Source organism: Methanobacterium subterraneum (assembly GCF_002813695.1).
Taxonomy (GTDB): Archaea; Methanobacteriota; Methanobacteria; order Methanobacteriales; family Methanobacteriaceae; genus Methanobacterium; species Methanobacterium subterraneum.
Window position 1 is genome coordinate 2344923 of sequence record NZ_CP017768.1, and the last position, 57671, is coordinate 2402593.

Annotated in this window: 53 protein-coding genes and 1 tRNA gene (2 of these 54 cut by a window edge); 21 read left to right on the plus strand and 33 right to left on the minus strand. The window is 40.6% G+C overall.

Features of this window, described 5'->3' with window-relative positions; all coding sequences use genetic code 11:
* From BK009_RS11455 to BK009_RS11465, 3 genes are all read right to left on the minus strand, one after another.
* A protein-coding gene (locus BK009_RS11455; protein WP_100909621.1) for a potassium channel family protein crosses the window boundary here: on the minus strand, positions 1-51 show its 5' portion. 600 nt of this gene lie to the left of the window's left edge; only the first 51 of its 651 coding nucleotides appear in the window; it begins with the start codon at positions 49-51; its stop codon lies off the left edge, out of view.
* A gap of 459 nt (positions 52-510) precedes the next feature.
* Positions 511-999 (minus strand): TIGR00288 family NYN domain-containing protein, encoded by a 489-nt coding sequence (locus tag BK009_RS11460; RefSeq protein ID WP_100904943.1) that lies wholly within the window; start codon positions 997-999, stop codon positions 511-513.
* Between the two features lie 379 nt (positions 1000-1378).
* Complete coding sequence (locus BK009_RS11465; RefSeq protein WP_100907374.1) at positions 1379-1840, minus strand: GyrI-like domain-containing protein; 462 nt, start codon at positions 1838-1840, stop codon at positions 1379-1381.
* Between the two features lie 170 nt (positions 1841-2010).
* Here BK009_RS11465 and BK009_RS11470 point away from each other — a divergent pair, with 170 nt between their 5' ends.
* The 4 genes from BK009_RS11470 (at position 2011) to BK009_RS11485 (ending at position 4848) form a co-directional block, all read left to right on the plus strand.
* Positions 2011-2562 (plus strand): nitroreductase family protein, encoded by a 552-nt coding sequence (locus tag BK009_RS11470; protein ID WP_100909622.1) that lies wholly within the window; start codon positions 2011-2013, stop codon positions 2560-2562.
* A 22-nt stretch (positions 2563-2584) separates the two neighbouring features.
* The gene (locus BK009_RS11475) at positions 2585-3079 is read left to right on the plus strand and encodes a GbsR/MarR family transcriptional regulator (RefSeq protein WP_100904940.1); all 495 of its coding nucleotides are present in this window, start codon (positions 2585-2587) and stop codon (positions 3077-3079) included.
* An 18-nt stretch (positions 3080-3097) separates the two neighbouring features.
* On the plus strand, positions 3098-4039 hold the full coding sequence (locus BK009_RS11480) for a (Fe-S)-binding protein (RefSeq protein ID WP_100909623.1): 942 nt from the start codon (positions 3098-3100) through the stop codon (positions 4037-4039).
* A gap of 197 nt (positions 4040-4236) precedes the next feature.
* Positions 4237-4848: a TMEM175 family protein gene (locus BK009_RS11485; RefSeq protein WP_100904938.1), complete on the plus strand. Its 612-nt coding sequence runs from the start codon at positions 4237-4239 to the stop codon at positions 4846-4848.
* Between the two features lie 136 nt (positions 4849-4984).
* On the opposite strand, the gene BK009_RS11490 is transcribed toward BK009_RS11485, so the two are convergent.
* Positions 4985-5446, minus strand: a complete 462-nt coding sequence (locus BK009_RS11490; protein ID WP_232727973.1) for a GyrI-like domain-containing protein — start codon at positions 5444-5446, stop codon at positions 4985-4987.
* A 155-nt stretch (positions 5447-5601) separates the two neighbouring features.
* Between BK009_RS11490 and BK009_RS11495 the strand changes: the two genes are divergently transcribed.
* Positions 5602-8127, plus strand: coding sequence for a PocR ligand-binding domain-containing protein (locus BK009_RS11495; protein ID WP_100909624.1), 2526 nt, complete (start codon positions 5602-5604; stop codon positions 8125-8127).
* Positions 8128-8187: 60 nt separating this feature from the next.
* Here BK009_RS11495 and BK009_RS11500 read toward each other — a convergent pair whose 3' ends face one another.
* Positions 8188-8652: a DUF3795 domain-containing protein gene (locus BK009_RS11500; protein WP_100909625.1), complete on the minus strand. Its 465-nt coding sequence runs from the start codon at positions 8650-8652 to the stop codon at positions 8188-8190.
* A 61-nt stretch (positions 8653-8713) separates the two neighbouring features.
* Positions 8714-9412, minus strand: a complete 699-nt coding sequence (locus BK009_RS11505) for a class I SAM-dependent methyltransferase (RefSeq protein ID WP_157809732.1) — start codon at positions 9410-9412, stop codon at positions 8714-8716.
* Between the two features lie 291 nt (positions 9413-9703).
* On the opposite strand from BK009_RS11505, the gene BK009_RS11510 reads away from it, so the two are divergent.
* On the plus strand, positions 9704-10993 hold the full coding sequence (locus BK009_RS11510) for an alpha/beta hydrolase (protein ID WP_100909627.1): 1290 nt from the start codon (positions 9704-9706) through the stop codon (positions 10991-10993).
* 78 nt (positions 10994-11071) lie between these two features.
* Positions 11072-11578 carry a CDP-alcohol phosphatidyltransferase family protein gene (locus BK009_RS11515; protein WP_100904933.1) on the plus strand — a complete coding sequence of 169 codons (507 nt, stop codon included), beginning with the start codon at positions 11072-11074 and terminating at the stop codon, positions 11576-11578.
* A gap of 38 nt (positions 11579-11616) precedes the next feature.
* Here the strand turns inward: BK009_RS11515 and BK009_RS11520 are convergent, their stop codons facing one another.
* The 3 genes from BK009_RS11520 to BK009_RS11530 all read right to left on the minus strand — a co-directional run bounded on the left by BK009_RS11520 (position 11617) and on the right by BK009_RS11530 (position 13545).
* On the minus strand, positions 11617-12384 hold the full coding sequence (locus BK009_RS11520; RefSeq protein WP_100904932.1) for a CPBP family intramembrane glutamic endopeptidase: 768 nt from the start codon (positions 12382-12384) through the stop codon (positions 11617-11619).
* Between the two features lie 103 nt (positions 12385-12487).
* Positions 12488-13036 carry a flavodoxin domain-containing protein gene (locus BK009_RS11525; RefSeq protein ID WP_100909628.1) on the minus strand — a complete coding sequence of 183 codons (549 nt, stop codon included), beginning with the start codon at positions 13034-13036 and terminating at the stop codon, positions 12488-12490.
* 14 nt (positions 13037-13050) lie between these two features.
* A complete protein-coding gene (locus tag BK009_RS11530) occupies positions 13051-13545 on the minus strand; it encodes a MarR family winged helix-turn-helix transcriptional regulator (RefSeq protein WP_100904930.1) in 495 nt (164 codons plus the stop codon).
* 263 nt (positions 13546-13808) lie between these two features.
* Here BK009_RS11530 and BK009_RS11535 point away from each other — a divergent pair, with 263 nt between their 5' ends.
* Positions 13809-15833, plus strand: coding sequence for a copper-translocating P-type ATPase (locus tag BK009_RS11535; RefSeq protein WP_335645297.1), 2025 nt, complete (start codon positions 13809-13811; stop codon positions 15831-15833).
* Between the two features lie 124 nt (positions 15834-15957).
* Here the strand turns inward: BK009_RS11535 and BK009_RS11540 are convergent, their stop codons facing one another.
* From BK009_RS11540 to BK009_RS11555, 4 genes are all read right to left on the minus strand, one after another.
* Positions 15958-16629 carry a class I SAM-dependent methyltransferase gene (locus BK009_RS11540; RefSeq protein WP_100909629.1) on the minus strand — a complete coding sequence of 224 codons (672 nt, stop codon included), beginning with the start codon at positions 16627-16629 and terminating at the stop codon, positions 15958-15960.
* Positions 16630-16711: 82 nt separating this feature from the next.
* Positions 16712-17317, minus strand: coding sequence for a PH domain-containing protein (locus BK009_RS11545; RefSeq protein ID WP_100909630.1), 606 nt, complete (start codon positions 17315-17317; stop codon positions 16712-16714).
* A 207-nt stretch (positions 17318-17524) separates the two neighbouring features.
* Positions 17525-18964 (minus strand): RDD family protein, encoded by a 1440-nt coding sequence (locus tag BK009_RS11550; RefSeq protein WP_100904927.1) that lies wholly within the window; start codon positions 18962-18964, stop codon positions 17525-17527.
* Between the two features lie 261 nt (positions 18965-19225).
* Positions 19226-19309, minus strand: a tRNA-Ser gene (locus tag BK009_RS11555).
* Between the two features lie 167 nt (positions 19310-19476).
* Between BK009_RS11555 and BK009_RS11560 the strand changes: the two genes are divergently transcribed.
* Positions 19477-21468 (plus strand): heavy metal translocating P-type ATPase, encoded by a 1992-nt coding sequence (locus BK009_RS11560; protein WP_100904926.1) that lies wholly within the window; start codon positions 19477-19479, stop codon positions 21466-21468.
* 97 nt (positions 21469-21565) lie between these two features.
* Here the strand turns inward: BK009_RS11560 and trpD are convergent, their stop codons facing one another.
* The 7 genes from trpD to trpE form a co-directional block, all read right to left on the minus strand.
* Complete coding sequence (trpD, locus tag BK009_RS11565; protein WP_100907398.1) at positions 21566-22612, minus strand: anthranilate phosphoribosyltransferase; 1047 nt, start codon at positions 22610-22612, stop codon at positions 21566-21568.
* A 43-nt stretch (positions 22613-22655) separates the two neighbouring features.
* On the minus strand, positions 22656-23480 hold the full coding sequence (trpA, locus tag BK009_RS11570; protein ID WP_100904924.1) for a tryptophan synthase subunit alpha: 825 nt from the start codon (positions 23478-23480) through the stop codon (positions 22656-22658).
* Positions 23477-24658, minus strand: coding sequence for a tryptophan synthase subunit beta (gene trpB, locus BK009_RS11575; protein ID WP_100904923.1), 1182 nt, complete (start codon positions 24656-24658; stop codon positions 23477-23479). The genes trpA and trpB overlap by 4 nt, the downstream gene beginning before the upstream one ends.
* A 90-nt stretch (positions 24659-24748) precedes the next feature.
* Positions 24749-25465, minus strand: a complete 717-nt coding sequence (locus BK009_RS11580) for a phosphoribosylanthranilate isomerase (protein WP_100907401.1) — start codon at positions 25463-25465, stop codon at positions 24749-24751.
* Positions 25466-25482: 17 nt separating this feature from the next.
* A complete protein-coding gene (locus BK009_RS11585) occupies positions 25483-26274 on the minus strand; it encodes an indole-3-glycerol phosphate synthase TrpC (protein WP_100909631.1) in 792 nt (263 codons plus the stop codon).
* On the minus strand, positions 26271-26849 hold the full coding sequence (locus tag BK009_RS11590) for an anthranilate synthase component II (protein WP_100904920.1): 579 nt from the start codon (positions 26847-26849) through the stop codon (positions 26271-26273). The genes BK009_RS11585 and BK009_RS11590 overlap by 4 nt, the downstream gene beginning before the upstream one ends.
* Positions 26846-28237, minus strand: coding sequence for an anthranilate synthase component I (trpE, locus tag BK009_RS11595; protein WP_100904919.1), 1392 nt, complete (start codon positions 28235-28237; stop codon positions 26846-26848). The genes BK009_RS11590 and trpE overlap by 4 nt, the downstream gene beginning before the upstream one ends.
* Positions 28238-28449: 212 nt before the next feature.
* Here trpE and BK009_RS11600 point away from each other — a divergent pair, with 212 nt between their 5' ends.
* The gene (locus BK009_RS11600) at positions 28450-28953 is read left to right on the plus strand and encodes an amino acid-binding protein (protein ID WP_100904918.1); all 504 of its coding nucleotides are present in this window, start codon (positions 28450-28452) and stop codon (positions 28951-28953) included.
* 116 nt (positions 28954-29069) lie between these two features.
* Here the strand turns inward: BK009_RS11600 and BK009_RS11605 are convergent, their stop codons facing one another.
* Positions 29070-29315 (minus strand): HypC/HybG/HupF family hydrogenase formation chaperone, encoded by a 246-nt coding sequence (locus BK009_RS11605; RefSeq protein WP_100904917.1) that lies wholly within the window; start codon positions 29313-29315, stop codon positions 29070-29072.
* A 229-nt stretch (positions 29316-29544) separates the two neighbouring features.
* Here BK009_RS11605 and BK009_RS11610 point away from each other — a divergent pair, with 229 nt between their 5' ends.
* Complete coding sequence (locus tag BK009_RS11610) at positions 29545-30843, plus strand: FAD-dependent oxidoreductase (protein WP_100909632.1); 1299 nt, start codon at positions 29545-29547, stop codon at positions 30841-30843.
* Positions 30844-31019: 176 nt separating this feature from the next.
* On the opposite strand, the gene BK009_RS11615 is transcribed toward BK009_RS11610, so the two are convergent.
* From BK009_RS11615 to BK009_RS11620, 3 genes are all read right to left on the minus strand, one after another.
* Positions 31020-32075: a glycosyltransferase gene (locus BK009_RS11615; protein WP_100904915.1), complete on the minus strand. Its 1056-nt coding sequence runs from the start codon at positions 32073-32075 to the stop codon at positions 31020-31022.
* A gap of 170 nt (positions 32076-32245) precedes the next feature.
* Complete coding sequence (locus tag BK009_RS12720; protein WP_236950987.1) at positions 32246-32509, minus strand: hypothetical protein; 264 nt, start codon at positions 32507-32509, stop codon at positions 32246-32248.
* Entirely contained in the window at positions 32500-33045 is a 546-nt protein-coding gene (locus tag BK009_RS11620) for a TrmB family transcriptional regulator (RefSeq protein ID WP_236950988.1), read from the minus strand. The genes BK009_RS12720 and BK009_RS11620 overlap by 10 nt, the downstream gene beginning before the upstream one ends.
* A 227-nt stretch (positions 33046-33272) precedes the next feature.
* Here BK009_RS11620 and BK009_RS11625 point away from each other — a divergent pair, with 227 nt between their 5' ends.
* Both BK009_RS11625 and BK009_RS11630 read left to right on the plus strand, forming a co-directional pair.
* A complete protein-coding gene (locus tag BK009_RS11625) occupies positions 33273-34028 on the plus strand; it encodes an ABC transporter ATP-binding protein (RefSeq protein ID WP_100907407.1) in 756 nt (251 codons plus the stop codon).
* Positions 34025-35164, plus strand: a complete 1140-nt coding sequence (locus BK009_RS11630) for an ABC transporter permease (protein WP_100909633.1) — start codon at positions 34025-34027, stop codon at positions 35162-35164. The genes BK009_RS11625 and BK009_RS11630 overlap by 4 nt, the downstream gene beginning before the upstream one ends.
* Positions 35165-35382: 218 nt before the next feature.
* Here BK009_RS11630 and BK009_RS12825 read toward each other — a convergent pair whose 3' ends face one another.
* On the minus strand, positions 35383-38886 hold the full coding sequence (locus BK009_RS12825) for a DUF11 domain-containing protein (RefSeq protein WP_157809733.1): 3504 nt from the start codon (positions 38884-38886) through the stop codon (positions 35383-35385).
* A 382-nt stretch (positions 38887-39268) separates the two neighbouring features.
* Between BK009_RS12825 and BK009_RS12740 the strand changes: the two genes are divergently transcribed.
* The gene (locus BK009_RS12740; RefSeq protein ID WP_236950989.1) at positions 39269-40237 is read left to right on the plus strand and encodes a transposase; all 969 of its coding nucleotides are present in this window, start codon (positions 39269-39271) and stop codon (positions 40235-40237) included.
* 222 nt (positions 40238-40459) lie between these two features.
* Here BK009_RS12740 and BK009_RS11645 read toward each other — a convergent pair whose 3' ends face one another.
* The 3 genes from BK009_RS11645 to BK009_RS11655 all read right to left on the minus strand — a co-directional run bounded on the left by BK009_RS11645 (position 40460) and on the right by BK009_RS11655 (position 43909).
* Positions 40460-41380, minus strand: coding sequence for a cell wall biosynthesis protein (locus tag BK009_RS11645; protein ID WP_100909635.1), 921 nt, complete (start codon positions 41378-41380; stop codon positions 40460-40462).
* 152 nt (positions 41381-41532) lie between these two features.
* Positions 41533-42756 carry a radical SAM protein gene (locus BK009_RS11650; protein ID WP_100909636.1) on the minus strand — a complete coding sequence of 408 codons (1224 nt, stop codon included), beginning with the start codon at positions 42754-42756 and terminating at the stop codon, positions 41533-41535.
* Between the two features lie 91 nt (positions 42757-42847).
* On the minus strand, positions 42848-43909 hold the full coding sequence (locus BK009_RS11655) for an mRNA surveillance protein pelota (RefSeq protein ID WP_100909637.1): 1062 nt from the start codon (positions 43907-43909) through the stop codon (positions 42848-42850).
* A 220-nt stretch (positions 43910-44129) separates the two neighbouring features.
* On the opposite strand from BK009_RS11655, the gene BK009_RS11660 reads away from it, so the two are divergent.
* From BK009_RS11660 to BK009_RS11690, 7 genes are all read left to right on the plus strand, one after another.
* The gene (locus BK009_RS11660) at positions 44130-44450 is read left to right on the plus strand and encodes a hypothetical protein (RefSeq protein WP_100909638.1); all 321 of its coding nucleotides are present in this window, start codon (positions 44130-44132) and stop codon (positions 44448-44450) included.
* 177 nt (positions 44451-44627) lie between these two features.
* Positions 44628-45932, plus strand: a complete 1305-nt coding sequence (locus tag BK009_RS11665) for a prephenate dehydrogenase (protein WP_100907413.1) — start codon at positions 44628-44630, stop codon at positions 45930-45932.
* A gap of 171 nt (positions 45933-46103) precedes the next feature.
* Positions 46104-47150 (plus strand): ligand-gated ion channel, encoded by a 1047-nt coding sequence (locus tag BK009_RS11670; RefSeq protein WP_157809734.1) that lies wholly within the window; start codon positions 46104-46106, stop codon positions 47148-47150.
* Between the two features lie 186 nt (positions 47151-47336).
* Complete coding sequence (locus BK009_RS11675) at positions 47337-49535, plus strand: CDC48 family AAA ATPase (protein ID WP_100909640.1); 2199 nt, start codon at positions 47337-47339, stop codon at positions 49533-49535.
* Positions 49536-49791: 256 nt separating this feature from the next.
* Positions 49792-51045, plus strand: coding sequence for an adenosylhomocysteinase (gene ahcY, locus BK009_RS11680; RefSeq protein WP_100904874.1), 1254 nt, complete (start codon positions 49792-49794; stop codon positions 51043-51045).
* A 55-nt stretch (positions 51046-51100) separates the two neighbouring features.
* Positions 51101-51937 carry a DUF2119 domain-containing protein gene (locus BK009_RS11685; RefSeq protein WP_236950990.1) on the plus strand — a complete coding sequence of 279 codons (837 nt, stop codon included), beginning with the start codon at positions 51101-51103 and terminating at the stop codon, positions 51935-51937.
* A gap of 111 nt (positions 51938-52048) precedes the next feature.
* Positions 52049-52657: a DUF2119 domain-containing protein gene (locus BK009_RS11690; RefSeq protein WP_100904873.1), complete on the plus strand. Its 609-nt coding sequence runs from the start codon at positions 52049-52051 to the stop codon at positions 52655-52657.
* 85 nt (positions 52658-52742) lie between these two features.
* On the opposite strand, the gene fen is transcribed toward BK009_RS11690, so the two are convergent.
* From fen to cyaB, 5 genes are all read right to left on the minus strand, one after another.
* Positions 52743-53729, minus strand: a complete 987-nt coding sequence (gene fen / locus BK009_RS11695; RefSeq protein ID WP_100907416.1) for a flap endonuclease-1 — start codon at positions 53727-53729, stop codon at positions 52743-52745.
* A gap of 120 nt (positions 53730-53849) precedes the next feature.
* The gene (locus tag BK009_RS11700; protein WP_100907417.1) at positions 53850-54383 is read right to left on the minus strand and encodes a chorismate--pyruvate lyase family protein; all 534 of its coding nucleotides are present in this window, start codon (positions 54381-54383) and stop codon (positions 53850-53852) included.
* A gap of 2 nt (positions 54384-54385) precedes the next feature.
* On the minus strand, positions 54386-55630 hold the full coding sequence (hacA, locus tag BK009_RS11705) for a homoaconitase large subunit (RefSeq protein WP_100907418.1): 1245 nt from the start codon (positions 55628-55630) through the stop codon (positions 54386-54388).
* Between the two features lie 126 nt (positions 55631-55756).
* The gene (locus BK009_RS11710) at positions 55757-56932 is read right to left on the minus strand and encodes a homocitrate synthase family protein (RefSeq protein WP_100904869.1); all 1176 of its coding nucleotides are present in this window, start codon (positions 56930-56932) and stop codon (positions 55757-55759) included.
* A 455-nt stretch (positions 56933-57387) separates the two neighbouring features.
* Positions 57388-57671, minus strand: the 3' portion of a protein-coding gene (gene cyaB, locus BK009_RS11715; protein ID WP_100904868.1) for a class IV adenylate cyclase. Its footprint extends 259 nt past the window's final position; the window shows 284 of its 543 coding nt (coding positions 260-543); its start codon lies beyond the right edge, outside the window — the gene reads right to left on this strand; the stop codon is at positions 57388-57390.

Below are 57671 nucleotides of genomic sequence, written 5' to 3' on the forward strand. Positions count from 1 at the left end.
AGAGGCCAGGTTCAAACCGACTCTTCCACCACCCATTACAACCACGTACATTTTGAAACACCTTTTAAGCAGCAATCAACATAATAATGACCATAATAATCGCACCAATCACCTTAAAGATTTAGTATTGAAAATGATAGTGCACCATATAGAATTAGTCGCTATCTATTAATAATTATATACAGTTTGCAGAATATCTTGAAACTAAAAGTGTTGGACCGGACTTAAAGATAGACCCTACTTTCCATATAAGTTTTCCGACAAATAGTAAAAACTTTATTTTAAGATTTTTCCCCATAATCATAGGGAAAAATCTAAATATCAATTGAAACTTGTTGGGTGAAGAATTAAGGATGTAAATGGAATTGGATACTGTATTAATGTAAAAATTAGGGAATGGTCTTTATTTCAATTGGATTAATTATCCAATTTGATTTTTAATTCTAAAAAATAGTATTTTATTCGAAAAAGAGTAGTAAGGGGGTGTTTAAAAAGTTATAAAAAATTTACTTAAACTGCCCCATGGGGTTGGTGTTGTTTTTTCAACACTATGGTACTGTCTGCGGAGTTTTTAAGGGCGATACTAAAACCAGGTTCTGCTCCAATAACCAGGGTTTCTTTCCCGTTTTCTTTGGCAATGTTGATCAGTGGTAAAAAGTCAGTGTTCCTGGTCATCAGGGCCACCACATCCACGTTGGGGTTGTGTATGGCTTCAAAGGCTTCAACTGCCATTTGAACATCTATGTCTCCGGCTACAATAATAGGGGATAAACCCTGGTTAACAATGGCTTCAATAAGTTTATCTGATGCATACTGGTTTAGGAAAACCTTCCCCACCTTTATTTTCCCGTAATCTGCAAGTATTTCTTGTACTACGTCCAGATCAAAGTTGAATTCCTTTCGTAGCATGTTAGGCCCATCAATTAATAAAGCAACACTTTTAACATGAGATTCTCCCATTCGAGGGATGTATTCTTTAAATTTTTCGAGGTTACGCATTTTTCCTCCTGGTTCTATTCAATGATAAACACGAGCCAGTGTTTTAATATAATATTATTAATAATTTTATAGTTCTTATCATTATTCTTAAATGTTTGTTTTTTAAGCTTTTTAAACCATGCATGACATTGAATTCATATGGTTTCAGTCATAACGATTCTTGATATGGTCCTTTTAATTCTTTTGGAATTAATTAAGAACTAGTCTATTTTATTTAATCCCAATAATAAATAGCTATGCCCAAATTACACCCAAATATCTGATAAATCAAGAGAAATTTAAGCAGCCCTAAATATGCTGATTATCTTTTGGAATACTTTATTGGGTTAAATCTAGATTTTACTTATAAAAAAAGTTTAAAAAAAAGATTTCTCTGAAATTATTTCATTTTTATAACTGGAAACTGTACTTCGGTTAAAAGTTCGCTTTCCGGAACTTCTTGGGGATCGTTGAGGTACACTTCAGTCACTGGCCCTACAATATCGTAACCATTTTCAACAGCATAATCCACCACGGCATGTATAACTGGCCCAACCTTGGTATAAGGTCCTTTGTGAATAGCTGACAGAACCGTGTGTTCAGGGATTTCTTTGATACCTATTTTACCTTCGGCCACGGCATCTCCCTTAAATGAAAAACCAATCTCGTATCTCAAGTCTTCCTCAGCCACATCTTCGGGGCTGTTGTAGTAGGTTCCATAAACCCGGCCAGCCATTTCAAGCTTTTTTTCCATAATCCATTGTCCTACTTCCTGTATGTATTCAGGAATCTTATCATAAGTTCCACTGTGTGGAATGTAAGCCACTTTGGCTTCTTCAATTCTTTTTTCTATTACTTCCATGGTTCCACCATAACCTTAGATTTGTTTTTCATTTGGTACATATTTTATTGATTGTTAAATGATCATCATTTCCCGAAACCTTTATATATGAACTTCACCAACTATTCATAACTTTCAGTAAGTACTGAAAATTAAGAAAATAGTAAAAGTTTTTAAATGGGGTTTAGAAAATGAATGAAATTCTAGAAACAATTAAAACCAGAAGAAGTGTTCGTAAATATCAAGATAAGCAGATTAAAGATGAAGAACTGGAAAAAATCTTAGAATCAGCCATATACGCGCCTAACGGGGCCAATACTCAATCCTGGCATTTTACAGTAATTCAGAATAAAGAGCTGATAAACCAGATCAATGAAGGGGCTAAAGAAGTGATGAAAAAGATAGACATCCCCTGGATTGCCAACATGGGGAAATCAGAGGACTTAAACATCTTCCACCATGCACCAACGGCAATTATTGTATCTGCCAATAAGGAAAGCCCAACTCCAACTGAAGATGCTTCGGCAGCAACACAGAACATGCTCCTGGCAGCAGAAAGCATGGATATAGGATCCTGCTGGATTGGTTTTGCCAAATTCTACTTCATTAACTTGGAAAACATGAAAAAATTCAAAATACCTGAGGGTTATGAAGTTAAATCTGGAGTTGCTCTGGGTTACAAGGCCGGAGAAAATCTAAAAGCCCCAAAAAGAAATAGAAACGTGTTCACTTACTTCAGATAATTTAGAACTTGGAAATGATAATATGGTGAAAAATGAAGATTCTCCCAAGGAAGAATTTAAAAAGGCTATATATAACAGTTTCAGAGCTTTGGGGGTGGATGATTTCCCCTCCATGCTGATGTCAGTTCTTCAAAGTGAGCCGGAAGAGATATCACTAGGTGAACTATCCCAGATGACTGGTTACAGTCTCTCTGCATTGAGTACCACTCTTAAGGCCATGGAAGAAAACAACATGGTGAAACGGTTTAAAAAACCAAAATCACGGAAAGTCTACGTTTTCATGGATAAAGACCTGGTTACACTCTACACTGAGCTCCAGAAAAAACGTTATAACCAGTCGTTGCTACCATTTTTTCAAATACTGCCCAGAATAATCCAGAAATATAAAGATAAAGAAGAATTTAAAAGCGAAATTGAGATGTTGGAAGACTTCGGGGAGCAGTTAAAATTTTTAGATGAACAAAGCCGAAAATTTATTGAAGAATTAGAAAAATGGAGAGATATCAGGGGAAAATAATTTAAAAGAGGTTGTAAAATGAATAAAAATTTGGATAAAGGGTTAAACCGGAGTTCTGATTGCGCTCCGATAAGTTCCCTCTACTGCAATTTGAAGTTAAGGATAACTGGTGATCTCAAAAATAAAGACCTGGAAAAACTTTATAACTGTAATTTATGCAATCATTGTCATCTTGCAGGGGTTAATCAAAGTGCAAGGGAAAATGTGGTGAAAAAGGGAATCATAGCTCGGCATGTTGCAGAAATCAGGGAAAAAATCGCTAAATTCGGGAATTCCTATGGGATTGAAAATGAAAAAGGGGATGATGGGACTTCGAATACAGAAACCCTGTTATTTAAAGGATGTACACCTACTTATAAAACTCCGGAAATACTCCTGGCAGCAGAAAATATTCTGAAAGCCGAAAAAATAGATTACAGTAACCTCGATAATGAAACCTGTTGTGGTAACATACTGTTCAATCTGGGTGATGTGAGTGCTGGTGAAGAAGCCGTAAGAAGAAACATTGACAAATTTAAACAAAAGGGAGTTAAAAGAATCATAACCTTGTGCCCGGGATGTTATAATGCACTTAACAAATATTACCTGGGTAATGATGGATTCAACCCTGAGATAATCTTACTCGCTGATTTAATCAGTGAAATTACCATTAAAGGTAAATTCAGCATTCAGGATCCCTGCCACGCACGGGAAAAGGGGCGAGTGGTAAGAAACATCCTTCCTCATTCAAAAAACAAAACTAACAGTCCCTGCTGTGGAGCTGGAGCAGGGGTCATGGCTCATAACCCGGTAATGGCCACCAGTAAAGCCCTGAAATCTTTCGAAGACAATAAAACTACGGTGACATATTGTCCCTTCTGTTACCTTAATCTGACCCGAGTAAAACCAGGAAAAGTAAAGGACCTATACATATTAATAGATGAAAATAAAGCCATTAACCCTGAAATCAGCCCCTATTAGGATACTAAGTTTAATATTCCAGTAGTTGAATATTACTAAGGATTATTTGTAATAATTCACGAAATGTACTCATTACTTATGGTTTTGGCTGATAAGTTCCTGGGTAGGGGGTTAATTTAGGTTTATGAGGTAAGTGGGTCATATCTATAATCTAAAACCCCCATAATTATATCTTAAATGAAAAAAACTATATTTTCATGACAACAAGTTATTCTGATTCAATAAATAATTGGGTGACCACCAGTCGTATTGAAACACTGGTAGATGGTATATTTGCCATTGCCATGACCCTCCTGGTTTTAAGCATAGGTGTTCCTGATGTATCTTCGGTATTGAATGAAGCCGCATTACAACAGCAACTGTGGGATTTATGGCCCAAACTACTAAGTTATGCCCTTAGTTTCTGGATACTGGCCGGGTTCTGGAGGGTTAATCACCAGCAATTTTTCTTCATTAAACATTCCAACACTACTTTGATCACCATCAATGTTTTCTGGCTGCTTTTCATAGCAATGGTTCCTTTTTCCACCGAGATAATTGGAGAATTTGGTAACTACTTTACAGCCAATATGATATTCCAGTTGAACCTGTTTTTTGCCGGTGTCCTGTATTGTGTCAACTGGGTCTATGCAGTCCGTAAAGGATTGGTAGATGAAAAATTAGATGAATCATCCAAGAGGATGGTTACTCGAAGCAGTATGATTCTACCATTTTTATCCATAGTAGCCCTTGGATTGTCTTACTACTTCTTTGCCTGGGCTAATCTTGTGTATTTAGCCAATCCACTAATAAAAAAAATCATCCAGTAAAATAGTGGTAGAGTAGGGATAAATATTACACCCTACTCCTATCACTACATTTTTTTTCTGATGGCAGGATGCGTATTCACCCATTATACAACCACCAGTAGTCTTCAAACTTCGAGAAGATTACTTACAAGATATTCTACTCTTTAATCACTGGGAACTGAACTTCAGTTAAAAGTTCACTTTCGGGAACCTCATCTGGACTATTGAGATAACTTTCCAGAACCGGGCCCATTATCTGGTAACCCTCCTTTTGAGCATATTCAACCAGGGCCATGTAAACTGATGCTGCCTCACCGTAGGGTCCTTTGAATATGGTGGAAACCACCTGGTGTTCTGGAACTGTTTTTATCTGAATATCCCCCTCACCATTTAGTTCACCAACAAAGGCCGCTCCCACTTCCCAATCCAGTTCTTCTTCTGATACTTCCAGTGGATTGTTGTAATACAAACCGTATACTGGTATTTGTATCTCCACATTCTGGGTCATAAGCCACCCCACCACTTTTCCCAGAGTTTCCGGGATCTGCATATAACTACCTTTCATGCGTATGAATGCCATCTGCTGCTGGGGAATCTTTTTTATCTCAATTTCCATCATCACACTTCCAAATCATTCTTTTAGTTTCCAAATACACATCATTTAGATTAAATGTGGGCTGGTGATATAAATGAAGTTTTTCCAAGGGTTTGAAAAGTATTATAACTGCACCGAAATTATTATCGTTATTTTATTAATTTAGAAGGGATATAATAATGGTTAGTACATTCCATGTGAGTGACAAAATGGCCAGTTACACCTTCTTAGACTTAATTGATCCAGAAAGAATAAAGAAAATACTGGAAATATTCCATGATCTTACCGGTATAACTTCTACTTTAATAGATTCTGAAGGTAACATCTTAACTTGTGCTGATGGAACCTGGGTTGCTGCGGGTTGGCAGGATATATGCATCAATTTCCATCGAAAGCATCCAGAAACACTTAAAAGGTGTCTTGAAAGCGATACGCATCTTTCTGGTAATTTAACTGCTGGGGAGAAATATTCCTGTTACCATTGTCTTAATGGGTTGGTGGACATGGCAGTACCGGTTTATGTGGGGGGTGAACATTTAGCTAATGTATTCGCTGGCCAGTTCTTTTTCCAACATCCAGATGAGGATTTCTTCAGAAAACAGGCCCAAAAATATGGTTTCAACCCGGAAGAATATATAAATGATTTAAGGAAAGTCCCGGTTTTCGATGAGGATTATATCAATAAAGGAATCAAATTTTTAGTGGAATTAGCTGAAATAATTGGTGAAATGGGATTGAAGGAGAAATTACTCCTGGAAACCAATGAACAACTTGAAAAAAGCCATAAGGAACTACTTAAAGTAATAACTTCCATGCCTATTCCCATGGGCATTATAAACTCTCAAAATGGGACGATAGAGTTATTAAATGATAAATTCACAGAATTTACAGGTTACAGCTTGAATGAAGTCCCTGACATGAAAACATGGTGGAAAAAAGCATTTTCAGACGAAATTATCCGAGAAAAGACTAGGAATGATTGGATTCATCGTAGAAAAAATGTTGAAATCACTGGTGATGATATTGTTCCCGTGGAATCTGAAATTACTTCTAAAAAAGGCTTAAAAAGAGTAGTAAGATTCTATCTGAGGCCCATGGAAAATTTTGACATAGTATCCCTGGTTGATTTAACGGAAATACGTAAAGCTGAAGAAAAGGAGCGCCAGTACTATCAGGAACTCCATACCATAAATGAAACATTCATCCAACTTCTCGGTGTCCAGAGTGATGTGGAAATATTCAAGATAATAGGAAAATCAGTTAAAAACCTTTTACCATCTTCCATGGTCACCATAAGTTCCCTGGTGTCAGATAAAAGACATATGAAAATTGTGGATGTTTTGGGGCTGGAAAAATTCACAGATGCCCTGGAAAAATTCAAGATAGACCCATTCGCATTGACTTTTTCTTTAAGTGAACTGGATTCAAAATTACTATTCCTGCACCAGGAGGGGAAACTGGTCCGATCTGAAGAAGGCATATATGGGGTTGTAATGGGTAAAATACCTCGCAAAGTATGTGAATTAATAGAAAGATTTGTGAATATTGGTGAAGTTTACAGCATTGCTTTTTTATGGGAAAAAAACCTTTATGGGGGTTTGGTTATTCAAATTCCTCAAGGAGAAACCCTACATCATAAAGAAGCCATTGAAACCATTGTCCATCAGGCTTCCATTGCCATTCAGCGCATTAGGGCAGAAGAAGATCTGATTAAAAGTGAAGACAAGTATCGGGCCTTCATCAACTCCACCTCGGACATGGCCTATCTCAAGGATAACCACTTTAGATATGTAATGGTTAACCAGGCCAATCAAAAGTTTTTCAACCGTACTGAAGAAGAAATCCTGGATAAAACTGATTTTGATTTAATGCCTTTAGAATCGGCTCAGAACTGCCGTGAAAGTGATGAAGAAGCTTTAAAAAATCAGAAAATACTTGTTACTGAAGAAATAATTGGAAAAAAGATATATGAAACTTTGAAATTCCCGGTGAATATTGGGAATGAAAAAATGGGGGTGGGAGCTTTCATCCGTGATATTACTGATAAGAAGAAAGCTGAGAAAGCCCTCAAAGAATCTTTGGAAGAAAAAGAAGTTCTCCTAAGAGAAATTCATCACAGGGTTAAAAATAACATGCAAATAATTTCCAGCCTATTAAATCTGCAGAAAAAGTATGTGGAAGAGGAGGAAACTGTTAACATCCTGGTAGAGAGTCAGAACCGGATAAAAACCATGGCCATGATCCATGAGAAACTCTACCAATCTCCCAACTTAACCAGTATAAACTTCAAGGAATATACCGAAAAACTGGTTAATGATCTCTTTTATTCCTATGGTAAGAAAATGAGTGTAATTAAAACTTCTTTCCACATGGAGGAGGTTAAAATAGGTCTGGACACAGCAATTCCATGTGGTCTGATTTTGAATGAACTGGTAACCAATAGTTTGAAATATGCCTTCCCTGAGGATAGAACTGGAATTATAACAATTAAATTTAGATCAGAAGGTGAATATTTCATTTTAAAAGTATTAGATGATGGGGTGGGAGTGCCTGAGGATATTAAACTGGAAAATAAGGATACATTAGGTTTTCAATTGGTAACCAGTCTGGTAAAACAGTTAGATGGCACAGTTCAGATGGATAGGTCCCATGGAACATCTTTCACCATCAAATTCAAGGAACTGCATTATAGCGATCGAATGTAGATTAATGGGCATTTATCACTAGACAAACTAATATCTCACTACACCCTCAAATTTAACCGGTTAAAAATCCCGTTTACCTTCAAGAAACCTTTCAACTCCCTCTTTTTTGATTTTTCTAAGATTTCTAAGATTAGCATCATTATGCACTGGTTTTAAGAAGTTGAACTTCGCGCAGTTTTCAAATTCATCACACTGCCAGCAGCCCTGATATTCATTTTTCAGGGCACACTGGGCAATTTCACAATACTCAGAACGTGAACTACCCTTACATCCTTTGCATCTTAAATTTTCCATAGCTCCTAAACATTGGAAACATTCAGGGTAACTTTTAAATTCTTTAAAGGGAATAACTTTTGCCACTTCATCAAACTTGTATTTTTTCAATTCTTCTCTCAGATCTCGGGCTAAATCAGCAATCGAACCGGTATAACCATGACAATCTCCACAGTAGAGTCCACAGTAACTAACTAAACTCTCATCAATCTCGGTTTCACTTATATTTCTAGTTAATTTTTTTTTATCCATTTATTCCCCTCCCATCCATTATTATTCTTTCTTTAATCCACAGGATATGGGTTTCCAAATTCTACAATTTAGAACATATATAACTAATTAGATTTTCTCCTTCAACTTCCACAGAATCAATTGAAAATCCAGATTTCACCAGTAATCCTTCCATAATCCAGTCATAGGTGCTGAACTCATCACGGATATGGGTGTTGGTTTCACTGGCCAGGGGAGCACCGGCAAGATCCCGTATATTTTTTATCATACCTTCAATAGCCCTTTGATGGTCCTGAACTGGGAAGGTGAATACTACATCAAAAAGATATAATTTACCACGGGGTTTTAGAATTTCTGCTATTTTTAAAAGTGCCACGGATTTCCAGAAATCAGGCAGATGGTGCAATGCTAATACAGAGATGATTTTATCCACTTCACAAGATGCTTCATGATTGTAGGTTAAAAAGCCTGCATGGTGAGTTTCAATATTTTCTATATTTTGTTTTTCAGCCTTTTCATTGAGAATGCCCAGCATCTCTTTTGAAACATCAACACCGATAACCTTCTGACAATACTTGGCCAAATTTAATGTAATTCCCCCTGTTCCGCAGCCAAACTCCAGGGCAGTGTCTCCTGGTTTAACATTCAACCGACGGATAATTACCTGTGTTTCTTCTTCAAAATTCCGGAACTGGTGTTGATCATCATATTCTCTGGCTATTTCCGGATTTAAATAATCCACTCCAGATTGTTTTTCATTATAATACCATTCTGGGTTCATTTTTATTTTTCCCCTCATAATCCCATTTAACAGGAAAAATTCCTCTTTTACCTAATTTTTCCTTTAAAATCCTTATTTTAGGCATCCATCTCCAATATTATTATGTTGATTAAGATTAACTACTTTAACACATATATTATGAACTGGCATCAGCTAATCTGATATCTCACAGTATGGGCTATTTAGGAATATGTCGATTATCAAAAGACTGATGAGTACCAGTTATGTGCCATTTATTTATATCAGATAAAATCATTTATAATGAAACCCTATCTGGAATCAGTGATTTTTATGAGTTCTTTAAATTTTGAGAATCAAAAGGCATTAGCAGAGAGATTTGTCTCCCAAATGTTAGAGAAAAATTATGACAGGGCAGCCAGCCAGTTTGATGACCAGATGAAAACTGCTTTTCCTGAATCTGAGTTAAAAAAGTCATGGCAACGTGTAACTCTACCAGCAGGCGATTTAATCCAGATGGGTGTGTTGCAAACTGCTGAAATGGAAGGACACCGGATTGTTAGTGTCAGATGTCAGTTTGAATTGTCTGCTATTGATGTACAATTGGTATTTAATAGTCAGGGCCAAATTAGTGGATTGAGTTTAATTCCCTCAAAAACTGAGTACCATCCACCTGCATATGTAGATATTTCCACTTTCCAAGAGGTGGAAGTGACTATTGGGAATGGTAAATGGGCAGTGCCAGGTACCCTTACAATCCCAAATAGTTCTTCTGATAATACTGAATCGTTTCCAGGTGTGGTGCTGGTTCATGGTTCCGGCCCCAATGATCGGGATGAAAGTATTGGCCCCAACAAAATATTCCGTGATCTGGCATGGGGTTTGGCTTCAAAAGGAATTGCAGTGCTAAGGTACGATAAGCGAACCCTTAAACATGCTTCAGAGTTTACAGAAAGCCTGATTTCAAAGATGACTGTTAAAGAAGAAGTCATTGAAGATGCACTACTGGCAGTAAACTTAATGCGCGAGGCACCTGAAATCGATTCAAAAAATGTTTTCTTGTTGGGTCACAGTTTAGGTGCGTCTGTTGCCCCTCGTATCGGAGAGCAGGATCCGGATATAGCAGGATTGATTATCATGGCCGGGAATATCCGCCCACTTGAAGATACTATCTTAGAACAATTCACCTACCTTTACAGTCTGTCTGGATCTATGACTGATGAACAGAAGGCCACACTGGAATCTTTGAAGGTTAAAGTTGCCCGTGTCAAGGACCTCAAACCTTCGGAGGAAGTTCCATCTACAGAACTACCTTTAGGAATCTCTGCCACATATTTCAGGGATTTAGGCAGCCACCCCACTGAAGAAATCCTTAAAAAACTGTCCATGCCAATGTTGATTTTGCAGGGCGGACGTGATTACCAGGTTTCACCCACCAATGACTTTGAAATATGGGAAAAAGAATTGAAAACCCGTGATAATGTGTATTTAAAACTTTTCCCCAGTTTAAATCATTTATTCATTGAAGGGGAGGGTAAATCAACCCCACAGGAATACGGGGTTGAGGGTCATGTTAGTGAAGAGGTGATAGAAGTTATCAGTCAATGGTTAAAAGTTGGGTAGAGCCAGACATTTAATCTGTTAAATAGCTACCTTTCATTTCCTTTATTTTTCCTTTATTCCCATCTGGAGGATCAATAAATGTCATATAAATCCCATATACCCAATGCACTAACATCCATCAGATTCCTGGCCGGTCCCATCTTTTTTTACACATTCTTAAATGATTTATTCTCAGCATCACTTTTTATACTAGTTTTTTCAGGCATTACCGATGTATTGGATGGTTATGTAGCGAGGAAAATGGGCACATCCTCAGATAAAGGAGCATATCTCGATGTGACTGCGGATTTTCTCCTGATTCTAATTTGTTTCGGGGCCTATATCATCAGAGGATGGTATGATCCCCTGATCATGGGGTTAATCATCACCATGTTCTTGCTTTTCGTGGCCACATCCGGCTTTGAGAAACCAGTTTACGATCCTCTGGGCAAATATCTGGGAGCTTATCTCATGTTAATGATATTAATCTCCCTCATATTCCCTGAACGAGTTATATGGCAATTATTGCTCATTTTGTTGATAATAATCTGTTTAACATCTGTCCTAACTCGCTTCTTCTTTATGCGCAGATCATATAGTTCCTAAACCTTTAAGTTGATAAACTTAAATCGCGCTGAACTTTACTAGATTAATGAAGAAAGTATCAGGGGGAACATGACATGCAACACTATATCTGCAGAGAAGTGACTGATCATGGCTGATTCCAATCCTTTTTTCCAGTAAAGCCAACCAAATATTATTGCACCAATTCCGTTCAGTACTATGGCTCTGGCAATTACCAGGGGGGTGATGGCGGTTATTGATCCAGTTATAGGCAAGTGTCCGACTCCGAAGAGAATGGCAGTTATTATAATGGCTAACCATATTCCCACTGTGGTGGGCTTCCCCTCTGGGGTTTTTTTAATTTTGTAGAATATCCAGACTATAACTGTCATTACAAATAGTCTAAACAATATTTCCTCCCCAATACCACCATAGAAAGATGCTAAGAAGCTCTTCCAAACTGGTACTGTCAACTCTGCACCCTGGAGAATACTGGATGCTGATGTGAAGATGAAGCTAAATAAAATGATTAAAACACCGGCAAGAACTCCTAACTCTACTGAAATTCCTAAAATTGATTTAAAGTAGTTTCCTACTTCTTTACCTTCTAACCAACCCTCCAATATGGGTATTTTGAACCCAACACGTTTATATAGGGTTAAACCAACCAGGATGGCAATTGCAAACAGAATTATGCTTTGTATTAATTGTGCAATTAGAACAACCGGGGTGAAAACACTGGCTAATGCCGGGCTGAGTGCCAGGGCATAGGGAAGGACCAGCACACTGGCAATAATACTCGTCACAAAAAGAATCAGAAATAATTTCCAATTAATGTTTAATTTCATATTTGTCACCTACTCAATACTTAATTTTCATGTTCATCAATATTATTCAACGTATTTGAGGAGTATAACCTTTTGGTGTTATTGATAAAGTTAAGTAAACTTATTATCTTTCATTTTTTAATAGATCTGTTAGATTAAGCGCCCAACTACGTATACCCTCCCAGTCACGGAAATCATGACGTTTAGTTGGATCTAATCCCTTTTTTTCCAAATCTTTTTTGAAAAATCTTTTGGTGAGGTTAAAGGCTATTCCATGTTTGGCATCAGGGTCATAAACACTACCAAAAAGTCCGGTTGCCACTGGTTGATTTACCAGATTCTTGGCTGCCACTTCATCCAGGTATTTCTCTTGGCCTTCAGCCTGACTATCTTCTTCATTGGCCGCACCACAACTAACAAATAGGGCCACCTTCTTCTCCGCTAGGGAGGATTTATTGTTATTTAAGAATTTAAGGGATCCTTTGGTCCATTTACCCATCTTTATCCCACTTCCCACTATCACCAGGTCGTAAGGGGTGGCATCACAATCCTTGATCCTTCTGATATCGACCAAGTCAACTTCCACTTCTTCTTCCTGAATAAACCTGGCTATTTCTTCTGCTATCTCTGCAGCGGTGCCGTATCGACTTCCATATGCAACTAACGCTTTCATGAATCATCAACTCCTTATTTTTTAGTTTCCTTGTATAATTCACTGGATGTTCTTTCCAGTTTACCCATTATTTCAAACAAATTTTTTATATCAACATCTTCCAGTCCCTGGAATAATGAGACTATGGATTTAGTATTTTCTGGAGTTCTCTTGTCCCAGTACTCAAAACATTCTGCTGTGACTTTTAAACGGTTGATACGCCTATTTTCAGGGTCTCGTTCTATTTTCAAAAATCCTCTAGCTTCCAGACGAGTGGCTAGTTGTTTCACATTCTGGTGGGTAGTGCTCATGGCATCAGCCACCTCTTGCATGGAAGGAGGATTTCGAAAGGCATTGGCCATCACGATCATCATCAGCCATTGTTTGGTGGTTATCTGGTCATCGGCCAGATCTTTGCCGATTATATATCCCCATCTCTGCTGGATAAGGAATAGGACTATTAAGATGTATTTTTCCATCTCCAACCTTTCCGAACGGTATTCTTCCTTAATTTCATTTGAATCCTTCATTATTTTACCCGCATGGTTTTTACAACACTTTTATGTGCTTCAACATATTTATTTCCATTCTAGGAGCCCCTTACCTGGAAGTAGAATGCTACAAAAATTATGATTCCCAGTACAGTGACAATTTCCCAATAGGTAATATATTACATATTTAGGTAATATATTACCTAAAAAGTACGATTTACTATATAAATTTTGTGGTGGTACCCATAAAAACATAAAATTCAAAAACCTATTATAAAATAACAGGGAGGGGGCTGATTAAATTGAAAAATTCACATTCCCACCACAAAATGGGACACCAAACAAAATCAGATGACCATGACCATGATGGAGATGGGCATGATCATCATCACATGATTGAAGATTATAAGAGACGTTTCTGGATTTGTCTAATTTTAACCATTCCTATACTTATTTTATCCCCTCATATCCAGCACATCTTTGGAGTGCATGATATCCTGATGTTTCCAGGTGATGTTTACCTACTCTTCGCCCTATCATCAGTGGTATACTTTTACGGGGGCTACCCCTTCTTTCAGGGAATTTACAAAGAACTTAAGGTGAGAAATCCAGGAATGATGACCCTGGTGGCCGTGGCAATCACCACTGCTTATCTTTACAGCAGTGCAGTGGTTTTCGGACTTCGGGGTGAGTTATTCTTCTGGGAACTGGCAACCCTTATCGATATCATGCTCCTGGGCCACTGGTTAGAGATGAGGTCAGTGATGGGTGCCTCCCGTGCCCTGGAGGAACTGGTGAAACTGCTGCCCAGTCGTGCCCATAAGTTAATGCCTGATGGGGAGACTATGGATGTTCCCCTGGAGGATCTGTCAGTGGGTGACCAAGTGTTAATCCGGCCGGGAGAAAAAATCCCAGTGGATGGGGAGATAATCAAGGGCGAGACCAGTATTGATGAATCAATGCTTACCGGTGAATCAAATCCAGTTTACAGAATTCAAGGCCAAAATGTAATTGGTGGTGCTATCAACGGTGACGGAGCTATCCGGGTGGAGATCCAGAAAACAGGGGAGGACTCTTTCTTATCCCAGGTGATAAAGCTGGTGGGAGAAGCTCAAAAAAGCAGTTCACAGACCCAAAACCTGGCGGATCGATTCGCAATGTGGCTGACTGTAATCGCCCTCACCTGTGGTTTCATAACTTTAATAGTCTGGTTGGTAGTAACTGGCCAGGATATGGCCTTCTCCTTAGAAAGGGCGGTGACAGTAATGGTCACCACCTGCCCCCATGCCTTGGGTCTGGCCATACCGCTGGTTGTTGCTGTTTCAACTGCTTTAGCCGCTGGAAACGGACTTTTAATTCGTAACAGAACATCATTCGAGAATGCCCGAAACATAGATGCGGTGATTTTTGATAAAACCGGTACTTTAACCCAGGGTAAGTTTGGAGTGACTGATATAATACCCATTGCTGATGGAATTGATACTCGTGAAGTTCTAAAGTACGCAGCATCACTTGAAGCCTATTCTGAACACCCCATTGCCAGGGGGCTGGCTAAAGAAGTTGATGAACACTATCCTGTTGATAAATTCCAAGCCATTCCTGGCAAAGGGGTTAAAGGAATCATCCAGGGCCGTAGGGTGGAGGTGGTCAGTCCTGGCCACCTCACAGAAAGGGGATTTACCCTGGATAATGAAGAGTTGAATGAACTATCCCGGGAAGGAAAAACCATAGTTATGGTACTGGTTAATGGAGTACTTACCCTGGCAGTGGCTCTGGCAGATATCATCCGGCCAGAATCAAAGGAAACAATTTCCAGTCTTAAAAGTATGGGCATTAAATGTATCATGATCACCGGGGATAAAAAAGAAGTTGCTGAATGGGTTTCCAGCGAACTGGGACTGGACCAGTACTTTGCAGAAGTTCTACCATACCAAAAAGCAGGGGAAGTTAAAAAAATACAGGATGGAGGTTTCACCGTGGCCATGACTGGTGACGGGATTAACGATGCTCCCGCCCTGGCCCAGGCTGATGTGGGAATAGCAATTGGGGCGGGGACTGATGTGGCCATAGAAACTGCAGACATAATCCTGGTCCGGAGCAACCCCCTGGATGTCCTTAAAATAATCCAGCTAGCCGGTTCCACCTACCGTAAAATGGTGGAGAACCTGGCCTGGGGGGCAGGATACAACATATTCGCCATACCCCTGGCAGCAGGTGTCTTATCAGCATATGGAATCATCCTAACCCCTGCTATGGGGGCGGTGTTGATGTCCGCCAGTACCATCATTGTGGCGGTTAATTCCCGATTTTTGAGGATGGGGAAATAGATTTTTTCATTATTTGCCCTAAGAAATCTATTTCTACATTTCAATTTTCAGAGTATATGCATGGTTTAAATCTGTGGTACATTTTCTCTGATTATTTGAAATCCATAATTAAGATGATCACAATTCAATTTTTCTGCAAAATGTAAAAAATAGAACAATTATCTTCTGGATTGTTCTTAAACATTTTAATTTCATTTTCTTCATCTTCCAAAGCCTGCTGGACTTGGGGATTATCAATATATTTTTCCTGCAAATCTTTAATGTGTTTTTCATAGGGCCGGAGGAATTGAGACCACCAGATGCGATGATGAACCATAAAAGAATCCAGTAACCTGTAACCTGATTTTTCAATGATGTCCTTCTTTTCCACGTGTTTCTGGTAGGGATCGTGAACCACCAGAAAACCATTATCTTTAATTAAGCGCCTCAAATCTTCCAATCCCTTCTGGAAACCAATGGCGAATATTGATCCTTCGGCCCAGATAATATCAAAACTTTCATCAGGAAAATCCAAATCCAATAACGAACAATTCAAGGTTTTAACTTGTTTTTCAAGTTTTTCGGATTTCATTTTTTCATCAAGATAATCAAGTGCATCTTGATCTATATCAGTGGCCAGTATCTCCCCACCACTAACCCTGGCAAGTTCAAGGGTAGGAACTCCAGTACCACACCCCACATCAAGTATTTTAGGATTATCTATTTTAGGAAGTTTGAAAAAAGCATTTCGAGTATATATATTCAAATTCTGCCGGAAATGATCTTTATTTATTATTTTTAAAGTATTAGTGTGCATTATTTAATCCACCTTTTTCTGAGAGTTATGGGTAAACCTTAAAATATTCTGAAGGAGGCCTGTTCTATAGAATCCAAGAACCTTATTTTTCAGATATTTTCTGGAGTAACTCCTTTATTTCCACCAGTTCATCAATGATCCTTTCTGGAAGATCTTCAGGTTTTCCAATGGGTTCTTCAAAGGTTTGGACACCAACTGGTTTTTTGCCCTTCACCCGGTCCATGATAATATGCCTGAGTTCTTCAAAACCTTCCACACCATCTATGGTTATTTCCGAAGAGTTTCCCCATCCCTGGTTGGGATTGGAATAACCGGCAGTTTGAATTTTTAACGATCCTATACTCAACATACGGGATATAGGTCCCTGGGCAATATCTATATTGGTGATTCGATTATAGGGGATAATACCTGTGTTTTTAAACCACACACCCCTTCTCCATTCTACTTCTTCAGAATCCAGTTTGTAACTGATGGAGGTATAAAATTTGGGGATCCAGTAAATAACAAAGATCAGGATCAACAGGAGTGGAACAGAAATGATAAGGGTTATCCATGATGCTACCATAAAAGCCAGGGGAATGTACCATATAAGAACCGAGAAAATAATGGTAATTACAAAGTATATAAAATAAAGGTTTCGCAGCTGTTTCGCAGGGTTAAACTCCTCTCCAATTTTCCAGTTAACCATATCATCACCTTTTAATGGGGTATATGTTTATTTATTTAATTGTACATCTGATTTACTTCATAAAAATATTGAAGATCTTGAGGGAAGATCTTTTGGAAACTGTTTATATTTTTGAAATTCCCCTTATAACTTAATTTCTCACTAGAATCAGGGAAAGTAGATGAAAATCACCACGGGATTGGAATAATCTTCAAACCAGTAAATCCATCAATCTCTAATTACAATGGTTCCGGCAACCATATCCCCAATTCTCTGTTTTCTATCAGACTTTACACTCACTATCAGACCCAATAAACCTGGTAGGATGAATGGAATCATATCTGCAACTAGGAATAGATTCCTTAAAATACTCTGCTGGTAGCTGATGGGTTTTTGAGTATCTTCAGCCACTACCCTAAGTCTCATGACTATTTTACCTATAGTTTTACCATTTTTTTCCATTAAAATCAGATAAAACAGAATTATGATGATAGTTAGGATTATCCATATTCCTGAAGCCAGTTCAGGGCTTAATATATCAGGGTTGGGAATGGTTAAGGTTAAAAACATCATTATTGCCAGTAAAACTCCAGATAGAATCGTAAATAGCATCATGTCAATTAAGAAGGCCACTAACTTTCTGGGGATGGAAGCATACTCCCGGGCTATTGGTTCCCCACAGTTCATACAATAAGTGGAAATACCTGGGTTGATGGTTTTACAGTCAACGCATTGGATTTCTGATGGAATGTGGGGGGTTTCATTTAATCTGTGCTGAGTTTTGAATATTAACGATAATTTATCACTTTTTTTCCAGAATACAACGGCCAAAAGGATGAACGGCAGGATGAAGTAGGGAACACCCAGGGATGGTTCAAATCCCATGGTAAACATGGATGGCAAGTCACCCATGAAATCCACACCATTTACCATGGTGGTTACCAGGATGTTATTGGCAATATGGGCGCCAATAGCAGTTTCCAGGCTGTTTTCTCCCAGGGTGATTATTCCCAGTACAATTCCAAAGATGAACATGTTAAAAACTGCTGTCAGGCTTGTGGCAAAATTTTCACCATTCCAAAAATGTCCAATGGCGAAAATAACCGAAGTGAAAAAAAGGGGAAGGAATGGTTTCCGGGTTAAGAGTCCTATTCCCTGCATTAAATACCCTCTGAAAAATATCTCTTCGAAAGAGGCTTGTATGGTAAAAATAATTAAACTCAGAATTAGGAGGGTTAAAAATGGTAGATCCAGGGATAGTTTAACTGATGAGGGGTTGAGGAGCACATCCAAGAGGATGGCAACTCCCATAATCAGGGACCAGAGACCAGCCCCCTTTAACATCCTCTTCCAATTAAAACGGTTAACAGTGTTGATCATGTTAATAATCTGTTTATGATGGATAAAACGGGAAAAACCATAGAAAATTAAAAAAGACAGAGTATAATATATCCCCAGAGTTACAATAAAAAGCAGGGGAGTTATCCCCTCTGTCACTTTATCTGGATTTATATCCATGTCAGTGGGAGGGGTGAGGATAATAAATGGAATTAACATCAATAGAAGAAGTATAAATGACCCTATCCAGGTTGTGATGCTAGTTAGGAGATATCTCCACCAGTTATTTTTTCCCTGGCGGGCATTGTCCAAAAAGGTTATTCGGTCCATTTTATCTTAACCAAAATCAATTTTATAGCCAATAAAGTCCTGGTTTTAATCGGATTAATATTATAATCTGTTGTTTTAGGGGTGTTGATGTTTTTTAGTGAATTGAAGAATATTGCTGTATTATTTATCCATTGTATATTAATATTACTGTCTATTTCAATAAAAACGGTAATCATAATAAACCTGAATTCATTGAAATAAAATGAATCAGGATATTTTTAAATTATTTTTAACAAAAAAATCATTAGATTTTAATTTAAGCGCCGGGACTGGGATTTGAACCCAGGATGAGCATCGCTCATAGGATTTCGAATCCTACGCCTTACCTGACTAGACTATCCCGGCATGCACATTGAAATTAAATTCACCTGGCATTAATATTTTTGGTTGATAAGTCTTCTTGGTGTAAACATTTATATGTACATTTGAACATCCATTCATATGAACATTTTTGTTATCAGAATTGTTGTTTTATAAAGTGCAGAACATCAACTAAATAATAGGGGGATACAATGTCCGAAGACAATCATCAAAATCAGCAACGTGATTCAAAAAACGATTCATCAGATACATGCACCTGCTGCGGAGGCGACCCATATGGGGAAAAACAGCCCCGGTGGAAAAACAAACCCCTGGCCATAATTCTCACTTCAGCAGTGATCTTTATAGTGGGCATAATCCTCGAAAGATTCATGAACCAGGGCCTCCTTGCCGAGCTAGCATTCCTGGCAGTGGTGGCAGTTGCCGGGTTTGAAATAATAAACGGAGCCTTTAAAGGACTATCAAAGCTTCGTTTCAACATGAATCTGCTTATAACCATTGCTGCAGCAGGGGCATTTTTGATTGGTCACGGTGAAGAGGGTGCGGCAGTGATGTTTCTCTTCTATGTGGCAGAGTTTCTGGAGGACTATGCCAGTGAAAGGGCACAGAGATCAATAGCAGCCCTCCTTAAACTGGCACCTGAAACTGCACATGTCATTAGAAATGGTCATGAAATGGAAATTCATACACATGCTGTGAACCTAGATGAACTGGTGGTGATTCGCCCTGGTGACAAGGTGCCTCTTGATGGATTGGTGGTCCGCGGGATCTCTGCTGTAGATCAATCACCTATAACTGGGGAAAGCATGCCAGTCACCAAAAGGAAAGGTGACCAGGTTTTCGCAGGTACCATCAACACCGAAGGCTACCTGGAGATCAGAGTAAACCGAAAATCAAATGAAACCATTATATCTCGCATAATAGAACTGGTACGCCAATCCAAAGAGAAAAAATCCCGGACAGAATCATTCATTGACCGGTTTGCATCCTATTACACTCCCGCAGTCATATTAATCGCTATCTTAGTAGCCACACTCCCTCCGTTCCTACTGGGAATGTCCTTCAATGACTGGTTCTACCGGGCTCTGGTTTTACTGGTGGTTTCCTGTCCCTGTGCCCTAGCAATATCCACCCCTGTTTCAATGGTCTCTGGGATAACCTCTGCCACCAGAAACGGTGTTCTCATCAAAGGAGGGGAATATGTGGAGGAAATGAAGAAGGTGAAGGTGATGGTCTTTGATAAAACCGGAACATTAACTGAAGGCCAACTGGAAGTGACAAACATCATCAACTTCAATAATAGTTCTAAAGATGAGATTTTAACTATTGCTGCTTCCCTTGAATCCCATTCCAAACATCCCCTGGCCAAAGCCATACTCCAAAGGGCAAAAGATGATGATTTGAAGCTGGAAGAGGTTCATAACTTCAAATCCATCACTGGAATCGGTTTAAAGGGTAAAATCAATGGAAATCAATTCCAAGTGGGAAATAAAAGCCTTTTTGAAAATTCAATCTTGTTAAGTGATCATAAATCTCCGGATGGAAAGATTCGGGAAATAAATGAAGAATATGAAAAAGAAGGTAAAACCACAATCCTGGTTGGAAATGAAACTGCAATCATCGGTTTAATCGTTTTGGCAGATCGAATCAGGGATAATGCTAAAAAAACAGTTGAATATCTTAAAAACAATGGTATCAGGATTGTTATGTTAACTGGGGATAACGAGTGCACTGCCAAGAGAGTAGCATCCCATTTAGGATTGAATGAATATTACCACAGTCTCCTACCAGATGATAAGGTGCAAAAAATTGATGAACTGGTTAAGTCCCATGGGCACGTGGTCATGGTGGGTGATGGGGTTAATGATGCACCAGCCCTGGCAAGAGCCAATATAGGAATTGCTATGGGGGCAGCTGGTTCTGATGTGGCCATTGAAAGTGCAGATATCGCTTTGATGCATGATGATCTATCCAAACTGGAATATCTACTGAAACTCAGCCGGAAAACAATGGGTGTGGTGCAGCAGAACGTGGCATTATCCATAGTAGTGAAAAGTTCCTTCGCCTTATTTGCAGTTCTGGGATTTGTAACCTTATGGATGGCAGTGGGTATAGGGGATATGGGCCTCAGCCTGGCAGTTATATTAAACGCCATTAGAATTGGGAGTGGAAAGATTCAATGAATATTTTTCACTAATCCTATTCATCTTTCACTAATCCCTTATTCTGCCACCTATATTTCATTTTAACTTTGGGATTTTCATGCCTTTTAGGGGTTAATCAGGCTTTACTTGCCCTGATGAAGTCCTGAAGCTTGTCTTTGGCTTTTCCTTTCTCCACAATTTCCCGGGCTATTCCGACTCCCTCCTTCAGGTCCGAAGCTTTCCCTCCCAGGAAGATAATTGCACCAGCATTGGCTAAACATATATCCATCCTGGCCTTTTCCGTTGGGTTGGTATTTTTCCCTCCCAGCACATCCTGAGCAATTTGAAGGTTTTCCTCTAAAGTATCCCTGGCCCTGATCTGTTTTTTATCAGCCATTTCCAGTCCAAAATCTTCAGGATACAAATCTGACAATGTTATTTCTCCATCTTCTAGGATAGCGGCATGGGTCTTTCCAATAATTGATATCTCATCCAGTGCTGGTTTTCCTTCTTCATCAAAACCATGTACCACCATGGCCCGTTTAACTCCCAAATTTTTAAGGACATTGGCCACCACTTCCACATATCCCGGATCAAAAACACCCATAAGATGGATATCTGCATTTGCCGGAGATGATAATGGTCCTAAAATGTTGAAAACTGTTCTTATACCCAATTTTCTACGTACGGGCATTACATGTTTCATTGCGGGGTGAAAGTTGGGGGCAAACATGAATCCCATCCCTGATTTTTCCAGACAGGACTCCACACTGGAGGCATCACCATTGATATTTACACCCATTGCCTCTAGAATATCAGCACCGCCACATTTACTGCTAATAGCCCTATTTCCGTGTTTGGCTATGGGGACCCCAGCGGCTGCTGCAATAATCGTGGCAACAGTACTTACATTGAAGGTTTTAAAACTATCCCCTCCAGTACCGCAGGTATCCACCAGGGCATCATCTAAACTGGGGGTGACCTTGATGGATACTTCACGCATAGCCCTTACAAAACCGGTTATCTCGGCAGCATCCTCGCCTTTTGTGGCTAGAGCTGCCAAAAATGCTGCCATATCCACATCATTGGCATCACCACTAACCATTTCCATCATACAATCATAGGCTTCCCCTTCACTAAGATTCTGCCGGGAAGCCACCTTATTCAAACATTCTGAAATCATTTAATCAACAACCCTCATTTATGCAGGTATCATTATCATGGGCTTATTTTTTGGTTGCTTCCTTTAGCTCACGGCAGAATTTTCCGATTTTTTCTTTCATGGCATCCTTGTCCTCTAAATTTTCAGTGATCATGTTCAGTATGGCGCTGGCCACTATGGCACCATCGGCCCCGGCTTTAATCACATTGGACACGTGTTCTGGTTTGGAAATACCAAAACCAACACTTAGAGGTAGGTCAGTGTGACTTCTAACCCTCTCAATAAGTTCCACCGTACTTATCTGGAGGTCGCCCCGGGCACCGGTAACTCCCATAACTGCCACCACATATAGAAATCCTTCACACAACCCTGAAATCTTCTGCAGTCTCTCATTAGTGGTGGTCTGGGCGGCCATGAAGACCTGCTGAACCCCATACTTTCTAGAGGCTGCAACCGCATCCTGAGCCTCTTCTGGCGGTAAATCTGCGGCTAAAACAGCATTCACACCACTTTCAAGGGCAGCTTCATAGAAATGGTCAATTCCAATCTGGTAGATCAGGTTATAGTAAACCAGTAAGCCAATTGGTATGGTGGTAAATTCCCGGATCCTTTTAATAAATTCAAATCCACGTTTTGTAGTCATACCTGAATTAAGGGCTCTTAAATCTGCGTCCTGAACAGTAGGGCCGTCAGCAACAGGGTCACTAAAGGCGAATCCGATTTCCAGGGCGTCAGCACCATTTTCCACAAAGGTTTTAACAATTTCCAGGGATGTTTCAAAGTCCGGGTCTCCGGCTACAATAAAGGGGATGAATGCTCCTTCATTTTTCTCTTTAACCCGTGCAAACATTTCCTGGTAACTTTCCACCTTTAAATCCTGAGAACTCATACTTCCACCCCCATTTCCCGGGCAACCAGAAACATATCCTTATCTCCCCGTCCAGAAAGGTTAACCACAATGGTTTTACCCTTATTTTCCGGCATTTTAGCATATTTCTCGGCATAAGCAATTGCATGTGAGCTTTCCAGTGCCGGGATAATTCCCTCATATCGGGATAGCAGCTCGAAACCCCGGAGGGCTTCTTCATTGTTTATGGCCACATATCTGGCCCTTCCAATGGTCTGGAGATAGGCGTGCTCCGGTCCCACTCCTGGGTAATCCAGTCCTGCTGAGACTGAATGGGCTTCGTTGATTTGCCCATCATCGTTTTGCAGTACGAATGAGAATGAACCATGTAGTATTCCTTCGGTACCTTTACAGAGGGTGGCTCCAGTTCGATCAGTTTCCACTCCGTATCCTCCTCCCTCAACACCAATAAGTTCCACTTCCTTATCATCCATGAATCCGGAAAAGATTCCCATAGAATTACTACCCCCACCAACACAGGCTATAACTGCATCAGGAAGTTTACCTTCTTTTTGAAGGATTTCTTCTCTTGCTTCTCGACCAATGATTGTCTGGAAGTGTTTGACCATGGTAGGGTAAGGGTGGGGGCCCATGGTGGAACCGATAAGGTAGTGGGTGTTCTCTACACTACCTACCCAGTCCCGGAAGGCATCATTTATCGCATCTTTAAGGGTTTGTGAACCGGTTTTAACGGGTAAAACCCGGGCTCCTGAGAGTTCCATTCTAAAAACATTCAACTTTTGTCGTTCCACATCCTCTAAACCCATGTAAACATCCACCGGGATACCTAGAAGGGACCCTACCACTGCGGTGGCTATACCATGTTGCCCAGCACCGGTTTCAGCTATTATCCTGGTTTTACCCATGTATTTAGCTAGAAGTCCCTGTCCTAATGTGTTATTTATCTTATGGGCTCCGGTGTGGAGCATGTCCTCCCTTTTAAGGTATATCTTACATCCTAATTTTTCGGAAAGATTACGGGCATAGTACAATGCAGTGGGTCGTCCGGCGAATTCTTTCAAGTAGTAATCAAGCTCCTGATTGAATTCATCATCATCCTTGTATTTCAGGAATGCCTTTTCAAGCTCTTCTAGGGCGGGTATAAGGAGTTCTGGTACGAATATTCCTCCGTATTTACCAAATTTTCCATCAGTTATCATTCAAATCACCTTAGTCATTCTAAAATTTTATTTTTAGCATCTATCCATTATTAATATCAATCTTAATGTATTATCAACGAATTAATCTAATCATGCCTTATTAAATGTTTTAATTTCAATTAATTCATTTATTTTAGTGGTGTTTTTTACTCCAGGTTTATCTTCTACCTTGGAGTTGACATCCACATAGTCAAAGAATTCTTCCAGGATTTCAAACTTCTCTTCCATCCTTTTTTTATCCATTCCTCCGGCGAGGAATATTTTTAGATCAGGTTTGGTTTGTTTTGCAATTCTTGCCGCTTCAACTGCTATTTTAAGGGGGATTTGTTTTCCTGTTCCGCCGGTTTTTCCCCGGATTTGGTAATCAAAAAGGAGACAATCACAGACTCTGGCAAAATCCTGAATTTCTCTAATTTTTTGAGGTCCTATTACTGTAGATAGTCCTAAAGCCCGAATGACTCTTAAATCCCCTTGATTATCAACAGAGTTCCCATCTTCATCAGTCTCCCTGGTTGGTTGATAATGTTTTTTCAAATTATTTATTTCATCAGCTGAGAGTGAGTGAAGCTGTATGTTCTTCAGGCCTGTTTTTTCTATTCTTTCTATAGCATCCGCCATATTTTCCGGTTCAATTACAAGCACCGCCTTGTTTTTGTCCTTCATAGATAAGATTAAATTGTTTAATTCCGGAATTTCAACCATTCTCTTGGATCTTTTGATGTTTATAAATCCAATTAAATCTGCACCAGCCCTTTCACAGGATGAAAGGTCTTTTTCTCGACGTATTCCGCAGATTTTAATGTTCATAGTCTTAACCTGTTCCGTTATCTGCTGGTTTTGGACTTTTTACCTGCAAATACTAGCTCTTTAACTTTTTCCAGGATATATGGAGTTTGCATGATGCTACTTCCCACCAAAATCGCATCAACTCCCAGTTTAGATAGGAATTTCACGTCTTCTGGGCTTTGAACCCCACTTTCAGATACCTGGGTGATATCGGATGGCACCAGACTGGCTAGTTTCTCGGTTCTTCCCAGGTCAATCTTAAAGTTATTGAAGTCACGATTGTTTATTCCTATTATCTCTGCTCCAGATTTAATGGCCATATTTATTTCTTTTTGATTTTTACATTCCACCAGTGCATCTAGATCCAAGTAGTTACATAGTTCAATCCCTTCTCTGATATCAGGATATAAATCTGCCATTAAAAGAACAGCACTTGCACCGTAGGCCCGTGCTTCATAGATCTGGTAGGGATCCAGTATGAAATCCTTACGGAGTAGTGGAAGTCTGGTTATTCTGCAGGCCAGTTTCAGATTGTCAATGTTGCTTTTGAAAAATGATTCCTCAGTTAACACACTGACAGCACTGGCTCCTCCTTCTTCAAAGAGGGGCACCACATCCCCCACAGTGAGCTGGCTGATTTCACCCATGGAAGGGGATGCTGGTTTGTACTCTGAGATAATGGAAACATCCTCTTCCCTATTTAAGGATTTTCTAAAATCTGTGCGAAGTTTCACCCGTTTAATATTTTCTTTCAAATCAGCCAGGGGCTGGTATTTCTTCCTGATCTCCAGGACTCTCTTCCTTTCTGAAATTATACTGTTGAATTTCATGAAACTTCCATCTCCAGGAAATTTTTCATGATCTTCCGACCATCACTGGTTCCAATGGACTCTGGGTGGAACTGAAGACCGAATATGGGATAATCATGGTGTTTAATGGCCATTATCATCCCATCATCTGTCTCTGCCAGTATATCCATGGAAGCTGGTGTACTATCCCTTTTACACACCAGGGAATGGTATCGTGCTGCCTGGAGAGGACTTTTAACCCCTTGGAACATGCCTGAATTTTGATGATGTATTAATGTTTTCTTTCCATGAACAGGTTCAATATAGGTGATTTCGCCACCAAAGGCGGTGAAAATTCCCTGATGTCCAAGGCAAACTCCCAGAACTGGAATATCCTGACCTATCTCCAGGATGGTTGCTCTGGAAACTCCAAAGTCCCGTTGGTTTTCAGGATTTCCCGGGCCAGGGGATATGATTATCTGTGAAGGTTCGAGCTCTCGTATTTCTTCCACGGTTATTTCATCATTCCTAAAAACACGAATGTCTTTTTCAAATTCTCCCACCAATTGATATAGGTTATAGGTGAAAGAATCGTAGTTATCAATTATCAGTATCATTTAGCTTCACCGGACATGTTCAGTGCACTTAAAAGTGCCTGGGCTTTGTTTTCACATTCAAGGTACTCGCTGGTGGGAACTGAGTCATGGACTATGCCGGCTCCGGCCTGTATTTTTCCACGTTCTCCTTGGCAGACCAGGGTCCTTATGGTAATGGCAAAATCTGCATTCCCATTTAAAGAGAAATAACCCACTGCTCCAGCGTAGGGTCCCCGGGTAATGCCTTCCAGTTGGTTTATTATTTCCATGGCTCTTATTTTAGGGGCTCCGCTAACTGTGCCTGCCGGGAAAATTGAGGTAAATGCATCCACTGCATTTTTATCCTTCTGTAGTTTTCCCATAACCCTGGAGACAATGTGCTGCACATGGGAGAATTTTTTCACTGTCATATATTCAGGTACATTAACTGTGCCGAATTCACTCACTTTTCCTATATCGTTACGGGCAAGGTCAACCAGCATCAAGTGTTCGGCTTTTTCCTTTTCATCAGCCAGAAGTTCCCTTTCCAGTTTCAGGTCTTTTTCCGGGGTTGTGCCTCGTTTTCGGGTTCCGGCTATGGGGTAGGTTTCAACATCCCTTCCCTCTACCCTCACCAGCATCTCGGGACTGGAACCAATTATCTCGCGTTCCCCCAGTTTCAAATGATACATATAGGGTGAGGGGTTGATGTTACGCAGTGTTTCATAAAAAGAGAGTTTATTTCCCTTAATTTGGTATTCCCTGGCATTGGAAATGACACTCTGGAAGATTTCCCCGGATTTTATTCTTTTTTTAGCATCCAAGACCATTTTTTCAAACTTGTCCTGGGAAAAATGGTGTTTTTCTTCCTGGAAGGTGAGATCTTCCGTTTCGAATTCTTCCCTTGCAAGGTCCCTGATTTCTTCCACCCGGTTTTCACCCAGTGTAATGTATTCACATTTGTTCTGAAGTCGGTCGAAGATCACTGCATCCAGAAAGAGTCCGAATTCATAATCAGGGAAAGTGCCCTCCTGCACTTGGACTGGTTCAAAGTATTTAACCGCTTCGTAGGAGACGTATCCCACCAACCCTCCCTGGAATCCTTTACTGCTACTGCCATTCCCAATGAGGCTTTTTATTTCCATAAAAGGATTGGGTGTTTCAATTTCATCAGTTGTGTTGTCTTTTTTTATTTCCAGAATTCCATTATGGGCTTTAAGGGTTGCCACCGGGTCAAATCCCAGAACCGAGTACCTGGCCAGTCCGCTGTCACTTTCCATGGACTCCAGCAGGAAACTACTGGGGTATTTGGAGTATATCTTTTTAAATAAATCAAAAGGAGCATCAAAGTCAAGTTTAGTCCTTCTAGCTTCCTTGTTTTTCAAGTTGTATTCGCCAAAAACATTCACTGCCTTGCATGTTGTCACCATAATTAGTCACTGACACTCCTATACTTCATTGTACTATTTAAATCTTTATAGTACAAATATGCACATAAAACTAATTATATGGGCACTACCAAATTGAAGACTAGGTAAATTGAGTGAAAAAGTGAACTGAAGATGGATTAAAATGAAATTCATTATGAAAATATTTTAATTAAAATAAACGAATTGGAAAATATGGCCAGGGTGATTATTTCATGTGGGATCGTATTAAACATAAATTTGAGAAATTCCCAGCTAGAATGGGAGTGGCCCGTAAGATAGTTGAGTTAGGTTTAAGGGTTGGTGAAAACGGGAAAATCTACTGTGGAGATGTGGAAGTCAGTGATGTGGCCCTTGCCCGGGGAACCGGTGTTGACCGCAGGTCCATCCGCTCCACAGTGGCAGTTATAATGGAAGACCCGGAACTGGCATCCATATTCAGGAACATATTCCCTGCCGGTGCCCTACTGAAAAATGTGGCCAGTGAACTTGGTTTTGGAGTGGTGGAAATAGAAGCTCAGGCAGGTGCACCTGGAATTCTGGCTACTGCCACCCAATTAATAGCCCAGGAAAAAATCAGTATCAGGCAGGCCCATGCTGGAGATCCCGAACTGGAAGAAAACCCTAAACTAACCATAATAACCGAAAAACCAGTTAAGGGTGAGATGATCCAGGAATTTCTGAAAATACCTGGAGTCAAAAGAGTTTCTATCTATTAATAATATAATCTTTCCAATGTTTAATGTCAAAAAATAGTAAAAAAGAAATTATTATTTAAAAAGAATCATTCACTGGAATCTGGGTATTTAGGCAGATCCACCTAATATATGATTATTTAATTTCCAGTTTTTTCAGTATCTTCTTCCATGATCTTCAGGAGTTCATCCCATGCTTCTAAGGATTCCTGAGCTTCCTCATCGGATAAAACTTCAATTGCATATCCAGAATGGACAAGAACGTAGCGACCTACATCAATGTCGCTTACTAAATCCAGTTTAGCCTGCTGTCTAACTCCACCGAAGTCCACAGTAGCCACATTATCATTAATTTCCAGAATCTTAGCTGGTGCTGCTATACACACAATTTTCACCTTTTAAAATTTTATTTAAAGAGCCAATTATCGGCTTTTAATAATTATAATCCGCTAGTCTATAGTTCTAATTAATTTATACTAAGTAGTATTAAACTAAGCAGTTTTTAGATTACTCAGAATAGTTTTAGTTATTTTAATAGATTATCATCACCATATAAATATCTTGGGGCCAACAAAATTTATCTGATTATAAAAAAGGTTTTTGGGGTTTGGAGAAATGAAACTAGTGATTATTGGAGGAGGGCCAGCCGGTCGCAGCGCAGCAATGGAAGCAGCACAACTAGGGGCAGAAGTCACCCTGATTGAAAGGGAACATATCGGGGGGACCTGCCTCCATGAAGGATGTATGGTGGTCTGCGGACTCAACGATGTGGTATGTTTCCATGAAGATTCAAAAAAATATAAACAAATGGGCATAATCTCCGAACAACACTGTATTAATTATTCCCAGATTGCTGAGGGGATAAAAAAAGTCACTGGGAAGATAGAGGCTGTTTTAAAACATGAAACTCGCCAATCAGGGGCGGAAATTGTGTTCGGTGAAGCCAGTATTAAAGAGGGCATAGTGGAAGTCAATGGGGGGAATTATCTTTATGATAAACTCTTAATCGCCACTGGCTCCCGACCATCCATACCTCCCATCCCGGGTGTTGAACATGCTATAACCTATAAAGATGTTCTAGACTTTGATGAGGTTCCCGAGAAGTTTAACATAGTGGGAAGTGGGGTGATTGCCGCAGAATTTGCAGGAATATTCTCATCCCTGGGTAGTCAAGTTAAAATTCTATGCCGAAACCAGTTTCTCAGTAATGTTGATCCTGAAATTAAAAATTACGTGGCCGAACACCTCCTACGGGATGTAGAGATTCAGGAAAAAGTACAAGTGCAGGAAATAAGTCCGGAAGGAGCATCCACTTCCAATGGTCCGGTGGAGGGGGTAGTGTTCTTGGCCACAGGCATGACTCCCAACTCAGAAATTGCTCACAAGTTAGTTAAAACCGGACCTAAAGGAGAAATAGTAGTCAATGAACAGATGAGAACCAGCAATCCCTCCATATATGCTGCAGGGGATGTGGTGGGCACGGTGGGTAACACCCCGGTGGCCCGTATGGAAGGGGTGGTTGCCGCCAGAAATGCCTGTGATATAGCAGCTACCATGGACTACCGACTGATACCCCAATCTTTAACTCTCTACTATCCAGTGAGTTTCCTGGACTCTGGAGTCCAAAAGTCAGAAAATGATTTCGACGTGCGTATACGTGGCTCAGCAGGCCCAGGATCATTCTGGCAGGTTCTTGATGGGGAAACTGGATTCACCAAGATCTCATCTGACCTTGAAACTGGTGATGTAACCAGGGTTGCTTCAATTTCTCCCTCCTCCCGTACTAGCATTCCCTATCTGGCCAAAATGATCAAAGATGGATACAAAACCGCAGATTTCGATGATTTCATTGAAACTCATCCATCAACTGATGCCATTTACAAATTATTACATTTTTTAGCAAAGTATGGCTGAAATACTCGCAAAATCGTTTTTAGATAACAAATGTCATTTTAAACGAAGGTGATTTTGAAGGAGTTAATAAAATTCAATTAAAATTCTATTAAAAGAAGATATGGTTATTTAAATCGGATTTATGAATAACTGTGATAAATATTCAATTTATCACTCATTAACCGGATTTATCATCATTAACTTGGTTTATCATTCATTCTATCATATATCACACTGGCTATGTTGTCTGAAGCATTTAAAACATCTTCACTGTATTTAAGGGCATTTCCCTTAAGTTCGTCCAGTTTGTTAAAGGCGGCACTGGTGACTTGGGCGATATCCTCCAGATCACTTTCCAGGATTGCTCCCTTAAATATCGCTGCCAAGTTATGGTAACGTCCGTATTTAACTCCCAAAAGGGCGATGATGGGTAACTGGCAGGCAATGGCTTCCTGGATCATCATACCATCATCAGTGAGAACTGCCAAATCCACCACCTTGTAAAGATCCCGGATCCAGTCAATGTACTCCAGGTAGATGATATTATCTCCCGTAAGATGTTCCCGGTATTCTTCTTCTAGTGGAGCTCCAACCACCAAGATATTGGCATTTATACCACTTTTACCAAGTGCTGCTGCGCCAAGGGCCATTTTTTCAAATAGAGTGGAACCAGATGATAAAAGAATTGTAGGAAGGGTTTCATCAAATTCTGGGGGCAATAGTTCCAGTGCCCTTTCCTTATCGCCCACGATTATAGAGGGATCTACCGGTGAATAAGCTTTATGGATGTTTTTATCATCCAGTTCCATCTGGAACAGGTTGGATTCTGGTAGAGCCACAGTGGTGGTTATCCTGGTGCATACCCTGGCATCTGTTGGGGTAATTAGAATACCCACTGATGGGGTGCTGGCCATTTTAGCCCCTAAACAGCCTACTACTGCCCCACCACCAATAACACCCACCACAACTTGGGGATTTACCTTTCTTATAAGACGGGCGGCTTCCACAGTAGCTTTTGAAGTTTTAACTGCGGCTTTAGCCAGGTTTTTCCGGGTGGCAGCATGGCCGCCTGCCTGAGGGATGCTGATTTTATACCAGGATAAGTTGTTTTTTTTGAGCAACAAGCCCGTTGCACTGTGATCCAATGCAAATTCGCATTCAACACCATATTTTTCAAGGGCACGGGCAATGTTAAGGGCAGTGACCGCATCTCCACCTATTCCTCTTCCAGTAACTATAAATAATGCCTTCATTTTCTAACCATTTCTTATTATGAAATTTAGGTTGTAACCTGAAATATGGGATAATATCTAATGAAATTGAATGTGTGTTTTTTGAAAATCAATTGTTTTTAATGCAGTTTGGTTTTCATTTTTATTGTAATTTTGTTTCAAGTTAATTATGGTTTGATTGTCTCAAATATTTAAAATCTGTTGGGACTAAAGTTAGGGCTGAAAAAATCCATACTCCATATGAAATCATACATTCCAGTTATGGTTTCAATAAATTCTTCGTACTGATTCCAGATGCAAATAGCAGTTTCAGATAGGGCAACATCTCCAGATAGTTTGCAGAAAGCAATAAGCATCTCCTCCTGATCCCGAACCACCAGTTTTATGTAGGGAACAGGGAAGAATTTAAGCTCCACTGGCAATTCTTTCATAATTTCCATGGTAGTTACTTCCACATCATCCACTTTACATATAGGGGCAGTAAGTATCCGAGTTTTAACCCCCTCTTTAAAGGTTTCTGGAGGGCTTCTTTGAGTTGTGGAGGTTCACTTGGGAACATGAGACCGCCCATTATGAAAAGGGATTCTTTGGCACGGGATATTATCTCTAGCTCCTTATTAACTATCTTATCAGGGCCATGCAGGATCCAGATTGGGGCTGGAACATTGGGGATCTGGCTTTCATAAAGCACATTCAACTCTGACTCAGCCCTTTCCATTTTCTTTTTAATCTCATTTTTATTCCTCTTAAAAACTTCATGGGGAGGGATCACAGTGAAGGTTAAGGGTTTTCCCTTACCTATTTCCAAAAAGCCCTTATTGTCCAGGCTTTTGAGAATATTGTAAATTCTGGATCGTGGCACCTGGGAGGCTTGACTAATTTCGGTGGCTGTTCCGGATATAATTGAGTTTAAGGCCACATATGTTCGAGTTTCGTAATCTGTGAGTCCTAAAGTCTTTAATGCTTCTAGTGTTTCTCTGCTTACTCCCATGGAAAAATCACCTACAAATTATCAATCTAATCCAAATTATCAATTTACAAAACATTAGTCTACTACAAATGATCAATCTAATTACTCGTAATGGATTATCACAAACTATATTTTGTTTCATTTTATACTCATTTAGTTACAAAATATATAAAAGCTTGCTGATCACACATGGATAACTGGTGAAATAAACTTTAAAATTAAGTGGACTATGTGACAGGGGCGAAACAATGACTAAAGATTATGAACAGGCTATAGAAACCATGGAATTAACCAAAAGGTTCGGAAATTTCATTGCAGTTAATAATCTGGATTTAAAGGTGAAAAAAGGAGAAATTTATGGTCTTTTAGGCCCCAATGGTGCTGGTAAAACCACACTCATTAAAATGCTGTGTAGCATCCTGAATCCCAGCACTGGGAGTGCCCGGGTTCTGGGGGAGCAGATACCAGATGGAAACATTGTATCTCGTATTGGTTACATGCCCCAGGAAACTGGTGTTTACTTGGACCTTACTGTGGATCAGAACCTTAATTTCTACGGCCGTGTTTTTAACCTAGATAAAAACGAAATAGAAAAAAGAAAAGATGAACTTTTGAAATTCGTGGCTCTGGGGGACTGGAAACATGAAATGGTGGAAAACCTCAGTGGGGGAATGAAACACCGGGTTTCCTTAGCCTGCACCCTCATACACCAACCCGAACTCCTGTTTCTGGACGAACCCACAGTAGGGGTGGATCCTGAGCTTCGAGTGTCATTCTGGGATTATTTCTACCAGTTACGCCAGAAAGGAGTAACCATACTCATAACCACCCATTACATGGATGAAGCCCGAAACTGTGACCGTATTGGATTCATGCAGCACGGTCATCTTATAGCTGAAGATGCACCCTTAAAACTCCTTGAGGAGAGTGGGAAAGATTCACTGGAGGATGCCTTCTTAGTGTTCTCCCGTCATGATGAAAATAGGATGAGGGGATTAAAATGAAATTTTACCGTGTAATGGCGGTCAGCCGCCGTGTATTCCGCGATGTGGCCAATGATAAACGTAGTCTGGCCATGCTATTTTTGGCACCCATCTTTGCCATGTGCGTCTTTGGGATAGCCTTCAGTGGTGATGTGGAAGATGTGAATGTTATAATCGTCAACCAGGACCAGGGATACACCCCGCCAATGGGAAACACCACCTACCTCTCACAAACCATAATCTCCAACCTGGATACTGGAGTTTTGAATATTCAGAATATGCCTAATGTTGATGAAGCCCACCTGAAAGTGACTGATGGCAGTGCATCAGCAGTGATCATATTCCCGGAAAACTTCACCCAAGATGCTATGATGGCCACTAAAAACCCATCATCCGGAACCACAGCGGAGATCATAATCCAGGGTGATGATACCATTACCAACATTAAAAATGCCATTCTCAAAACAGTCAGTGATGCCCTTACCAATACCATGTCAGATGAAGGAGTTAATCCAGCCCTTAAAATTACATCTGAACCAATTTATGGTCAGGATGCAGAGTTCATTGACTTCTTTGTACCGGGGATCCTGGCCTTTGTGGTGTACCTTCTCACCACCATACTAACCCTCATCACCTTCGTGGGGGAAAGGGCTAACGGAACCCTTGAAAGAGTCCTGGCCAGTCCAGTTACGGAAGGGGAAGTAGTAACAGGATACGCCATCACCTTCGGAACACTGGGTATCCTGCAAGTGGCCCTGTTACTGGTGATAGCAATTCTAGTCTTCAACATAATCGTGGTGGGAAACGTGCTACTGGCCTTCCTGGCAGTGGCTATCCTGGCAGTCACCTGCCAGGCATTGGGGATACTCCTCTCCAGCCTGGCTAAAAGACCGGAACAGGCAATACAATTCTTCCCTTTCGTGGTATTACCTGCATTTCTCCTTTCAGGAGTCTTTTGGCCGTTACAGGCAATACCTGCCTGGTTAAGACCATTTTCTTATTTGGTGCCACCCACCTATGCTGTGGAAGCCTGCCGGGCAGTCATGCTCAAGGGATGGGGATTGGAGAAGATATGGCCTGATCTAGCTGCTCTGGTACTATTCGCCATCCTATTTTTAGGTCTGGCAGTATGGTCTTTGAAACGAGGTAAAAAATAACAAAACCTTTACTTCTTTTCTTTATAATCTCCAAAACCTTCACCTTTTTCTTTAATCTCATTTTATTTTGTTTAAGAATTGGATGGTGGTGTTCCTGACATGTAAAAATTATATATATTAAGTTATCTGGTGAGAAAAGATCACAAAACAGATAATTCTCATTTTAATCTAAAAAAATAAGGGAAAAGGGGATAATTATCCCCAAAATTGGTTTTTTCTTATTGGCGTTTTGCAGCGAATAATCCACCTAAAACCATTAACACAGCTAGTAAAAGTTGCGCTATTGGTATTCCAGTGCTTTGCATTCCTACGGTTTGGCCGTTTACCACTTCTCCATGAACTGTCTGGGCATTTATAGTCACGGGTTGAATGTTACTCTCCATGTTAGGGTCGTAAGTATCGGTGGTAATGCTTGGTCTGAAGACAAAAGTTCCAGCACTGAGTACTTTAACTTTAACCCATGCAGTAGGGTCTCCAACTTCTACATCGCCTAGTATCCAGGTTATAGTCCGGCTTACCGGGTCGTAGGTAGCTGTTCCCTGATCTACACTCACGTCCACGAACTCCATACCTTCAGGAATAGGTAAGGTAAATACCACATTACGGGCGGTGTCCGGTCCATTGTTACCCAACTTAAAGGTGAGAGTTATGGTTTCACCCACATAGGGGTTGTTTTTACTGGCCCAACTGTTGATGTAGAGATCAGTTAGGGGTACGTAGATTGCAGTCCCATTACTGCTTGCAGTGGATGGGTATTCAGTGAATGTTGCGTTAGCTGTGTTTATTATCCCAGTTGCATTACCAGCCATGATCGCGTTCACTTCGGCTATGAATGTCCGGACAACATCCGGCGCTCCATAGTTGAGGTTGAATGCAGACCAGGTTATGGTTCTACTTAACGCATCGTAGGTTCCACCGTCACTGGCTGATACAAAGTCAAGGCCCAGAGGTAACACGTCAGTTATAACCACGTTAGTGGCGTTATCTGGTCCTGCATTGTGTGCAGTGATGGTGAAAGTTACTTCATCCCCTACATTGGCTTCATGGTCTGTTGTATTGTCAGTTTTGGTGATGGATATCATTGCCGCGGGATCCACATTCAAGGTAGCACTCCGGTCAACTTCATCCTGAGGATAGGTACTCTGAATGAGTGTTGCGGTGTTGTTGAATAATCCAGTGCCATTTACCAGGACTAAGATGTCTAGGTAGACACCTCCCATGGAGGTAGTTAGGCTGCCTATGTTCCATAATCCGGTGGCGTGGTCGTAAGATCCTGCAGTGGCTGTGTGTGACTGGTAAACCAAACCTACAGGTAGTAAGTCGGTTACGTTCACGTCAGTGGCTGTGTCAGGACCTGAATTTTGGACCGTGATTATGAAGTGAATCATATCACCATAGTTGGGATGGTTGTCAGACACTGATTTCGTAAAATCTAAAACTGCCCGTGGTTCTACGTTCTGATTAACGGTTACAGTTTGATCATCCACGGTTACAGTGAATGTTGCCATTCCAGAAGATGTTGGTGAGTATGTAGTAGGGGCCTGTCCATCGATGGTGTACTGTGGTGTGTCCAAAGTTCCCCGGGTTGCAGTGAAATCAGCCTGAACATCATCAGGTATGTTTCCTCCAACTGGATTACCATCACTTTTTTGGGTAAGGTCACCTATGAATTGTACTGGTATGCCATTGTAGATATGGCTAGGTACAAGTAGACGTAATATTACCCATGGATCAGCATCCACAAGTTCGGATACTCTACCTGCAGTGAATGGGTTGGTTCCCTCGAAATTGGTTCCCCACCAGTTGTTAGTGGCATCAATGTTTATACCGTTACCACCAGCTACATCTGGAAGGCCGTTGTCTAAAATTCGGTTGAAATGTAGTCCTGTGTTCTCTGTTGATGCGAAGAATGCACCACCAGTTCCATCAGAACCGTCAGTTCCCCTGAGGGCCTGTGTTCCTGAACCGGCACTGGCATAACCACCGTTTTCGTAAGGAGTCGCAGCTTCACCAGCAAAGTTTCCTACGAAGTTGTTACTTTGGACTGTGGAACTTCCACTGACATGGAGTATGGCTCCACCGTTACCACCGTTACCAAAGTTTCCACCCTGGCCTCCAGCACCACCGGTACGTCCTGTGGCTGCAGCGCCACCATCTCCACCATCTCCACCGAGTCCACCGTTTCCGGCAGTATTACCAGTGAAGTTTGAATTGGTAATGGTTTGTGTGGTTCCCTGGTTGTAAATGGCTCCGCCATCACCACCTTCACCACCTTCACCTCCTACTCCTCCGGCGCGACCGTTACCTGCGTTAAGTCCACTTGCTTTAGCATCTCCACCCTGGCCACCGCTTCCTCCAATCCCACCGTTCCCGGCTTCGTTCCCGGATAGATCTGAATCGGTTAGAATCAAGGTGCTTCCGGTGTTGTAGATTGCTCCACCATCACCCCCAGTGCCTCCTTCACCACCGGCTCCTCCGGCTCCTCCGGAGCTTACTATGCTTCTGTCAACCCCGTCACCTCCATCTCCTCCTTTTCCACCGTTTCCGGCTTTATTGGAGTTGATTTCAGTTTGGGCTATGGATAGGGATCCGATGTTGTAGGCTGCTCCCCCGTTACCCCCGTTACCTCCAGTGTGTCCGGTGTAACCTGCAGGGTGTAACAGGATAACGCTACCATCACTTCCATCAGCTCCACTACCACCATCTCCAGCGGTGTTTTCGTTGATTTGGGAGTCGGTTATGGTTGTAGTTCCTGTGTTGTAGATTGCTCCACCGTTTCCACCATTTCCACCGGTCCCTCCGATTATCACTTGATAACCACCTGCACCAGCGTCACCAGCTAGGTTGTTGTGGATCAGGCTATCGGTTAGGGTCATGGTTGCGGTGTTGTAAATTGCTCCACCGTTACCACCGTTACCACCATCACCTAATATCACACCATCTCCACCGTTACCGGCACGGTTACCATAGAATTCACTACCAGTTATGGTTAGGGTTCCGGTACTGTAGATGGCACCACCATGGCCTCCGTTGAAACCGTTGGAGTGCAGAACTGCCCATCCATCAGAACCATCACCAGCACGGTTGTTGTAAATCTCACAGTCGGTTATTGTTGTAATTCCGGTGTTGTAGATTGCTCCGCCGTTACCACCAATACCTCCGTAATCCCAGGCACCACCGTCACCGGCCTGGTTATTCCTCAGGACACAGTTTGTAAGGTATAGTGTACCTTCGTTGTAGATTGCTCCACCATTGTATCCGTCAGGGTGTAGTGTGGTTCCATCAGATGCATGGCCATTTTCAAAGATGATGTTATAGAAGTACACAGTGTAACCTGGTGCAATGTAGATCAGTCTATCATTAGAACCTTGAATAGTTGCAATTCCTCCATTGGCTACGGTGAATCTGAGGTTTTTGGCGATTGTAAAGTCGGTTAGTGTGAATACTCCATTTTCTTCCAGTTCAATGGTATACATCTGTGTGCTAGTACCAACTGCTGCATTACTGTAGGCCCCCTGGATGGTAAGGTAAGATCCTACCAAATTCATATTCTCATCGTAAAGTTTGGGATCGGGTAATGCTTGAGAATTATTGGTTGAGTTGTTTACTGTTGGTTCTATACCGGTTGTTCCGCCTGTTGCGTCATCAGCTGCTGAAACAGCACCAGCAATAGTCAACGAAAATACAAGAACAAACAAAAACAAAACTATTTTCTTTTGCAAGGTCCTCACCTCCTCTTTTTTAGTATGCTTAGCATTAAAATCATTTTTGTGCACGTTTTCACCTCCATTCTGCTTGTTGTGAATGCTAGCTTTAATGACGTAATACTGCTTTTATAAAGGTATGAAATATTATTCATATCTTGAAATATTGTTTTCTAATGTCATTATTGTCTTTAGTGTCAATAAACATTTAAATAATTTTTGGCTTTGTAGAAACCCTAATTTTTTTTATTTGAATTTGAGGTTTTTTGTAGATTTTTTTTGTAAAAAAAATTTTTTAGTTTTAAGTTTCGTTTTTCCTGGTTTCACTTGAAATTACAGCTACATATTTTTAAAACAGGTTGCTAAAGTATTTATAATGAGAAAGGGGAATAATATTATTATGATTAGCGAAATCTATTATTCCCCTGTTTATAGTGGAGTTTCAAAGCAGTTAAATCTTTCGGATTTTGGTTTTAAAAATTCTAATATTCAATGTTTAAAAAGATTTTTAAACAAGAATAGTGAATTAAAAGAAAATAAACTGGTGAAATTCATCGAAAGAACGTATTATTATGTTAAAATAGCGATAAACAAGTATTCTAATGCCTTTTCAAACCATTTATATTCACAACATACTTTATTCACGATATTAGCAATGAAAATTTACACAAAATCAACATATCGTGAAATAATTGATTTTATTGATGTATCAGACATAATTAAGAAATATTTGAGAATAAAAAAGGTTCCACACTTTACAACAATCCAAAAATTCTTTAAAAGACTACCTTCAAAACAAATTAGAGAAATTAACCAATTAATATTATTATTAAACGATATTAAAGCAGATATAATAGCATTAGACGGCTCTGGTTTTACTAATGATTATGCAGACAAGTATTATGCAAAAATACGACAAAAAGAAAGAAAAAGCTACATAAAAAACCACTTAACAATAGACGTAAAAACACGCCTTATTTTATATTATCAAACATCACGTGGACCAAAATACGACACACAATTTGCAAAACCCGCATTAAGACAAATCAAAAAGTATAAACCACATTACATAGTAGCAGACAAAGCATATGACACAGAACCAATAAGAAAATGCATAAATGAAGAACTCAAAGCATTTGACCAAATACCCCTCAAAAAAAGAGCAAAAAAAGGACAATACAGACTAAAAAGCCCAACAATATTCCGACACAAAATATACATAAACAGAAACAATATAGAAAGCATATTTTCAGTAATAAAAAGAAAATTCAACGGCACAAACCACAGCAGAAGCACACAACTATCAAACAAAGAAACCAAACTCAAAAACACAATATACAACATCTACAGATCAACACAAATCAACTAAAAAAAGGGTTTCTACAAAACCTAATTTTTCACATTTTTTTGATTAATTTCAATCTAAACTAAGATAAATGGGTGGATAAATTCATCTTTGAATTATCTTGCCCTATATTTGAAAAATAAATCATTTTCCGCGAAATCTAAAGGATTGCTTATATATTAACTTAATTTATTTAAAATTAGATACAATTATTAGAAAACACTTAAATGGGAGAAATAATATTATTTAACCGCTCAAATGGCTGTAAGGGTTATAAAATAGCCTTCGAAAACCTAATATGATTAAAAATCTGTTTTCAATTATTATTGCACGTTTTCTTAGGAGTATTCTGCGAAGAAGATCACCCAAACCCCCACCAGTTGCCACGTCCATCCATAAATCACCATAGGTGGGATTAGATATTTTAAGGGTTTTTTCCAGGAAATCTTTAAGGTTTTTACGTCTTAACAATGCTATAATGAAAGAAGTTATTATTAAAAGTACCAACACCACTAAAAACACTCCCCCTACTTCCCAGTTATGGAAATTAGCCATGTTAATTCCTAGTAAGGTGTATAATATTCCTAAACCCACTCCAAAGGAATGATTACCCACTTCGCCCATCATTATCTTTCCCTGATAATCCAGTGGTGCATATCCCAGACAGGCTGCCAGTATTATTAATGCCATGGAATAAGGGTTTCCAGTGGTAAGGTAGAGGAGAATGGCTATTAGGGTGCTCATCATTATAACGGTGGAGGCAGCCGTTCCGGGTTGCATATCCGCAATGTTCATGGGCTGGATCATTAAGGCGATAAGGATAGAAACAGGGCCAAAGAAGAAATATCCAACTACCATGACCAGAAACATGCCTATACCTCTGGAAAGTTGTCCGATCTCAAAGGGAAGACTTTTGATTTTTTTCCTCCCTATAATGTCATCTAAAAATGCAAAAAACCCTATTAATCCAATCAGATAGTTTCCGGGAGGTGGGAAGAATAGTAGAAGTACGATAAAAGGTGCTATGCCCACTGCACGAGGGGTGCCTCCACGTATAGGTGTGTAAAGGTTACCTCCCAGGCGAGTGAATATATTCTGAAATAGGGGTGTTAAAATCCCGGAGAGAATGAAAACTACAATCAGCAAGATTAAATCCATGATATTCATTTATCATCACTTATAATAAAATATTTACGAATACTTTAAGATAATATGAAATATTCACCAATAGAAAATGTGGATGGACATATCTCCCTTTTAAACCTGAAATCAGAATAAGATTTCTATTTTTAACAGGGATCAATTTCATGTACTTGTTTTTAAGGTCCAATGTGTCCTTCAGGAGTTTGTGCAATGACGATCTTCAGCCCAGTTTCATTGAGAGTGTCTTTTACTTTCATCATTTCAGAATAAGATGGTAATAACAGGTCTTTCCTCCTAAATTCACCCCGATAATCAAGCACGCACACCTGCACATCACCCTTCAAATCAGATATTTTTTTCCCCATTTCTCCCACTTCTTCGGTTGAAATAATATCCTTGTTGTAGGGTATTCCAATTCCCAGGAACACATCATCAGAATACTCTCCAATAATGTATTCCACTGCAGACCATGATGTTTTAAGGTATTCTTCTGCCAGTTTAGTATCCGTAAGACCAGTTATTCTCTGAAAAGTGCTGGTGTGAAATCCCTTAAGATCCACTCCCACTTCTGTCATTCCAGCTTTAACCAGCTCATCAATGTAGGGTGCAGTGAGCACGGTTCCGTTGGTGTCCACGTGGATGTGAACATCACTGTCTTCTTTACAGATATACTTAATCAATTCCAGAAGCCATTGGGGATTTAAAGTGCTTTCACCACCAGATATTGCTATCCTGTCAACTTGGTGTTGCCTCTGGAGTCCGAGGAGTATCATGGCAGTTTCCTCAGCCTCCATGAGGTGTCCCCCGGCAGTAAAGGCCATACCATAGTTCTGGCACTGAGGGCAGTGTAGATTGCATCCATGGGTAAAACAGGCAATTTCTATAGGTTCTCCACTATTTTTAAGCTGATAGGGAGTTCCCACCCCTCCAACAGTGTGGGCTCCGAATCCACTAACCACCCGTAATGGGGGCATGGTGGTTGCTAATTCGATTTTCATACCATCATGTAGTGGTGTGATGCAGGAAAGAGCGTATTTACCATTAACTTTCACGGCACATGACCAGCAACCACCTGAAAAGCAGGGCATACTAATAACTGGATCATTAGGGGAGTCTTTAAATGGAAATTTACTGATCTCAACTCCGGCTTCACCCAGGGCATCTTTAATAAATCCAGATGTTTTTATCTCCTGACCGTTAACGTAAACTGTTCTTTCAGGGGATGATGCTAAATTGTCTTCTATGGCTATGAGGGCATTTTCGGGACAAGCAATGACACAGGCTCCGCAGCCAATGCATTTATCCTCCTCTAAACTTTTCCAGGCATTCCCTAGTGGGCAGAGAACCATTTCACACATTCTGCAGTGAATACATTTATCCCTATTTCTGGTTACACTCATTCACAGGGCCTCTTTCAGGAATTTTAAAGGTATTTTATTCTGCAGCAATCAATAATCCTAATAAATACGGTCTTTTTACAATATCTGTCCATTAATTCAATGCATACCTTAATAAAGCGGCTAATCCTCCAAGGGCACCTAGCTGCTTTCCACCATCATGTTCGCTGCTTAAAACCATCACTTTACCTCCCAGGTTTTCAGTAAGGTCCATGATCTTTTCCACATCTTCTTCCCGTAGCATTTCATCGATAACCAATAATTCTTCCACTGCACCAGCTTCAGCAGCGGTTTTGACTTCTTTTTTCCCATAGGTCACCATGTTGGAAGTTTTTCCAATTTCCTCTAAAACACGGGCCATCATCCGCATTTCCTCAGCTATACGTCCTTCAGTGGCCATTTCTTCCAGGATACCCTTCTGCAACACCTCGTGAATTCCGGATCTGCCGCCAGCCCCGGTGCTTTCCAGCCTTGAAATACGGGCAATATCTGGATATCTTTGGCTTATAAATTGATAAAAGTCATTTTTACCAAATCCTGGCCCGGCAATGACCATTCCTTCAATTCCTTCAAACTTGTTGATGGTGTTTACGATTTCCTCATAGAAATTGTTAATGATTTGTTGCCGGTTTTTCTGTACCATTCTCTTCCCGGAGATTCCCCCAATTATGGGTCCGTAATATTCCACTCCATACTGGCGGAGGATACCCATATCGGCATTATCATCCTCAATTACCACCACCAGTGCTTTTGGTATTTTTGAGGCATCAATGGCTTCCTTAATTCGTTTCCGGTGCCAGCGGGACCATCGTTCCTTCTGTATCTTCACTGAATTGTTGAGTTTCAAATCCAGGGTGTGATGGGATCCCAGGGAAACCAGATCTTCTGGTCCCTTCTCAATAACTCCTTTAGCACGTAGTTTACCGGTGTATTTATGGAAATTAATGCTCTCCACTCTTATGCCCATGAAAAATGTTTTTTTAATACCACGGTCACTGCGCAGGCGTTCTCCGGTGGTGTCCTGTATACGGCGGGTGGTTCTGGATGAGACCAGATCCCCTGGTTCTATGAGGTGAGAAAGATGCCAGAGGTCATCTAAAGTTTCGGGGAATAATTCAATAAGTCCTCTTTTGGCATCCTGATGAATAATACGCATTTTAAATACCTTTTTTGAATTTATATTTGCATTTGATTATTATTAAAGAACTTTGAGTCAAATGGATTTTTTTATGGTGTTTTTACCCTAATAAATTCCGATTTATGTTTAAATCTTTTTTTAACATCCCTTATTTTCTTTCATCTTATTCATAAATTTTATTCCCTTAATCATAAGTTTTATATAAAATGTATTACAAAATAGATGTTGGTGATTATTAATGGACAATCAGCTAGAAAGTAAGATAAGAGAAACCCTGGAAAATGTTAAACCATGGCAAAGGGTCCCCACGTCTCTTGAGGGTGTTTTTTTAATAAAAGCTCCTACCAGGGGTGATCAGGAAAGCATAATGGTAGAAGTAAACCCATTAAATGAGTTTGGACACCCTATTAAACGTAGAGGGATATTCATACAGCAGAAAATCCAGCTCGAAAGGTTTTTAGAGGTGATGAAAAAACCTCGTCTAATGGAATTTCTGGAAACACTGGATTCCATGGCGGGAAATGATGGAAATGAGAAGGTGGAAAAATTGGAGATATAAAAAGGGAGTTTGTTTGCTTTATTTACGAAAATACTCGTGAATTAGCTTAGAATTAAATAAAATCAATCAAAATAAAATCAACCAGATTATCTCGTTATTGGTATGTTAAATCATTAAGTGGGAAAATTCAAAGTGGTATGAAAAATTTAATATCCTCCTCTAGCTATAGATAACCCTATGCACGTAGCGGTTATAGGCGGGACCCGTGGACTGGGAAACTGGATAGCTAACTTTCTTAAAAAGAAAGAATGTCAGGTTACTATAACTGGCAGAAACAATCTCATGGGTGAAGCCATAGCCAGTAAAATGAAGTTATCATACACTTCTGATAATGTGAAAGCCGTATCTCAAGCAGAGGTGGTGGTAGTGGCAGTTCCCATTGAAGTCACACCCCAAACCATAAAGGAAATAGCCCCCCACCTCCAGGAAGGATCTCTCTTGGTGGATGTAACTTCAGTCAAGGAAGTACCGGCCGAAATCATGCTTGAACATGCTCCGGAAGGGGTGGAAGTACTTCCCACCCACCCCATGTTCGGTCCCAGAATAAGATCCCTGGAGGGACAAGTAATAGTTCTAACTCCACATATAAAGGGAAAATGGTACCCTAAGGTGTTGAAATTCCTGGAATCTGAACAGGCACGTATCTTGGAGACTACTCCGGAAATTCACGACCGGATGATGAGTATTGTTCAGGGTTTGACCCATTTTGCCTACATTTGCATTGCCAGCACCATTGAAAGGATGGAAGTGGATATTAAAGAGTCTCGTAAGTTTTCCAGCCCCATTTACAATCTTATGCTGGATATGATAGCTAGGATCGTGGCTCAAAACCCCTACCTCTACTATTCTATCCAAACTCAGAATCGATACATTCACGAAGTTCATGAAACCTTCCTGGAAACATTTAATCATCTTAAATCATTGATAGATGATGAAAATCAGGAGGGTTTTGTGAAAGCAATGAGTTCGGCAGCCAAACACCTGGATGATCTTGAATCAGCTTTAGGAAGATCTGATAAGGCAATAACTGCCCTTAATGCGGAAGTAACTCACTTAAAAGAATCTATTGGTCAGGAAGTTGGTTTGAGGCACATGTACTCCCAGAAAATTCACATTGGAGTTCTGGAAGAATTAAATCCTGATTTTGTAATGTTGAAGGACAGGAATAAAATTATCCGGCTTAAACTTTCTAATGTGGAAGTTTTAACTGCAGAGGAAATTCGTCAATGGAAAACAGATAACATTCCTTTAAAAACATTTGATGTGTCTGTTATATTTCCAGAAAACTCTAAACCTGATTTGATTGCCAGGAATATTGAAAAAATTGAGGGCGTGGTTCAAGCTAAGGTCATAGATGTTTATCATGGTCAACAGATACCAGAAGGATGGATAAGCATTACCATAACCTACCAGGTTGTTGATTCCGAACTTAGAAGAGAAGTGGAAAATATATTAACCATATTTGGTGGTAAAATCAGATAATTTAAGACCAGTTTTTCTTTTTGAATAAACCTTTTTTTTGGAATCGATGAAAGCTAAATATAAAAAAATATTATAATTATTAATTCTATATTAGAGTTACCAAGAGTGTCTGGGGGGATTACAATTAAAGATAACCGCAAAATTTCTAAGTTTAAAGACTACTTGAAGGGTATGGGTCTTGTACGTGGATGGGTTATAATATTGATTGTTATTCTGGCTACTGTGGGGGGATCACTGATCTGGGTTACCTATCAAAACACAGCACAGGATTTTGTGAATATTGGAGAAGCCATCAATCCGGATGTGGTGGAAAGTGGTTTAACTGCTGAGGATTATCAGGATCCGGCTGCAGCTGAAAAAGTTACTGTGGGCATTTATTTGGATAGAATTAAATCCATGAATATAAAGGACAATCTATGGGCTGCTGATTTTTACATATGGTTTAAATGGAAGGGAGATTTAAATCCGGGTGATAGTTTCCAGATAATTGATGGGACTGTGTCAGATAAAGATGTCCAGCTCATTAAAAACGGAACTGTGGGTGATGAAAATTATGCGTTATACAAGGTTGCCGCAACCATCACCAAAAAATTCGACATGAACCGCTTCCCGGTAGATGATCAATTCTTAACCATTGTTGTTCAGGACACGACAGATCAAAGGGACAAGTTGATCTTTGTACCCGATAGGGAAGGGTCTTCTGTGGGGAACAATGTTAATGTCCCCGGTTATGGGATTAATTCATTTAACATGACTGAGAAGCCCTTCAGTTATAACTCAACCATGGGAGATCCTTCAGTTTCCAGTGGTATTTTCTCCCAGTTAAGAACGGGTATTCTGTTATCCCGGGAAGATAATACAGTCTTATTTGTATCACTCATTGGTATGTTCATTGCAGTATTGGCTGCTTTATCATCCCTTTTTATCATGTCATTCCAGGGACGTTTTTCCATGGAAGGAGCTTCCATGTTCGTGCTTATAACCAACATGGTTTTAGTTACAAATATGGTTCCTACTGGAGTTATAACTGTGGGACATTATGTGGCTTCTTTAGCCTTTTTCGTAGTGGCCATATGTTTAGTGGAGTCTGCCATATCCATACATTATAATAACCAGGGGGAAAAAGACTTGGCCCGAAGATTGGACATGGTTACGGCACCTATATTAGCGGTAGGATTTATAGCGATAGTTACTGCTATGATACTGGCTGCATGGTAATTATATTCATTTTTTTTCGTTTATTTCCAACATTCACAAGTTTAGATTAACCAAAACCTTTATATACTAGAATCTACAATGTTAAAGTAACATAAGTTAACTAAATACAAAAACGATTTATATTTATTTTTTAGGACATAAATTATTTTAATTCAAGCTATAAAAAAATATATAGGGGGATTTATCATTAAAAACGAAGAAATGAAACTAAAAGTAGCAGAAGCATTTTCACAAGCAGATGTTGGTCGATCCATAGCTAGAATAGACCCGGCATGCATGGAAAAGCTCGATCTCCTGGATGGAGATATGATCGAAATTGAAGGTCGAAAACTGACTGCCACCACAGTGGCCTCATCCCAATCAGACATAGGGCTGGGAATCATAAGGATAGATGGATACATCCGAAAAAATGCAGGAACATCCCTGGGAGAAGAAGTCACCGTAAGAAAAGCCCAGGTTAAAGAAGCACAGAAAGTGGTGCTGGCCCCGGTGGATCAGAAAATTATGATCAGGGGAGATGTTAAAGGAGCATTCCAGGGTAGAGTACTATCCAAAGGAGACATCATTGTAACCGGAATCCGGCAACAGCAACAAACCGCCATGCGGGGAAGTTTATTCGATGAATTCTTCAGGGACACCATGAGTGATGTGCGTCCTATGGGTGAATTAAAACTGGCTGTAGTGTCCACCAAACCAGCCGGAGCAGTTAAAATCGCCGAAATGAGTGAAGTGGAAGTACAAACCGATCCAGTGGACATATCTAAACTGGAAGGAGTAAAAACCCTGGTAGATGTTACTTACGAAGACATAGGTGGCCTCAAAGAAGAAGTGAAGAAAGTCAGGGAAATGATAGAAATACCCCTGAAAAGACCCGAACTCTTCGAAAGACTGGGAATATCACCACCTAAAGGAGTCCTGATGCACGGACCACCAGGTACTGGTAAAACCCTACTGGCCAAGGCAGTGGCCAATGAAAGTGATGCCCACTTCATTGCCATACAGGGACCCGAGATCATGAGCAAATACGTGGGTGGATCCGAAGAAAAACTACGAGAATTCTTCGAAGAAGCAGAAGAAAACGCCCCATCCATAGTATTCATAGATGAAATCGATGCCATCGCCCCTAAACGGGAGGAAGTATCTGGAGAAACCGAAAGACGCGTAGTTGCCCAGCTCCTGACTCTGATGGATGGTCTTAAAAGCAGAGGTCAAGTGGTAGTAATCGGTGCCACCAACCGGCCCGACGCCCTGGACTCAGCCCTACGACGTGGAGGACGATTCGACAGGGAAATAGAAATTGGAGTACCAGACAAGGACGGACGTAGAGAAGTGCTCCAGATACACACCAGGGGAATGCCCCTGGATGAGAAAGTGGATCTTGATGAAATAGCAGACACCACCCACGGTTTTGTGGGCGCAGACCTGGAAATGCTCTGTAAAGAAGCAGCCATGAGAGTCCTGCGCAGGGTACTCCCCGACATTAAAGCCGACGAGGAAATACCCAAAGAAACCCTCAAAAAGATGATCATCAAGAAAACCGACTTCAAAGAAGCCTTAAAAGAAATCCAACCCTCCGCACTCCGTGAAGTCCTGGTACAGGTGCCTGATATCAAATGGGATGACATCGGAGGCCTTGAAAATGCCAAACAAGAACTCAAAGAAGCAGTGGAATGGCCTCTTAAATATCCGGAAAGTTTCGACAAGTTCGGAGTCACACCCCCACGTGGTGTGTTAATATACGGACCACCAGGTACTGGTAAAACCCTACTGGCCAAGGCAGTGGCCAATGAAAGTAAAGCCAATTTCATAGCTGTTAAAGGACCAGAATTACTCTCCAAATGGGTGGGTGAATCTGAAAAAGGTGTAAGGGAAGTATTCCGAAAAGCCAGACAAACCGCACCAACAGTGATCTTCTTCGACGAAATAGACAGCATAGCCTCCGCCCGATCCGGTTCCAGCACCGACAGCGGAGTCACCCAGAGGGTGGTAAACCAGTTACTCACGGAAATCGATGGATTGGAAGAACTTCAGGACGTGGCAGTAATCGCCGCCACCAACCGGGTGGACATCATGGACCCTGCCCTACTCAGGCCCGGTCGATTTGACCGCCACGTGAAGGTGGATGACCCTGATGAGGCAGCCAGACTGGCAATATTCAAGGTACACACCAAAAATATGCCACTGGCCGATGACGTGGACCTGGACTACCTGGCCAAAAACACCCAAAAATACGTGGGTGCTGATATCGAGGCAGTTTGTCGGGAAGCAGTCATGTTAACCATGAGAGATGACCTTAAGGCCGAAACCGTGAAGATGAAATACTTCAAAAAAGCCATGAAAAAGGTCAAAACTGAGGAAAAAACAGACATGGTCCAGTACCACTAGACTTACCCATGAAAACCCCCATATCATAAACCCCAAAAATTGGAGAAGACTCCCATACTTGGAGCCTTCTCCTTTTTTTTATTATTTAACCTATTTTAACCACTTATTTTCTTCTTATTTTTTACCTGTTAATTAGTATAAGTGTAATATTATCAAATTTAACAGAGAGACTTAATTATATAGGAATAGAGAATTAACATCTATAATCTAAACATATTTTTTTAGTATTCATGACAAGGATATAACGGTGACTAACATGCCTTATAAAGTAAAAGATATAGAATTAGCCCCTCAGGGTAAAAAGAAGATTGCATGGGTTCAAAGACACATGCCAGTCCTGGAAACCATTAAAAAACGTTTCGAAAAAGAAAAACCCTTTGAAGGAATCACCATTGGCTCCTGCCTGCACCTGGAACCCAAAACCATCAACCTGGGTTTAACACTCCAGGCCGGAGGGGCAGAAGTGGTAATGACTGGTTGCAATCCACTCTCAACCCAGGATGACGCTACTGCCGCCGGTGCCAGTTTAGGACTTAACATGTACGGTTGGAGGGAGCAAACCAACGAAGAATACTACCAAACCATCAACATGGTTCTGGATCATAAGCCCGAAATCATAATCGATGACGGAGCGGACATGATATTCATGATCCACCGGAAAAGAAGGGATGTCCTGAATAAGATCAAGGGGGCCTGTGAGGAGACCACCACTGGAATTCACCGCCTGAAATCCATGCATGCAGACGGGGCTCTTGAATTCCCGGTAATAGCCGTTAACGATGCTTACACCAAATACCTCTTTGACAACCGTTATGGGACAGGACAATCAACCTTTGACTCCATAATGGGATCCACCAACATGTTAATAGCCGGAAAAAACGTGGTTGTCTGCGGATACGGATGGTGTGGTCGGGGAATAGCCATGCGCGCCCATGGATTAGGAGCTAACGTAATTGTAACCGAAGTTGATCCAATAAGGGCATTAGAGGCACGTATGGATGGATACCGGGTCATGACAGTCCGTGAAGCAGTCAAACATGCTGACATCCTGGTCACGGCCACTGGGAACATCGATGTTGTCTCCGGGGATGATTTTAAGGTAATGAAGGATGGCTGTGTAATGGCCAACTCCGGTCACTTCAACGTGGAAATTAACCGGCAAGACCTGGATCAGATGGCTGTAAAACAGGGAAATATGAAAGCAGACATTGAAGAATTCGTAATGGACGACGGCCGGACAATATACCTACTAGCTGAAGGAAGATTGGTTAACCTTGCCGGTGAAAGGGGACAGGGACACCCTGCTGAGATTATGGATCTAAGCTTTGCCATGCAGGCATTATCTGCTGAAAAACTGGTGAAAACACAGATGGAAGTAGGGGTGCATAAAACCGATGATGAAGCAGACATGCACGTGGCACGGCTGAAATTAAAAGCCATGGGCATTGAAATTGATGATCTAAGCGAAAGACAGGTTGATTACCTGGAAGGATGGGAAGAAGGAACATAACTTCTTAAGGGTGTGAAGAAGGGAACTTCCTGTACAAAAAAATTTAGGAACTAATATGGAACCTAATAAAATGGAAGTAAATTTTTTAAAAGAAATAGGTGTGAATAATGGAACTTCACGCCTGTTTGTAGGTGGAGTGCATGGGAAGGAAGGTTTAAGCACCATAAACGCCATCCATATGGCTGAAAATATCACAATCAATGGGGGAACCTTGTTGTTGTGTAATCTTCCTCCCAGCCCCTACCTGAGCACCCTGGACCCCCTTTACTACCTTTCCCTTGCCGGTAGCAAACTCCTAGCTCTGGTAATGAAGAATCAACCAGAGATATACTTGGAACTGCACTGCTACCATCCTGAAAACTATACTAAACTCACCAGGCAAGATAGGAAAGAGAAATTTGGAGTTCCTGGTCTGATGGAACTTAAAAATGGGGTGTTAATAGGTTCTGTTTCTCCACTAATTCGTTCCACTTTTTTTGATCTAAATGATTTTCCTTTTACCCTGGAAATGCCATGTAACCCCTCTGAAGAATCACTGCAAACTTGTCTGGAAGTTATGGAAATAATTGCCGGGTCCGGTAGCCGTGAAGAGATAATGGAAAGGTTAAGCCGGGTGTACCCACAGCAGGTTGAAACTTTGGACAGTTATTTTAAGGAATTTTCCCGGAACTTCCACTCTGCATTCGAGAAAATTAAACAAAGATCACTAAAAACCCCTTTGAAAGATTATCAGGACCTTGAAAAGCTGATAAATGATGTTGTGAGTGAAGGGAATTATGATCTTAACCCGGTCCAGATAAAACAGTTAGAAGGAGCATTTCTAATTTTCAAGGAGTATAGCTCGTTTAACTCATGTAAATTTTGTAATACAAAAATTAGACCAGAAATCTAAGAAAAAAATGGAAATATTAGTGGATAGCTCCTTCTAAGAAATATTTCCTTAGCAATATTACCTAAAACTAGGTTTATTTATCTAAAACACCAGGTTTTCAAGGTGAAGGATATGGCTTACTTTAAAATAATTAATAAAGGAAAGGGTATTAACCGGCTTTTCATTGGAGGAGTACATGGAAAGGAAGGTTTAAGCACCATCAAAGCCCTCCAGGAGATCCAGGAGGATGATGTGGATGAAGGTAAACTTACCATCCATAACTGTGACGAAAGTCCCTACCTGAGCACCTTGAACCCTCTTTACTACAAGTCTGAAGTGGGTAAAGAAGTCCTGTACCTGATTAACTACTACCAACCTCAAATATATGTGGAAGCACATTGTTATAAAAAAGAAAGCTACCCTAAACTGATTGCTCCTGGGAGAAGAACTGAAGAAGGGGTTCCACCACTAATTGAACTTGAAAAAGGAGTACTGATCGGTTCTGCATCCCCTAACATCAGAACCACCCTTTTTAAAAAGGATGATGTGTGCATAACACTGGAAATGCCATGTAATCCTTCTTATGATTCTCTGGATGTTTACGTGAAGGTTTTAAGGATTCTGGCTGCCAGCAGAAACCGGGGTGATCTGGAAAAGAGAATGAAAGAAATTTACCCTGTCCAAGTGGAAACAGCACGCAGGTACGCCCGAGAATTTTTCGGAGACTACCCTCCATTTTAGGAATAATATAATCTACCTTTTAAATACATTCTAATAATTGGCGAGCGCAGTTACTTAGATTTATCATTAAAGAATGAATAGTTTCTTAAAACCACTGTTCCAAACTACTCTGGGTGGTTTGCAGCTTTTTAAGTTTATCCAATGCACTTAAAACTCTGCTTTCTGAAAAATCATGTTCTCCACAGAGGAAGTCAACGATTTGCTTCTGGTCTGCTTTCTGCCATTTCAATTCATAATCTGAGTCCACTTCGTGGTTGAGGAACATGTTCCTGAGTATGGTGGGATCAACATCCAGTTCAATATCCAGTTTTTCCAGTATTTGATAGATGTCACCGTGTTCTTTAATGAGTTTCAAACCCTTTTTTGCTCCAATTCCCTTGATCCCCTGGTTAAAATCGGTACCAACCATGATTGCCATGTCCACCAGTTGCTCACGGGTTACACCCAGGTTTCCCAGAACCTTATCCAGTTCGATTAGTTCGGGATTGGTCTGACTTCCGCTGATGGTTAAATTTTTAACCATGCGGGGTGCTCCGAATAACATGCAGTCATAGTCCTGGGAGGCAACGCACCATGCATCTCCACGGGCCACCATGTATGATGCCTGGGCCTCACCTTCTCCTTTAGCCTGGATATATGGGATTCCCATGAGTTTAATTAGTTTCTTGGAGCCTTCAACGATTTCTGGAGACATGCGGGATGATCTAACTGCAAACTTCCGGGCATCATCTAAACGTCCCTCCTCAAGGGCTTCCTTCCATTTTCGCTCTGATTCTTCCTTTATCTCTTTTCTTTTTTGTTGTGTTTCCTTTTTAAGAGCACTGGACTGACCATCAAAAACGTAGATTGGTTTAATCCCCTTTTCTACCAGGGCGGATGTGCGGTATAGAATTCCACTAAAATGTGAAGTGACCCTCCCATTCTGGTCCTTTAAGGGGGTGCCGTCCAGCTGGCGAATACTGGAAAGAAACTGATAAATAACATTGGCAGCATCAAGAGCCACTATTTTCCCGTCAAGGTCTTCAAATCTAATTTCCTCTGGTGATACTATGTCTTTGAACTTAACACCCATTTTAATCCAACCCGGTTATGATTCTAATCGTATTTATTCATTATTTCCTTTAAGTTCCAATTAATCCGACTTTCAATAGTCTATGGGCTAAAACTAAATAAATGATGGGGAAAAAATGATTCAATCTTTAAACAGGGTGTGGGGAAATGTTTCCATTAACCAGATGAGTACCTGATCTTTGTGGATTATGTTATAGGTCCTCCTTAACATAGGGGCTTTGGTTTTAAAGATCTCCACCATCTCTGGCTCTGGTTTCTCCAGTGAAACAGTCTTTATCTCCCTGCGGGATTCTATATCATGTTTACGTAGAATTCGACCAATGGGAATATCCGCCCGGATCAGATCCTCCTTGAAATCATTGTCCAATCTTTCCAGTGGTATCATGGAAACTGCGTATATTAGGGGTTCTTCCCCTTCAATAACCACCACTCGATAGTTGATGGTGTCACCCACTTGGATATTTAGGAGGGAGGCGGCTTCTTCATCCGCTTCCCGGAACTCCTGAACCAGGGTTCTGATGTTCACGTGTCCCTTGAGCACGTCCAAAATAGTAGTTACCGAGCCATCAGTAGCTAAGAGTATTTTCTGAGCACTGGAAAGACTCCCTAACTCTTTTTCGATCTGTTTTATTCCTTCAAAGATTTTTGGGTCCATAGTTATTCACTGGGGTTTCTTATTTCACCGTGAATGGCAGAGTAAGCCACCACTGCGGGGTTAGCCAGGTACACCTCCGATAGGGGGTCACCCATGCGGCCCACAAAGTTGCGGTTAGTGGTGGAGATGCACACCTCCCCTGCAGTTAAAACACCCATATGGGCACCTAAACATGGCCCACATCCAGGGTTTATTATTATGGCTCCTGCTTCCAGGAAAGTATCAATAATTCCTTCAGCTATTGCCGATTGATAAATTCGGCGAGATGCCGGTGACACGATGAGTCTAACATCAGGATGAACTTTCTCATTTTCCAAAACATGGGCCGCCAGGCGCAGGTCTTCCAGCCGACCGTTGGTACAGGAACCAATGAAGGCCTGGTCAATTGATTCTCCTGAAACCTGGGAAACTGGGTGAACATTATCCACATTATGGGGGCATGCTACCTGTGGTTCCAGGTCATTGGCCTGGAAATGGTAAGATTTTTCATAAACAGAATCTTCATCAGAGGTGAATATATGGAAATCCCTCACATTAAGTTCCTTTAAATATTTCAAAGTGGCAGGGTTGGGTTCCATTATCCCGTTTTTAGCACCTGCTTCTATGGCCATGTTGCACATGGTCATGCGCCCTGATACATCCATGTTATCAACTGTGTTCCCACAGAATTCCAGGGACTTATAAGTAGCCCCATAGGAACCGATAGTGCCAATAATATGGAGAATCAGATCTTTGGCGGTAACATTTTCCCCTAATATTCCATTCACTTCGATCTGCAATGCTCCGGGGACCATGAACCAGGTTTTTCCAGTGGCATACACCACTGCCATGTCGGTAGCACCCATCCCGGTGGCGAATGCCCCGAAGGCTCCGTAAGTGCAAGTATGGGAATCAGCACCAACCACCACAGTACCGGGTTTGATAAAACCCTCTTCTGGAAGTAACTGATGACATATTCCTTCTCCATGGTTGTAAATATTCTTTATTTGCTGTTTTACAGCAAAATCTTTAGTTATTCTCTGGAACTCGGCTGATCCGATGGTATTTGCAGGTACATTATGGTCATAGACCAGAACGATCTTATCTGCGTCCCAGACTTTGCTGGCTATTTTATTGAAGGTGTTGATGGTGGGGGGTGAGGTTCCATCATGGCTCATGGCCAGATCTACCCTTGCCTCAATTATATCTCCCGGCTGAACCTCTTTTGCGCCCGAAGCATTAGCCAGTATTTTTTCAGTGATATTCATGGATAAAACATCCTTATCATATTCAAATATGGATTATTACTTGTTTTATTTTGAGATTAAATCCAGTAAATATTTTATTCTGTTTATGGGTGTTTCTAATCTTTATGGGGTGAAAAAATATTATATTTAAAATTCAAATGGTCCTCGCACTGAACGTACGATATCATTGAAGATGTTATCGTTGATGTATTTTCCTTTTTCCCGTTTTTCCTTTACTATTTCCACGATTTTACATAGTTCATCCCGGGTAACATCAATTCCACATTCATCAAGTTTGGCTTTAACTGCCCGGCATCCGGAGTGCTTGCCCAGCACTATCCGGCGCTGGTGACCGATAAGTTCAGGGAGGAATGGTTCATAGGTTAATGGTTCTTCAATAACCGCATCCACATGTATTCCAGATTCATGCCGGAACACGTTTTTACCAACAATAGGTTTGTTATCTGGAACTTTCATGTTGGTAAGTTCTTCAACCATCTGGGAAAGCTCATAAAACACACCGATATTGAAATCCAGGTCAACTCCGTAGATAAGGAGAAGGGTCATCACCAGTTCCTCCAGGGAAGTGTTACCTGCTCTTTCACCAATACCATTCACTGTAGTGGAAACTGCACTGGCACCTGCCAGTAAACCGGCAATACTATTGGAAAGAGCCATTCCAAAATCATTGTGGCAGTGTAAAGCTATTTCAATATCTATCTCTTTTTTTAACTCACCAACCAGATATCCCATACCTTGGGGACTTATTGCACCCACTGTATCAGCTATGTGTACCCGATCAGCACCATAACTCTGGGCTCTCTTGTAGATATTCTTCAGAAAGTCAAGATCAGTTCGGGTGGCATCCTCAGCTGAAAAGGCCACAAAAAGACCGTGTTCCTTGGCATATTCAATGGAGTTCATACAGATGTTCAGGGCGTCTTCCTGGCTTACTTTAAGTTTATGTTTCAGGTGAAGGGCTGAAGTGCCTAGAAACGTGATTATACCATCCACATTGCAATCCAGTGCTGTGTCAATATCTTCTTTCTTGGTACGGCATAGGGCTAAAATCTGAGCATCCAGGTTTTCGCCTGCAATGGCTTTCACTGAACGTTTTTCTTCATGGGAAACCACAGGAAAACCTGCTTCAATCTGGTGTAATCTCAGTTCATCGAGTTTACGTGCTATCTTAAGTTTTTCGGGTGTTCTTAGGCATACACCAGGTGTTTGTTCACCATCCCGGAGTGTAGTGTCATAAACAGTGATGTTTTCAGGGAATTTTAAATCAACTGACTGGTTATAGGGACTCACGAAATATTTCAAAACATTACCACCTGTTTTTATCGATAAATAAGTTAAATATAATATGTTAAATCTAATGGAGAAATCTAATGGACTTGTATGTTTTTTCTGTTTAGAAAATTTCCATAATTTATTTGTTAATCAATGGGGTATATCCATAGATTATCTTGGATCATTATTATTTAAATATAAATGAACTTTTCGTTTTCATCAGCAATTCAGTCGGCGAGCAATTTCCGACTGCCGGTGAACTAGATGTAGGGTCTGGCTTAACCCTAAAGGTCATTGTCTGTAAAAACAATCTTTTTAAGGATAATTTTTAAATTAAACTATTTACCGGAATTTAAATTCACTGATAAATGCTATTCGATCTTTCATTAATTAATTGGAGCTATTATTTGGAATTTTTAGTTGGAGTAACAATGAATTTTCTTATATCTCATTATTCCCGCAAATATTCATTTCACTGTGTAATCTTAATGAATCTCCATCAGTTCCAGATAAGATCTTCTTTCAAAACCATCTTCTATCCCTATTTTAGAGTAGGTGGCGAAGATCTCATCCAGTGCTTCCTGGGTATCTTTACCCTCTTCCATTTCCTTTTCAATCTCCATAAATCTACCCACACCATGAACTTCATCCAGGGTTATAATCAGATCTTCTAGGGTGTAAATAATTCGGTTCTTTTTAACTGTTGCCACAGGACGGAAACTGAGACTTTGAAAAATATCCGCCACTTTTAAAGAATCTTCCACACCCA

Coding starts and splice junctions, on each gene's coding strand:
- BK009_RS11460 (WP_100904943.1), bottom strand. CDS start 999: ATGCGTAACCTCGAAAAATTTAAAGAATACATCCCTCGAATGGGAGAA.
- BK009_RS11465 (WP_100907374.1), bottom strand. CDS start 1,840: ATGGAAGTAATAGAAAAAAGAATTGAAGAAGCCAAAGTGGCTTACATT.
- BK009_RS11470 (WP_100909622.1), top strand. CDS start 2,011: ATGAATGAAATTCTAGAAACAATTAAAACCAGAAGAAGTGTTCGTAAA.
- BK009_RS11475 (WP_100904940.1), top strand. CDS start 2,585: ATGGTGAAAAATGAAGATTCTCCCAAGGAAGAATTTAAAAAGGCTATA.
- BK009_RS11480 (WP_100909623.1), top strand. CDS start 3,098: ATGAATAAAAATTTGGATAAAGGGTTAAACCGGAGTTCTGATTGCGCT.
- BK009_RS11485 (WP_100904938.1), top strand. CDS start 4,237: ATGACAACAAGTTATTCTGATTCAATAAATAATTGGGTGACCACCAGT.
- BK009_RS11490 (WP_232727973.1), bottom strand. CDS start 5,446: ATGATGGAAATTGAGATAAAAAAGATTCCCCAGCAGCAGATGGCATTC.
- BK009_RS11495 (WP_100909624.1), top strand. CDS start 5,602: ATGGTTAGTACATTCCATGTGAGTGACAAAATGGCCAGTTACACCTTC.
- BK009_RS11500 (WP_100909625.1), bottom strand. CDS start 8,652: ATGGATAAAAAAAAATTAACTAGAAATATAAGTGAAACCGAGATTGAT.
- BK009_RS11505 (WP_157809732.1), bottom strand. CDS start 9,412: ATGAACCCAGAATGGTATTATAATGAAAAACAATCTGGAGTGGATTAT.
- BK009_RS11510 (WP_100909627.1), top strand. CDS start 9,704: ATGAGTTCTTTAAATTTTGAGAATCAAAAGGCATTAGCAGAGAGATTT.
- BK009_RS11515 (WP_100904933.1), top strand. CDS start 11,072: ATGTCATATAAATCCCATATACCCAATGCACTAACATCCATCAGATTC.
- BK009_RS11520 (WP_100904932.1), bottom strand. CDS start 12,384: ATGAAATTAAACATTAATTGGAAATTATTTCTGATTCTTTTTGTGACG.
- BK009_RS11525 (WP_100909628.1), bottom strand. CDS start 13,036: ATGAAAGCGTTAGTTGCATATGGAAGTCGATACGGCACCGCTGCAGAG.
- BK009_RS11530 (WP_100904930.1), bottom strand. CDS start 13,545: ATGAAGGATTCAAATGAAATTAAGGAAGAATACCGTTCGGAAAGGTTG.
- BK009_RS11540 (WP_100909629.1), bottom strand. CDS start 16,629: ATGCACACTAATACTTTAAAAATAATAAATAAAGATCATTTCCGGCAG.
- BK009_RS11545 (WP_100909630.1), bottom strand. CDS start 17,317: ATGGTTAACTGGAAAATTGGAGAGGAGTTTAACCCTGCGAAACAGCTG.
- BK009_RS11550 (WP_100904927.1), bottom strand. CDS start 18,964: ATGGACCGAATAACCTTTTTGGACAATGCCCGCCAGGGAAAAAATAAC.
- BK009_RS11560 (WP_100904926.1), top strand. CDS start 19,477: ATGTCCGAAGACAATCATCAAAATCAGCAACGTGATTCAAAAAACGAT.
- trpD (WP_100907398.1), bottom strand. CDS start 22,612: ATGATTTCAGAATGTTTGAATAAGGTGGCTTCCCGGCAGAATCTTAGT.
- trpA (WP_100904924.1), bottom strand. CDS start 23,480: ATGAGTTCTCAGGATTTAAAGGTGGAAAGTTACCAGGAAATGTTTGCA.
- trpB (WP_100904923.1), bottom strand. CDS start 24,658: ATGATAACTGATGGAAAATTTGGTAAATACGGAGGAATATTCGTACCA.
- BK009_RS11580 (WP_100907401.1), bottom strand. CDS start 25,465: ATGAACATTAAAATCTGCGGAATACGTCGAGAAAAAGACCTTTCATCC.
- BK009_RS11585 (WP_100909631.1), bottom strand. CDS start 26,274: ATGAAATTCAACAGTATAATTTCAGAAAGGAAGAGAGTCCTGGAGATC.
- BK009_RS11590 (WP_100904920.1), bottom strand. CDS start 26,849: ATGATACTGATAATTGATAACTACGATTCTTTCACCTATAACCTATAT.
- trpE (WP_100904919.1), bottom strand. CDS start 28,237: ATGGTGACAACATGCAAGGCAGTGAATGTTTTTGGCGAATACAACTTG.
- BK009_RS11600 (WP_100904918.1), top strand. CDS start 28,450: ATGTGGGATCGTATTAAACATAAATTTGAGAAATTCCCAGCTAGAATG.
- BK009_RS11610 (WP_100909632.1), top strand. CDS start 29,545: ATGAAACTAGTGATTATTGGAGGAGGGCCAGCCGGTCGCAGCGCAGCA.
- BK009_RS11615 (WP_100904915.1), bottom strand. CDS start 32,075: ATGAAGGCATTATTTATAGTTACTGGAAGAGGAATAGGTGGAGATGCG.
- BK009_RS11620 (WP_236950988.1), bottom strand. CDS start 33,045: ATGGGAGTAAGCAGAGAAACACTAGAAGCATTAAAGACTTTAGGACTC.
- BK009_RS11625 (WP_100907407.1), top strand. CDS start 33,273: ATGACTAAAGATTATGAACAGGCTATAGAAACCATGGAATTAACCAAA.
- BK009_RS11630 (WP_100909633.1), top strand. CDS start 34,025: ATGAAATTTTACCGTGTAATGGCGGTCAGCCGCCGTGTATTCCGCGAT.
- BK009_RS12740 (WP_236950989.1), top strand. CDS start 39,269: ATGATTAGCGAAATCTATTATTCCCCTGTTTATAGTGGAGTTTCAAAG.
- BK009_RS11645 (WP_100909635.1), bottom strand. CDS start 41,380: ATGAATATCATGGATTTAATCTTGCTGATTGTAGTTTTCATTCTCTCC.
- BK009_RS11650 (WP_100909636.1), bottom strand. CDS start 42,756: ATGAGTGTAACCAGAAATAGGGATAAATGTATTCACTGCAGAATGTGT.
- BK009_RS11655 (WP_100909637.1), bottom strand. CDS start 43,909: ATGCGTATTATTCATCAGGATGCCAAAAGAGGACTTATTGAATTATTC.
- BK009_RS11660 (WP_100909638.1), top strand. CDS start 44,130: ATGGACAATCAGCTAGAAAGTAAGATAAGAGAAACCCTGGAAAATGTT.
- BK009_RS11665 (WP_100907413.1), top strand. CDS start 44,628: ATGCACGTAGCGGTTATAGGCGGGACCCGTGGACTGGGAAACTGGATA.
- BK009_RS11670 (WP_157809734.1), top strand. CDS start 46,104: ATGGGTCTTGTACGTGGATGGGTTATAATATTGATTGTTATTCTGGCT.
- ahcY (WP_100904874.1), top strand. CDS start 49,792: ATGCCTTATAAAGTAAAAGATATAGAATTAGCCCCTCAGGGTAAAAAG.
- BK009_RS11685 (WP_236950990.1), top strand. CDS start 51,101: ATGGAACCTAATAAAATGGAAGTAAATTTTTTAAAAGAAATAGGTGTG.
- BK009_RS11690 (WP_100904873.1), top strand. CDS start 52,049: ATGGCTTACTTTAAAATAATTAATAAAGGAAAGGGTATTAACCGGCTT.
- fen (WP_100907416.1), bottom strand. CDS start 53,729: ATGGGTGTTAAGTTCAAAGACATAGTATCACCAGAGGAAATTAGATTT.
- BK009_RS11700 (WP_100907417.1), bottom strand. CDS start 54,383: ATGGACCCAAAAATCTTTGAAGGAATAAAACAGATCGAAAAAGAGTTA.
- hacA (WP_100907418.1), bottom strand. CDS start 55,630: ATGAATATCACTGAAAAAATACTGGCTAATGCTTCGGGCGCAAAAGAG.